Annotated in this window: 52 protein-coding genes and 3 pseudogenes; 39 read left to right on the top strand and 16 right to left on the bottom strand. The window is 65.8% G+C overall.

Annotation, left to right across the window (positions count from 1 at the left end):
- From BTE28158_RS10655 to BTE28158_RS10605, 12 genes and pseudogenes are all read left to right on the top strand, one after another.
- Positions 1–1,774, top strand: a 1,774-nt coding sequence (locus BTE28158_RS10655; RefSeq protein ID WP_174919851.1) for an RHS repeat-associated core domain-containing protein, incomplete at its 5' end; no start/stop codon positions are given.
- Entirely contained in the window at positions 1,771–2,166 is a 396-nt protein-coding gene (locus BTE28158_RS10650; RefSeq protein ID WP_124625581.1) for a hypothetical protein, read from the top strand. The genes BTE28158_RS10655 and BTE28158_RS10650, both read left to right, overlap by 4 nt.
- A 31-nt stretch (positions 2,167–2,197) precedes the next feature.
- A pseudogene (locus BTE28158_RS32445) lies at positions 2,198–2,522 on the top strand (RHS repeat-associated core domain-containing protein); the annotation flags it as partial.
- Between the two features lie 340 nt (positions 2,523–2,862).
- Positions 2,863–3,291: a hypothetical protein gene (locus BTE28158_RS10640; protein WP_151050541.1), complete on the top strand. Its 429-nt coding sequence runs from the start codon at positions 2,863–2,865 to the stop codon at positions 3,289–3,291.
- A gap of 44 nt (positions 3,292–3,335) precedes the next feature.
- Positions 3,336–3,842 (top strand): annotated as a pseudogene (locus BTE28158_RS33080) (HNH/endonuclease VII fold putative polymorphic toxin); the annotation flags it as partial.
- Positions 3,839–4,234: an immunity 50 family protein gene (locus tag BTE28158_RS10630; RefSeq protein WP_239007230.1), complete on the top strand. Its 396-nt coding sequence runs from the start codon at positions 3,839–3,841 to the stop codon at positions 4,232–4,234. The pseudogene BTE28158_RS33080 and the gene BTE28158_RS10630, both read left to right, overlap by 4 nt.
- Positions 4,235–4,281: 47 nt before the next feature.
- Positions 4,282–4,536, top strand: a complete 255-nt coding sequence (locus BTE28158_RS32780) for an RHS domain-containing protein (protein WP_082729012.1) — start codon at positions 4,282–4,284, stop codon at positions 4,534–4,536.
- 26 nt (positions 4,537–4,562) lie between these two features.
- Positions 4,563–5,081, top strand: a complete 519-nt coding sequence (locus BTE28158_RS10620) for a hypothetical protein (RefSeq protein ID WP_151050539.1) — start codon at positions 4,563–4,565, stop codon at positions 5,079–5,081.
- Complete coding sequence (locus tag BTE28158_RS32915; RefSeq protein ID WP_346265431.1) at positions 4,969–5,235, top strand: DUF6531 domain-containing protein; 267 nt, start codon at positions 4,969–4,971, stop codon at positions 5,233–5,235. The genes BTE28158_RS10620 and BTE28158_RS32915 overlap by 113 nt, the downstream gene beginning before the upstream one ends.
- Positions 5,214–6,083: pseudogene (locus BTE28158_RS10615) on the top strand (lipase family protein); the annotation flags it as partial. The gene BTE28158_RS32915 and the pseudogene BTE28158_RS10615, both read left to right, overlap by 22 nt.
- Before the next feature lie 165 nt (positions 6,084–6,248).
- Positions 6,249–7,379: a 3-deoxy-7-phosphoheptulonate synthase gene (locus BTE28158_RS10610; RefSeq protein ID WP_059528867.1), complete on the top strand. Its 1,131-nt coding sequence runs from the start codon at positions 6,249–6,251 to the stop codon at positions 7,377–7,379.
- Between the two features lie 493 nt (positions 7,380–7,872).
- Positions 7,873–10,251 (top strand): ATP-binding protein, encoded by a 2,379-nt coding sequence (locus BTE28158_RS10605; RefSeq protein ID WP_151050535.1) that lies wholly within the window; start codon positions 7,873–7,875, stop codon positions 10,249–10,251.
- 177 nt (positions 10,252–10,428) lie between these two features.
- On the opposite strand, the gene BTE28158_RS10600 is transcribed toward BTE28158_RS10605, so the two are convergent.
- Positions 10,429–11,079, bottom strand: a complete 651-nt coding sequence (locus BTE28158_RS10600; RefSeq protein WP_275404640.1) for a transporter substrate-binding domain-containing protein — start codon at positions 11,077–11,079, stop codon at positions 10,429–10,431.
- A 319-nt stretch (positions 11,080–11,398) separates the two neighbouring features.
- Here BTE28158_RS10600 and cblR point away from each other — a divergent pair, with 319 nt between their 5' ends.
- From cblR to trhA, 5 genes are all read left to right on the top strand, one after another.
- Complete coding sequence (gene cblR / locus BTE28158_RS10595) at positions 11,399–12,154, top strand: cable pilus system response regulator transcription factor CblR (RefSeq protein WP_311767583.1); 756 nt, start codon at positions 11,399–11,401, stop codon at positions 12,152–12,154.
- A 292-nt stretch (positions 12,155–12,446) separates the two neighbouring features.
- On the top strand, positions 12,447–12,875 hold the full coding sequence (locus tag BTE28158_RS10590) for a PRC-barrel domain-containing protein (protein WP_059598897.1): 429 nt from the start codon (positions 12,447–12,449) through the stop codon (positions 12,873–12,875).
- A gap of 282 nt (positions 12,876–13,157) precedes the next feature.
- Complete coding sequence (locus BTE28158_RS10585; protein ID WP_151050533.1) at positions 13,158–15,236, top strand: carbon starvation CstA family protein; 2,079 nt, start codon at positions 13,158–13,160, stop codon at positions 15,234–15,236.
- A gap of 12 nt (positions 15,237–15,248) precedes the next feature.
- Positions 15,249–15,455 (top strand): YbdD/YjiX family protein, encoded by a 207-nt coding sequence (locus BTE28158_RS10580; protein WP_151050531.1) that lies wholly within the window; start codon positions 15,249–15,251, stop codon positions 15,453–15,455.
- A 249-nt stretch (positions 15,456–15,704) separates the two neighbouring features.
- Positions 15,705–16,325: a PAQR family membrane homeostasis protein TrhA gene (trhA, locus tag BTE28158_RS10575; protein ID WP_059448906.1), complete on the top strand. Its 621-nt coding sequence runs from the start codon at positions 15,705–15,707 to the stop codon at positions 16,323–16,325.
- A 33-nt stretch (positions 16,326–16,358) separates the two neighbouring features.
- Here trhA and BTE28158_RS10570 read toward each other — a convergent pair whose 3' ends face one another.
- Positions 16,359–16,790, bottom strand: coding sequence for a nuclear transport factor 2 family protein (locus BTE28158_RS10570; protein ID WP_151050529.1), 432 nt, complete (start codon positions 16,788–16,790; stop codon positions 16,359–16,361).
- 118 nt (positions 16,791–16,908) lie between these two features.
- Positions 16,909–17,262, bottom strand: coding sequence for a DOPA 4,5-dioxygenase family protein (locus tag BTE28158_RS10565; RefSeq protein ID WP_059680239.1), 354 nt, complete (start codon positions 17,260–17,262; stop codon positions 16,909–16,911).
- Between the two features lie 492 nt (positions 17,263–17,754).
- On the opposite strand from BTE28158_RS10565, the gene BTE28158_RS10560 reads away from it, so the two are divergent.
- The 4 genes from BTE28158_RS10560 to BTE28158_RS10545 all read left to right on the top strand — a co-directional run bounded on the left by BTE28158_RS10560 (position 17,755) and on the right by BTE28158_RS10545 (position 19,281).
- Complete coding sequence (locus BTE28158_RS10560; protein ID WP_124624537.1) at positions 17,755–18,132, top strand: hypothetical protein; 378 nt, start codon at positions 17,755–17,757, stop codon at positions 18,130–18,132.
- A 14-nt stretch (positions 18,133–18,146) separates the two neighbouring features.
- Positions 18,147–18,362 carry a hypothetical protein gene (locus BTE28158_RS10555; RefSeq protein ID WP_174919848.1) on the top strand — a complete coding sequence of 72 codons (216 nt, stop codon included), beginning with the start codon at positions 18,147–18,149 and terminating at the stop codon, positions 18,360–18,362.
- Positions 18,359–18,838 carry a hypothetical protein gene (locus tag BTE28158_RS10550; RefSeq protein WP_151052501.1) on the top strand — a complete coding sequence of 160 codons (480 nt, stop codon included), beginning with the start codon at positions 18,359–18,361 and terminating at the stop codon, positions 18,836–18,838. Before BTE28158_RS10555 ends, BTE28158_RS10550 begins: the two co-directional genes overlap by 4 nt.
- A 182-nt stretch (positions 18,839–19,020) precedes the next feature.
- Complete coding sequence (locus tag BTE28158_RS10545; protein ID WP_151052503.1) at positions 19,021–19,281, top strand: hypothetical protein; 261 nt, start codon at positions 19,021–19,023, stop codon at positions 19,279–19,281.
- A gap of 150 nt (positions 19,282–19,431) precedes the next feature.
- On the opposite strand, the gene hpnH is transcribed toward BTE28158_RS10545, so the two are convergent.
- Positions 19,432–20,592: an adenosyl-hopene transferase HpnH gene (gene hpnH, locus BTE28158_RS10540; protein WP_044844979.1), complete on the bottom strand. Its 1,161-nt coding sequence runs from the start codon at positions 20,590–20,592 to the stop codon at positions 19,432–19,434.
- 12 nt (positions 20,593–20,604) lie between these two features.
- Complete coding sequence (gene ispH, locus BTE28158_RS10535; protein WP_059598904.1) at positions 20,605–21,546, bottom strand: 4-hydroxy-3-methylbut-2-enyl diphosphate reductase; 942 nt, start codon at positions 21,544–21,546, stop codon at positions 20,605–20,607.
- Between the two features lie 418 nt (positions 21,547–21,964).
- On the opposite strand from ispH, the gene BTE28158_RS10530 reads away from it, so the two are divergent.
- Positions 21,965–23,152 (top strand): glycosyltransferase, encoded by a 1,188-nt coding sequence (locus BTE28158_RS10530; protein WP_059680243.1) that lies wholly within the window; start codon positions 21,965–21,967, stop codon positions 23,150–23,152.
- 105 nt (positions 23,153–23,257) lie between these two features.
- On the opposite strand, the gene BTE28158_RS10525 is transcribed toward BTE28158_RS10530, so the two are convergent.
- Complete coding sequence (locus BTE28158_RS10525) at positions 23,258–24,643, bottom strand: phage tail protein (RefSeq protein ID WP_174919846.1); 1,386 nt, start codon at positions 24,641–24,643, stop codon at positions 23,258–23,260.
- 108 nt (positions 24,644–24,751) lie between these two features.
- Positions 24,752–25,759 carry a hopanoid-associated sugar epimerase gene (gene hpnA, locus BTE28158_RS10520; protein WP_151052738.1) on the bottom strand — a complete coding sequence of 336 codons (1,008 nt, stop codon included), beginning with the start codon at positions 25,757–25,759 and terminating at the stop codon, positions 24,752–24,754.
- 202 nt (positions 25,760–25,961) lie between these two features.
- On the opposite strand from hpnA, the gene BTE28158_RS10515 reads away from it, so the two are divergent.
- The 3 genes from BTE28158_RS10515 to BTE28158_RS10505 all read left to right on the top strand — a co-directional run bounded on the left by BTE28158_RS10515 (position 25,962) and on the right by BTE28158_RS10505 (position 28,682).
- On the top strand, positions 25,962–26,258 hold the full coding sequence (locus BTE28158_RS10515; protein ID WP_012367074.1) for an acylphosphatase: 297 nt from the start codon (positions 25,962–25,964) through the stop codon (positions 26,256–26,258).
- Between the two features lie 12 nt (positions 26,259–26,270).
- On the top strand, positions 26,271–27,170 hold the full coding sequence (gene rarD, locus BTE28158_RS10510; protein ID WP_059598908.1) for an EamA family transporter RarD: 900 nt from the start codon (positions 26,271–26,273) through the stop codon (positions 27,168–27,170).
- Positions 27,171–27,557: 387 nt separating this feature from the next.
- Positions 27,558–28,682: an OpgC domain-containing protein gene (locus BTE28158_RS10505; protein WP_151050597.1), complete on the top strand. Its 1,125-nt coding sequence runs from the start codon at positions 27,558–27,560 to the stop codon at positions 28,680–28,682.
- A gap of 87 nt (positions 28,683–28,769) precedes the next feature.
- Here the strand turns inward: BTE28158_RS10505 and BTE28158_RS10500 are convergent, their stop codons facing one another.
- On the bottom strand, positions 28,770–28,976 hold the full coding sequence (locus BTE28158_RS10500) for a hypothetical protein (RefSeq protein ID WP_059598910.1): 207 nt from the start codon (positions 28,974–28,976) through the stop codon (positions 28,770–28,772).
- 120 nt (positions 28,977–29,096) lie between these two features.
- Entirely contained in the window at positions 29,097–30,620 is a 1,524-nt protein-coding gene (locus tag BTE28158_RS10495; RefSeq protein WP_059680248.1) for a peptide MFS transporter, read from the bottom strand.
- A 497-nt stretch (positions 30,621–31,117) separates the two neighbouring features.
- Here BTE28158_RS10495 and BTE28158_RS10490 point away from each other — a divergent pair, with 497 nt between their 5' ends.
- From BTE28158_RS10490 to BTE28158_RS10460, 7 genes are all read left to right on the top strand, one after another.
- On the top strand, positions 31,118–31,699 hold the full coding sequence (locus tag BTE28158_RS10490; RefSeq protein WP_059448921.1) for a cupin domain-containing protein: 582 nt from the start codon (positions 31,118–31,120) through the stop codon (positions 31,697–31,699).
- 177 nt (positions 31,700–31,876) lie between these two features.
- Positions 31,877–33,490, top strand: a complete 1,614-nt coding sequence (locus BTE28158_RS10485; RefSeq protein WP_059598912.1) for a peptide ABC transporter substrate-binding protein — start codon at positions 31,877–31,879, stop codon at positions 33,488–33,490.
- A gap of 11 nt (positions 33,491–33,501) precedes the next feature.
- Positions 33,502–34,440 (top strand): ABC transporter permease subunit, encoded by a 939-nt coding sequence (locus BTE28158_RS10480; protein ID WP_059598913.1) that lies wholly within the window; start codon positions 33,502–33,504, stop codon positions 34,438–34,440.
- A gap of 13 nt (positions 34,441–34,453) precedes the next feature.
- The gene (locus tag BTE28158_RS10475; protein WP_059598914.1) at positions 34,454–35,356 is read left to right on the top strand and encodes an ABC transporter permease; all 903 of its coding nucleotides are present in this window, start codon (positions 34,454–34,456) and stop codon (positions 35,354–35,356) included.
- 1 nt (position 35,357) lies between these two features.
- Complete coding sequence (locus tag BTE28158_RS10470; RefSeq protein ID WP_124901733.1) at positions 35,358–36,350, top strand: ABC transporter ATP-binding protein; 993 nt, start codon at positions 35,358–35,360, stop codon at positions 36,348–36,350.
- Positions 36,347–37,369, top strand: coding sequence for an ABC transporter ATP-binding protein (locus tag BTE28158_RS10465; RefSeq protein WP_170296453.1), 1,023 nt, complete (start codon positions 36,347–36,349; stop codon positions 37,367–37,369). Before BTE28158_RS10470 ends, BTE28158_RS10465 begins: the two co-directional genes overlap by 4 nt.
- Before the next feature lie 160 nt (positions 37,370–37,529).
- Complete coding sequence (locus BTE28158_RS10460) at positions 37,530–39,002, top strand: OprD family porin (protein WP_151050601.1); 1,473 nt, start codon at positions 37,530–37,532, stop codon at positions 39,000–39,002.
- Between the two features lie 67 nt (positions 39,003–39,069).
- Here BTE28158_RS10460 and BTE28158_RS10455 read toward each other — a convergent pair whose 3' ends face one another.
- From BTE28158_RS10455 to BTE28158_RS10445, 3 genes are all read right to left on the bottom strand, one after another.
- Positions 39,070–40,062, bottom strand: a complete 993-nt coding sequence (locus BTE28158_RS10455) for a DedA family protein/thiosulfate sulfurtransferase GlpE (RefSeq protein ID WP_124624490.1) — start codon at positions 40,060–40,062, stop codon at positions 39,070–39,072.
- A 163-nt stretch (positions 40,063–40,225) separates the two neighbouring features.
- Positions 40,226–40,495 carry a hypothetical protein gene (locus tag BTE28158_RS10450; RefSeq protein ID WP_059598918.1) on the bottom strand — a complete coding sequence of 90 codons (270 nt, stop codon included), beginning with the start codon at positions 40,493–40,495 and terminating at the stop codon, positions 40,226–40,228.
- A gap of 236 nt (positions 40,496–40,731) precedes the next feature.
- Positions 40,732–43,041, bottom strand: a complete 2,310-nt coding sequence (locus tag BTE28158_RS10445) for a phosphocholine-specific phospholipase C (RefSeq protein WP_151050603.1) — start codon at positions 43,039–43,041, stop codon at positions 40,732–40,734.
- A 578-nt stretch (positions 43,042–43,619) separates the two neighbouring features.
- On the opposite strand from BTE28158_RS10445, the gene BTE28158_RS10440 reads away from it, so the two are divergent.
- Positions 43,620–44,120: a GNAT family N-acetyltransferase gene (locus BTE28158_RS10440; RefSeq protein ID WP_151050607.1), complete on the top strand. Its 501-nt coding sequence runs from the start codon at positions 43,620–43,622 to the stop codon at positions 44,118–44,120.
- Positions 44,121–44,377: 257 nt separating this feature from the next.
- On the top strand, positions 44,378–45,973 hold the full coding sequence (locus tag BTE28158_RS10435; RefSeq protein WP_174919844.1) for a thioredoxin family protein: 1,596 nt from the start codon (positions 44,378–44,380) through the stop codon (positions 45,971–45,973).
- Positions 45,974–46,021: 48 nt separating this feature from the next.
- Here BTE28158_RS10435 and BTE28158_RS10430 read toward each other — a convergent pair whose 3' ends face one another.
- Both BTE28158_RS10430 and BTE28158_RS10425 read right to left on the bottom strand, forming a co-directional pair.
- Complete coding sequence (locus tag BTE28158_RS10430) at positions 46,022–46,273, bottom strand: DUF4148 domain-containing protein (protein ID WP_059598962.1); 252 nt, start codon at positions 46,271–46,273, stop codon at positions 46,022–46,024.
- A 483-nt stretch (positions 46,274–46,756) separates the two neighbouring features.
- Positions 46,757–48,160 carry a GntP family permease gene (locus BTE28158_RS10425; RefSeq protein WP_059598922.1) on the bottom strand — a complete coding sequence of 468 codons (1,404 nt, stop codon included), beginning with the start codon at positions 48,158–48,160 and terminating at the stop codon, positions 46,757–46,759.
- Between the two features lie 326 nt (positions 48,161–48,486).
- Here BTE28158_RS10425 and BTE28158_RS10420 point away from each other — a divergent pair, with 326 nt between their 5' ends.
- The 5 genes from BTE28158_RS10420 to BTE28158_RS10405 all read left to right on the top strand — a co-directional run bounded on the left by BTE28158_RS10420 (position 48,487) and on the right by BTE28158_RS10405 (position 54,242).
- Entirely contained in the window at positions 48,487–49,974 is a 1,488-nt protein-coding gene (locus tag BTE28158_RS10420; RefSeq protein ID WP_151049304.1) for a sigma-54 interaction domain-containing protein, read from the top strand.
- A gap of 66 nt (positions 49,975–50,040) precedes the next feature.
- Positions 50,041–50,568, top strand: a complete 528-nt coding sequence (locus tag BTE28158_RS10415; protein WP_059598924.1) for a BON domain-containing protein — start codon at positions 50,041–50,043, stop codon at positions 50,566–50,568.
- A 61-nt stretch (positions 50,569–50,629) separates the two neighbouring features.
- Positions 50,630–50,914, top strand: coding sequence for a hypothetical protein (locus tag BTE28158_RS32440; protein WP_226115234.1), 285 nt, complete (start codon positions 50,630–50,632; stop codon positions 50,912–50,914).
- 103 nt (positions 50,915–51,017) lie between these two features.
- Positions 51,018–51,314, top strand: a complete 297-nt coding sequence (locus BTE28158_RS10410; RefSeq protein WP_059467298.1) for an H-NS histone family protein — start codon at positions 51,018–51,020, stop codon at positions 51,312–51,314.
- A gap of 570 nt (positions 51,315–51,884) precedes the next feature.
- The gene (locus tag BTE28158_RS10405; RefSeq protein WP_151049302.1) at positions 51,885–54,242 is read left to right on the top strand and encodes a GNAT family N-acetyltransferase; all 2,358 of its coding nucleotides are present in this window, start codon (positions 51,885–51,887) and stop codon (positions 54,240–54,242) included.
- Positions 54,243–54,925: 683 nt separating this feature from the next.
- Here BTE28158_RS10405 and BTE28158_RS10400 read toward each other — a convergent pair.
- Together BTE28158_RS10400 and BTE28158_RS10395 are read right to left on the bottom strand one after the other, a co-directional pair.
- Positions 54,926–55,477 (bottom strand): hypothetical protein, encoded by a 552-nt coding sequence (locus tag BTE28158_RS10400; RefSeq protein WP_151049300.1) that lies wholly within the window; start codon positions 55,475–55,477, stop codon positions 54,926–54,928.
- Positions 55,478–55,728: 251 nt separating this feature from the next.
- Positions 55,729–56,550, bottom strand: a complete 822-nt coding sequence (locus tag BTE28158_RS10395) for an IclR family transcriptional regulator (RefSeq protein WP_124901805.1) — start codon at positions 56,548–56,550, stop codon at positions 55,729–55,731.
- Positions 56,551–56,738: the final 188 nt, after the last annotated feature.

The following is a 56,738-nucleotide window of genomic DNA, read 5'->3' as shown; positions in this document are numbered from 1 at the left end:
CCACGACCCGGCCGGCAACCTGGTGCGTGAGCACCAGCACTACACCCGCCTGGGCCAGCCGCTGGTGGGTGTGTGGCAGCACGAATACGATGCGCTGAACCAGCGCATCGCCACCGTGCGCCCGGACGGCCACCGTGTCAGCTGGCTCACCTACGGCAGTGGCCACCTGCTGGCGCTGCAGCTCGACGAGCGCGAACTGGTCAGCTACGAACGCGACGACCTGCACCGCGAAGTCGCACGGCTGCAAGGCAACCGGCTGCTGCAAACGCAGCAGTGGGACGCCATGGGGCGGCTCAGCGAGCAGGTGCTTGCTCACGAATCCAAAGGCCCGGTCGGGCAAACTGCGGGCGGCAACCGCCTGCTGGTGCGTCGCTACCGCTACGACGCCAGCGGCCAGCTCACCGACATCAACGACACGCGGCGCGGCCAGCTCGCCTACCGCTACGACCCGGTGGGCCGCCTGCTCGAAGCGCAAAGCCGGCTCGGCCACGAGACCTTCGACTTCGACCCGGCGAGCAACCTGATCGACCCGGCCGAGCAGCGCGAAGCCGAGCGCCAGCGCATGCCGCGCATCAAGGCGCTGGATAACCTGCTCAAGCAATACGCCGGCACCCATTACCGGTACGACGCGCGCGGCAACCTCACGCAGCGCTGGCACAACGGCAAGGAAGGTCGCTTCACCTGGGACCTGTTCGACCGCCTGACGCACTACGAAGACGAGCGTCTGAAGGTCGACTACACCTACGACGCGCTTGGGCGGCGCCTGTCCAAGCACAGCCAGGCGCACTACGAGGAAAGAAGAGAGGCGGGGCCACACTGGAACCGCGCCGAGCGCGTGAAACGCAACCGCGCGCTGCAATGCGGCTTCACGCTGTACGGCTGGGACGGCGACACGCTGGCGTGGGAGAGCAAGATTGCCGACGAGGACGGCTTCGGCGCCCGCACCACGCACTATGTGTACGAGCCAGGCAGCTTCGTGCCGGTGGCGCAGGCGGTGCGCGAGGAAGCCATCGAATTGCTGGACCAGCCCGAGTACGGCGATTACTACCGGCAGGATGAAGACCCGCTGTGGTTGCCGCCGCCGCCCGCACCAGCCATCAATAGCCTGGCGTGGTACCAGTGTGATCACCTCGGCACGCCGCAGGAACTGACGGACGAGCACAGCGAGGTTGCGTGGAGCGCGGAGTACCGTGCTTGGGGCGTTGCGCAGGAGGCGATCCGCAAGGCCTCGGGGAAGGCACTGATCGCCAATCCCATCCGCTTCCAGGGGCAGTATCATGACCATGAGACGGGGCTACATTACAACCGGCACCGGTACTATGATCCGAGTAGCGGACGGTTCGTATCGAAAGACCCGATCGGGCTCGCCGGCGGGATCAACGTCTATCAATACGCGCCAAACCCGATTGAGTGGAGCGACCCGTTAGGGTTATCGAGAACACCGGTAGGCGCTGGAAGAAAGCAAACGTCGTCAAAGGCAAACCAAAACGCCAATTGCCCATGCAGAGGCAAGTGGAAAGTAAATCATTTCGACAGGGTATGTTCGGGCAACGTACCTGGCGTTGGGCATGCTAAGTATGTCCGAGATCCTGGAGCCGGCATGTGGTGGTCTGAAGATCAAACAGGGCATGGGGACAGTGCTTGGAAGGTATACGATAAGAATGGTGTATGGGTGGCAGATGCTGATGTTTATGGCGATTACATGAAAAAACACAAGAGCGATACGGGGAAGAATATTGATTTTAAATCGTTGAAATGCAAGGATTCAAAATGATTCGCTCCGCTGAGGAATTTGTTGCGCTACGGAATAGTGATATCAAAGATGAGTATGATCGTGCTGCGACTGATGAGGCTCCCGTGGCAGTATGGAAAGATGTCATCGATAGATTTCCAGAATATAGGAGATGGGTTGCTCACAATAAGACTGTCCAGCTCGAAATCTTGGCGTTGCTTTGCCAATATGAGGCTGATGTTCGTCGCTTTGTCGCGGTAAAAAGGAAATTGTCTGATGATTTATTTGAACTTCTGTCAAAAGATATCGACGTAGTGGTTCGGCAAGGTATCGCCTCAAATAAAAAGACTCCTATCTCGATAATTAGGAGGCTTGCGCAAGATGAAGATGAGGATGTTTCTAGAATTGCTAAATACAATCTTGAGGGCAGATAGGTGTTAGCCGATAGCATTTACGCAGATTGGCTATTACCAGTGTGATCAGATCGGCTCGCCGAAGGAACTGACGGACGAGCACAGCGAGATTGCGTGGAGCGCGGAGTACCGCGCGTGGGGCGTCGCGCAGGAGGCGATCAGGAAGGCATCGGGCAAAGCACCGATCGCCAATCCCATCCGCTTCCAGGGGCAGTACCATGACCATGAGTCGGGGCTGCACTACAACCGCTATCGGTATTACGATCCGGAGGTGGGGCGGTTCGTTAGCAAGGATCCGATTGGGTATGCGGGTGGACTCAACAGCTATCGGTACGCACCGAATCCCATCGCATGGGTCGATCCATTAGGCTTGACGTGCTGCAACTGCTTGTATCGTGGGGTGAGCGCAAAGCACCCAGCTATCGAAGACGCGACGAAAGGTGTCGTTACACCTGGAAATCCTGGCGGTAGCATATCAGCCGACGAACATAACGCCGGTGGTCGTTCTGCAGACAGTCCGTTCACATCTTGGACTCGCGATCGCGAGATCGCAAAGTGGTGGGCAAATCGAGAAGGCCCTGGTGGTGTTGTATTGGAATTGCCTACGGGTGCTCCGGGTCCGAAGGACAGTTGGTCGTGGGAGTATTCGATTGACGAATACGGCGAGAGTGAGGTTTTGCTGCGCGGCTGCAGGTCTGGAGCAAAGGTGACGCATCCATGAAAATTCGTGAAATATCGAGACATGTCGACTTCGCTTCGGTAGTCAAGCGCAAAGATCTTAGCAAGCCGGCTCTGGACGTATTGGCGTTAGCCATAAGCCGAGGGGATGTGGACAGATTTCTGCAGCGTGACGGAAATCTGGACGAATACTCTCGTGCCGGAATGCTTGGGCTGCTTGAGCTGCGGTCTAAAAATCTCGAAGCACAGGGCCGCGAATTTCACGGCTTCAATAAAGCTTTGGCTGCAGTCAACCGCCTTGAAGACACCGAACGTATAAGCTGGATGGCAATCCCATCTCTAGCATATCTGCTTGTGCTTTTGATCAATGTCGCCAGCTATGACGTGATCGGATGTATGTCGTTGAAGCGAATTGCCAAAGAGCGGCCGAAGGTACCGCCTGGCTGGGATGGATCTAAACTCGAGTAGAACGGTGTCGATCGCTGAGTTTCCTTGTTGCGGCTTAGCTATAGACGGGGCCGCACTACAACCGGCACTGGTATTACGATCCCACGTCTGGGCGCTTCATATCGAAAGACGTGATCGGACTGGCTGGTGGCGTCAGCGTATATCAGTACGCGCCGAACCTGACGGGGTGGATTGATCCGCTCGGGCTGGCCTGATGCCCTTGCGGTCCGTGCGGTAACTCACATCGAGCAAGCCTCAGAGAAATACGGCGGCAACTCGGTATTTCGATGTCGCAACAGCCGATAAGGCAGAAAATGGTTCCATTGATTGACACGAGCGGCGCTTGGATCCTTGGCGACGACAAGCAGCCGATCATGACTAGGGAATTGACCTACCAAGTCAATGGAAAGAACGTCATTATTCAAGACCACTCGGCAGGGCACTATTACGGTGAAGGTGGTGTTGGCGATCAACCGCCACACCATAATGTTCGCCCGGAAGACAGGCCTCGGACAGGTTCCGTTGACGGGATGGATGACCACTACTACTTTAATTGTCGGAACAAGAAATGAAAGTGCACAACAGGGTTATGAACCCTCAGGCCTTAGTTTCTCTGTATGGGAAATTCCCATCATTCGATGGTGCTGAGCTTATCGATGTTCATTTCAAATGCGATGATCCTCTGGTGGCAGTTAAGTTCGTTACTCGGGAGAAACCGAAAGCATGGCCAAAACGCTGGCCCAGTGACTACGGCGAGGTTCTTGTTGGGCTATCGTTTATCGGTGTGAGCCGCTTATCGTTTGAACAATGGGGATATGAAAACGTCGTCGACAAGTTTGAGTTAAAGGATGTTGGCGAAGGCGTCTTTGTACGGATCTCGTGTAAGAACGAAGCTGCATTGACATTCTCGTGTGATTGGATTCGTATTGAGAGCGTTACTTATGGAAATATTGGTAGTCCGTGATTGATGGAACGAAGGGCCGCGGCCCTTCGTTCATTTAAGCGGCGGTAATGATGAGCCTGCCCTGCTTGAGTTACGCCGCTGGCGCAGGCGAAGGGGGCGGCCGTGTTGAACGACGCCGGTGGCGACGTGCCGTGCTTGCGAGCATCGCGTACTATCATTGCGATCAGATCGGTACGCCGCAGGAATTGACGGACGAGGCGGGGGAGATTGCGTGGTCGGCACGCTATCGTGCGTGGGGTGACGCGAACGAGGTCATCGTAAGCTTACCGCGGGCCAGTTCACGGCTCCGCGTGCCAACCTGAAGGCAGCGGGGAGGAAGGCCTCGCAGGTGTTGGTCAGCGCCCTCGTGCATAGCCCGTTCCAAGTGGTCGTCAACCTGTATGGCGCGATGGAGGAAGTGAGCAAGGCCGGCGTGAACGCGCATCTGAACGCTGCTGCGGCGCTGCTGACGACGCAGGAAGCGCGCGAGAAGATTTGCGAGTTGGCGACAACGCTGCGCGGCTTCATTCCGGTCATGAAAGAGAAACTGCACAGCCTGTCGCGTAGTGACCCGGCCACGCTGATGGACATGCTCAATCTCCTGATTCGCGCGATGCAGGTCTACGAGCACAGGAAGCATGTCGTGCAGGCGACTGTCAGTTCCTCCACCCCCAATCAGGCGAAACTCAAGCACGGCGGCGGCGAGGTCGAAGTGCGTGCGGACGAGGCGAAGGCCCAAAAGCCGGCACGTCGCGGTGCAAGGGCTGCGAGATTGGGCCGAAGGCACCGTCGGCTCGATCGGCTTCGCGCTTGGCGAGGAGTCCTTCACTCACACGGATTTCGTGCTGCCGGGCATCGTGCCGGTTGAATGGGCGCGCACATATCGCTCGAACTTCGGCGCGCATGACGGGCAGGGGCCGCTCGTGCCGCGCTGGACGACGCCGTATCACGTTGCGTTCGAGGCGAAGGGCGATGAACTCCTGTATCACGATGCATCGGGCTGCTGCTCGGCTACAACGTGATCGTGCCCGATACGGAAGGCCAGACGGCGGACTTCGCCGCCGGCCCCGAATACGGGATGACGACGCTCGATTCGATCCGCGCGGCGCTCAACACACCGTCGACGGGCCTCGCGCCGACCAGCAAGGTCGCGATGATCGGCTATTCCGGCGGTGCGATTGCGACGAACTGGGCCGCGCAACTCGCGCCGAGCTATGCGCCGGACATCAACAAGCAACTCGTCGGCGCGGCCGAGGGCGGCGTGCTGGTCGATCCCGCGCACAACCTGCGCTACGTCGACGGCAGCATCGTCTGGGGCGGCGTCGCGGCGGCTGCGCTCGCCGGGCTGTCGCGCGGCTTCGGCTTCGATCTGACGCCGTATCTGAGCGACAGCGGCGTCGCCGTGTTCAACGACATCCAGAACCAGTCGCTCGCCTATATCCTGCCGAAGTATACGGGGCTGCATTGGGCGACGCTGTTCAAGCCGCGATACGCGAACGACATCAACAGCATTCCGGCGTACGTGACCTACGCGAACAAGGTGAATGCCGGGCTGGCCGCGTCGCCGACGATTCCGATGTATATCGGTCAGGGCACGGCCGGCGTGCTCGACGGCACCTTCGGCAGCCAGGTGGGCGACGGCGTGATGCTCGCGTACGATGTACGCGCGCTGGCGCAGAAATTCTGTGCCAGCGGCGTACCGGTCGTGTACACCGAATATCCGCTCGAACATGCTGGCGCGATCGCGCCTTGGGTGGCCGGGATGCTGCCCTGGCTGTACGACCGCTTCGGCGGCAAGGCCGCGCCGAGCAATTGCGCGCTGACGGCATTGTTGCCGAGCAATTCGCTCGCGCCCGAAACGCTGCACTAGCCGCCACGCGCATCGACATCAAGCGCCGTGCGATCCTTCGCGGATCGCCTTTTTTCATCCGGCGCCTTGACGCCGGTCGCCGTCCCCCGCCGCGCCTCGCTGCCGCCACGCGCGAGTGCCATAATCGAGCCTGCACATCATTCCAGACGTCCCCGGAGAATCCCCATGCAGAACCTCGACAATCCTTCCCACGATCGCGAGGTGGGCAGCGCCGACGCGACGCAGGACACCACGCGCATCGACGACGTCCGCATCGGCGCCGTGCGCCCGCTGATCTCGCCCGCGCTGCTGCAGGATGAACTGCCGGTGCCGGCCGCCACGCAGACGCTCGTCGAGGACACGCGCCGCGCGATCGGCGACATCCTGCACGGCCGCGACGACCGGCTGCTGCTCGTCGTCGGCCCGTGCTCGATCCACGACCACGACCAGGCGCTCGACTACGCACGTCGCCTGAAGGCCGCCGCCGATGCGCTGAAGGACGACCTGCTGATCACGATGCGCGTGTACTTCGAGAAGCCGCGCACGACCGTCGGCTGGAAGGGCTACATCAACGATCCGCGCCTGGACGGCAGCTTCCGCATCAACGAAGGGCTGCGCGCGGCGCGGCAACTGCTGCTCGACATCAACGCGCTCGGCCTCCCCGCGTCGACCGAATTCCTCGACCTGCTGAGCCCGCAGTACATCGCCGACCTGATCGCGTGGGGCGCGATCGGCGCGCGCACGACCGAGAGCCAGAGTCATCGCCAGCTCGCGTCGGGGCTCAGCTGCCCGATCGGCTTCAAGAACGGCACCGACGGCGGCGTGCAGGTCGCGTCGGACGCGATCGTCGCCGCGCGCGCGAGCCACGCGTTCATGGGGATGACGAAGATGGGCATGGCCGCGATCTTCGAGACGCGCGGCAACGACGACGCGCACGTGATCCTGCGCGGTGGCAAGAACGGGCCGAACTACGATGCGGAGCACGTCGAGGCGAGCTGCGCGGTGCTGCGCAAGAGCGGGTTGCGCGAGCAGGTGATGGTCGATTGCTCGCACGCGAACTCGAACAAGTCGCATGAGCGGCAGATCGAAGTCGCGCAGGATCTTGCGCGGCAACTGTCGCAGGGCGAGCACCGGATCGTCGGCGTGATGGTGGAGAGTCATCTCGAGGCCGGGCGTCAGGATCTGAAGCCCGGCGTGCCGTTGCAGTATGGCGTGTCGATTACGGATGCATGTTTGAGCTGGACGCAGACGGAGCCGGTGCTGGACGTGCTGGCGGAAGCGGTGCGGCATCGGCGCGTGTACTCGCGCAATGCGTGAGGTCACGGCGGCGGGTTGAGGCCCGCCGCCGTCATAGTTGGCCCATCGACGAAGACGGGTGCCGAGCAAGTTGTTTCATTTTTCCCGTGTGCCGCGCCACGCGGAAACCTCTCGCGCGCGTGTTCGGCCCGCGGCACGTCGCATATCGGCGGTATCCATCCGAACTACTTGAATCGCGGCGACGCTGGCGAGACATACGTCCAGTCGTGCCGTGACCGTTGCGCCGACCGCTCACCGGCGCGGTGCAAATTGCCAGGCGCGTGCGCCCGAGCCGCCGTGCCGCGTGCGGCCGCGCTGTGGGCGATCCTGCTGATACGAACCCGATTGCCGCCGGCAAAATTTAGGCCAATTCTTAAGGCATCTGTCTGAAATAGGATTGGATGGACGGTTGATTTGCGAATCGTCGGATAGAGTCGACACATCTGCAAACCTCAACCGACGGCGCATGCCGTGCATGGTCTCCGATGCACCTGCTCCGGCCGCCCCATCGTACATGGAAGGACGTCCTATCGCGTATCGCACCGCACCGCGCCTGCTCCTGCGCGCAATGTTCCTTTTGCTCGTTGCCTCGTCGCTCCCTGCGAACGGCGCGACCGCCTGCTGGAAGCCCACTTTCACTGACGAGGAGCTGCAGTGGATGCGCGCGCACCCGGTTGTCAATATCGCAGTCGAGGCGAACTGGCATCCGATCGAATACATGCGCAACGGCAACCATGCCGGCCTTGTCGCGGGGTACCTGAACGCAATCTCGAAAATGACCGGGCTGACGTTCGAGACAGTGCCGGGCACGGAATGGGGTCACGCGTACGCTGCGCTTGCGGCGCACAAGGTCGATCTGCTGCCGGGCGTGTGGCGCGAACTGGTGCCGGACCGCGCCGGCACCGGTGCGCTCGTCAGTGCGCCCTACCTGGTCGGGCGGCTGACCGCCGTCACGCGCAACGACTCCGCGATGATCTTCAACCTGAAGCGGCTCGAAGGCCGGCGCGTCGCGATCAAGGGGCGAGGCGCGGTCGAGTATTTCACGCGCAACAGCGGCGTGATGCTCGACGTGCTTACGTTCGACACCGAGGAACTCGCGCTCGCCGCGGTTGCCAACGGCGAGGCCGATGCCGCGCTCGGCGTCGACGTCACGGTTCTGCCGATCGTGCAGCGGCAGTTTCCCGGGCAGCTTTACATGTCGGGGATGCTTGCAGACCGCCCCGTATCGCTGGCGATGCTCACGCGGGCAGACCTGCCGATCCTCGCATCGATCATCGACAAGTCTCTCGCAGCCATTCCCGTGAGCAAGACGGCGGAGCTCACCCGCGACTGGGTCGAGATGGCCGATTACGGCAAGCCGACGATCCGTTCGATCCTGCATTACCGGGCGCCCCAGGTGGTCGCGATTGTCGCCGCGCTGCTGGCGTTCGCGATGCTCGCATTCCTGTCGTGGAAGTCGCGCCTGGCCGCGATCCGCAGCGAGCGCGACAAGGCGACGTTTCTCGCGTTCGTCAGTCACGAAATCCGCACGCCGATGCACACGATCCTGTCGTCACTGGAATTGCTGCAGCGCTCGCGGTTGACCGAGCAACAGGCGAATCGCGCGGACGCGGCGATTTCGGCATCCGAGACGCTTCTGACGCTGCTCGACGATATCCTCGAATATTCTCGTCTCGAATCGCGCAAGGTCCAGCTTGTCACGCAGGCAGTCGAGCTTGAGTCGTGGGCGCGACATACGGTCGACATGGTGCGCTGGCGCGCCGACGAGAAGATGGTGGAGCTGGTGCTCGACTTTGCTTGTCCGCCGGCGGTGCGTGTTGTAATCGATCCGGTCCGTGTGCGCCAGATCGTGCTGAATCTGCTCGTCAACGCAATCAAGTTCACATCCGCAGGCTCGGTGACGCTGCGCGTCGAGTATGTGTCGAGCCGCCACGGGCAAAATGGCACGCTGACCCTCGAAGTGCGCGATACCGGCATCGGCATTGCGCCCGAGCGGCTCGAACACATCTTCGACGCATACTGGCAGGGGCCTGCCTCGCTTCACCAGGATGTCAACGGCAGCGGGCTTGGCCTCGCGATCTGCCGTGAACTGGTCGCATTGATGCATGGCACGATCACCGTCCAAAGCCTGCCGCACGTCGAAACGACGATGACGGTGCGATTGCCCGTCACGGCAGTGGACGAGCCGTTGCCGGTGCGGCCTGCCGCATCGATGCCCCTGCCGGTCGACGCACAGCCTGGACACGCTCATCCCGACTCGCCGCGCATCCTGATTGTCGACGATCACGAAACCGTGCAGTTGGCGCTGCAGCAGCAATGCGACGAGCTCGGCTGCGTCGGCATCGTCGCCGGCACCGGCGAGGACGCGCTGCGTCAACTGGCGCACGGCCGTGTCGACCTCGTGCTGCTCGATGGCGATCTGCCGGACTTCGACGGTTATGCGCTCGCGAAGATGATCCGTCAGGATGAGTCGGCACGCGAAGCCAGACATGTTCCGATCATCGCGATTTCGGCGGTGTCCGGCGACGCGCATCGCGAGCGCTGCTTCGACAGCGGCATGGACGGCGTGCTGGGCAAGCCGCTGCGGCTCGAAACGTTGCGGGAGTTGATCGCAATGTGGTGCCCAGCGTATGCCGAGACGAAACCGGCGGCGCCGCATGCCGCCGATCTCAGCGCGGTCTATGACCGCGAAGTGGCGAAGGATCTCGATGCCCTTGTCAACGGATTGCTATCGCGCGATTTCGCCGCAGCCGCACGGGCCGCGCACCGGATTGCGGGGGCATCGCATCTGACCAAACTGGGCGATATCGCCGATGTCGCGTTGCAAGCCGAAACGCGGCTTCGCGAACTCCACGGCGTTCATCAAGTCGACCCGTTCGCGACAGATCAATAGACCCAGCCCACTGCCGTTTGCGCGGCGGCGAGCTGGCCGACGTGGACTCGATGGCGTTGACAAGCAGGTTCCGCGCGATCTGCCGCGTGCGCACCGGATCGATCAGCACGCACAGCTCGGTCTGGCACGCGAGTTGGAGCGCCAGGCTCAGGTTTTTCTCGTCGACGCGCCAGCGCACTATGTCGGCGCTGCGCTACGTCCATGCGTGGATGTGCCGTCAGACTCGGGCGCGAGCGTCACGTTTCGAGACTCGAGACGTGAATATTCGAGGACGTCGTCGAGCAGCATCAGCAGCGATTCCGAAGCAGCAACCGCCGCATCCGCACGGCCAGCCTGTTTCGGTGCCAGTTGCGAGCGCTGTAGCAAGCTCGAGCGACGACCGGATCGTACGATCAGCGTGCGGATCCCGTGGCTGGAAAGGGATTCAAGCGCTCCGGTGTGGCCACCACCAATGTGCCGACGAAGTACGGCAGGCTGGCAAATGGTGCCGCTGCGGTATTGCGAGATGTCGGCGCTTCTTGACGCGCCCGGCGCCATGTCGCTCTTCGCCGACATGAGAGCCTGGTATGAATTGGCCCATGATACGTTGTCGACATACTCGAAGCGCAGTCCGCTGATTCGCGAAATCGCATCGAGACATGACGGCACGACGCCAACGACCTTCCCGCGTTTGCGAAATTCGAACGGACGCCAATGTGTGTCGGCATAGGTGTGCACGACCGGATGCGCGGCGATACATGCTTTCTCCTCAGGCGTCAACTTTGCACGTGGGATGATCTGTATCAGGCGATGCAGTGGCGTTAGAAATGCGCAGAGCGAGGGCGTCATCACAGATGGTCTGTTGCGTCGACGCAACGCGGTGCGGACGAGAGCAACGGCGTCAACAGTGCCTTTCGACGACGCGAGCGCCAAGGTCTAGGCGATTCGTTGCGGGTCGGGCCAGCGCCCGGCGCCATACGCCGTTCTGGCGGCGGAGACGGGGCGCGCGGGCCGTTCCCCATGCTGTCGCTACCGCGAATGCCGAATCAGATTGGATGGTGCCCGCCACGACTGCTCGCACATAGGCTGTTTAGCTGGCGGGGTTAAAAATTATCCAGAAAGCCGGTAAGCTAATTCGAATAATCCGCTCCGGTTTGCGATGGCAAGAATGCGCCAACCGTTGATGGCCGTATCGCCAGAAAGAAAAGGGGTAGCAATGAGACCAGAGCTCCAACCGATCCGCGTCGTGATCCTGGACGACCATGCCGTCGTTCAGCACGGGATCGCCAGTTATTTGACGGAGAGGACCGGCATCGAAGTGGCGGCGAGCTTTGCGAGGTCGCGCGACCTGATCAGCTGGCTCGAGTCGAATCACGCGGACGTCGTGCTGCTCGACTACACGCTGGGCCCAGACGAAATCGACGGCCTCAATCTCGTCAAGCTGGTGAGTACGCGCTTCCCGGATTGCAGGATCCTGATGACGTCGAGCAGCGATACGCCCGCAACCGTCAACATGACCATGCGCGCAGGCGCGCTCGGTTTCTTCGGCAAGAGCGAAAATCTTCGCGAACTGGTACATGCAATCCGTGTGGTCGCAGAGGGACGCTCGTATATCAGCACCGAATTGGCAGGCAGGGTGATGGCGAGTGCGACGCCTGTCCAGAGTGTGGCGGCACCGAAACCGGCGGTCAGCGAGGACGCACCGGCGGCCGAATCGGAATCATCCGCCGACCTGCGCCTGAGCCCGCGCGAGCACGAGGTGCTGCGCTGTTATCTGGCGGGCATGTCGGTATCCGATATCGCATTGAAATTTTCCCGCAGCCGCAAGACGATCAGCGCGCAAAAGCAATCGGCGTATCGCAAGCTCGGCATCCGCAGCGATGCCGAATTGTTCGCGTCCCGCAAGCTGCTCGAGAAGCAGTGAACGTCGTCTGATTCCGAATCTCGCTCGGCATTTTCTACGCCGACATTGATCTTCGTTCATTTCCGCACGCCGCTGTGTAGTGCAGCCTGATGGCAGCACTTCTCGACTGGCGCTACCATGACCCGTGTTGCGTTACCCGACGCGCCCGTCCGGGCCCGTTGCGCGCACACGCAGCGGTGGCGCGGCCGGCCGCTGCTGCATCGACGAAGCGCGGGGTGCTCACCGATTCACCACCGCACCTGCGCCGCTTCGCTCCCGGCACCAACTACAACCTAACCGGAGTGCAATCAGCATGGCTTTCACCAAGACAATCGTCGCAGCCGCCGTTCTCGTATCGAGCATCAACGTTCATGCGCAGATCGCGGGCGCCCAGCCACTCAGCGTCACCGTCGAGCAATCGCAGGCGCTGCTCGAAGGCTGGAGCGTGAAGAAGAGCGTGCTCGGCAAGGCCGTGTACAACGACCAGAACCAGAAAGTCGGCACGGTGCGCGACCTGATCGTCGCGCCTGACGGCTCGGTGTCGGCCGCGATCGTGTCGGCTGGCGGTTTCCTGGGCGTCGCGGCGCATGACGTCGCGGTGCCGATCGCATCGCTCGACGTGCGCAATGGCAACATCTACCTGCCGGGCGCGACGAAGGCCGCGCTGAAGGCGACGCCGGCGTTCCAGTACGCGAAGGTACCGTCGCCGCCGAAGCCGAAGAAGCTCGACGACAAGCACTGATGCATGCGGCCCGGCGCGCAATGCACCGGGCATGGCCAACCGAGGGGCGTGTTCGGTCGCGCGTCGGTCAATCACGGCCTCAACCCGAGTTCTCGCCCCACGGCTACGTAATTCTACGTAGCCACGCATACGTAGTTGTGCGCTTGTAAGCCTCCCCCGTCGCGCGGAATACTACGGCCCACCGCCGTGTCTTCCGCGAGACGCGGCACGACGCATCGACGTCACGCGGGTCCGGCGCCTCGCCGGATCCACTCAAAAACACATTGGAGACCAGGAGACGCCATGAATCGGGCTTCCAGTACCCTGCTCTGGATTGCGGTCGCGCTGCTCGGCGCGTTCGCGTTCGGGACGATCGCACTTGCGCACGGCGAACGCGTCAGCGCGCTCTGGATCGTGATCGCCGCAGTCTGCGTATATCTGATCGCATATCGCTTCTACAGCCGTTTCATCGCCAGCAAGGTCATGCAGCTCGACGGGCTGCGGATGACGCCGGCCGTCCGGCACAACGACGGCCTCGACTACGTGCCGACCAACAAGTACGTTCTGTTCGGCCATCACTTCGCCGCGATCGCCGGCGCCGGGCCGCTCGTCGGACCGGTGCTCGCCGCGCAGATGGGCTACACGCCCGGCATGCTGTGGATCCTGGCCGGCGTCGTGTTCGCCGGCGCGGTGCAGGACTTCATCGTGCTGTTCATCTCGACGCGCCGCGACGGCCGCTCGCTCGGCGACCTCGTCAAGATGGAGCTCGGCACGGTGCCCGGCGTGATCGCGCTGTTCGGCGCATTCCTGATCATGGTGATCATCCTCGCGGTACTCGCGCTGATCGTCGTGAAGGCGCTGACGAATTCGCCGTGGGGCACGTTCACCGTCGCCGCGACGATTCCGATCGCGCTGTTCATGGGCGTCTACACGCGCTACATCCGTCCGGGCCGCATCGGCGAAGTGTCGATCATCGGCTTCGTGCTGCTGATGGCGTCGATCGCGTTCGGCCAGACCGTGCACGATTCGCCCGCGCTCGCCGCATGGTTCACGTTCAGCGGCACGCAGCTTACGTGGATCCTGATCGGCTACGGCTTCGTCGCATCGGTGCTGCCGGTGTGGCTGCTGCTCGCGCCGCGCGACTACCTGTCGACGTTCCTGAAGATCGGCACGATCCTCGGCCTCGCGATCGGCATCCTGGTCGTCGCGCCGGAACTGAAGATGCCCGCGCTGACGAAGTTCGTCGACGGCACGGGCCCTGTGTGGTCGGGCAACCTGTTCCCGTTCCTGTTCATCACGATCGCATGCGGCGCGGTGTCGGGCTTCCACGCGCTGATCTCGTCGGGCACGACGCCGAAGCTGATCGACAACGAAACCAACGCGCGCTTCATCGGTTACGGCGCGATGCTGATGGAATCGTTCGTCGCGATCATGGCGCTGGTGGCCGCGTGCGTGATCGAGCCGGGCATCTACTTCGCGATGAACGCGCCGGCCGCCGTGCTCGGCTCGACGCCCGAAGCTGTCGCGAACACGGTCACGCAATGGGGCTTCGTGCTGACGCCCGACATGCTGACGCAGACCGCGAAGGCCGTCGGCGAAACGACGATCATCGCGCGCGCGGGCGGCGCACCGACGCTGGCCGTCGGCATGGCGCACATCCTGCACCAGGTGATCGGCGGCGAAGCGATGATGGCGTTCTGGTATCACTTCGCGATCCTGTTCGAGGCGCTGTTCATCCTGACGGCCGTCGACGCCGGCACGCGCGCGGGCCGCTTCATGCTGCAGGACCTGCTCGGCACGTTCCACCCGGCGCTCAAGCGCACCGAGTCGCTGCCGGCAAACCTCGTCGCCACGGCGCTGTGCGTGGCCGCGTGGGGCTATTTCCTGTATCAGGGCGTGGTCGATCCGCTCGGCGGCATCAACACGCTGTGGCCGTTGTTCGGGATCTCGAACCAGATGCTCGCCGCGATCGCGCTGGTGCTCGGCACCGTCGTGCTGTTCAAGATGAAGCGCGAGCGCTACGCATGGGTGACGATCGTGCCGACCGCATGGCTCTTGATCTGCACGCTGACGGCCGGCTGGCAGAAGATCTTCGATTCGAATCCGAAGGTCAGCTTCCTCGCGCACGCGGCGAAGCTGCAGGCCGCGGTGGACGAAGGCAAGGTGCTCGCGCCGGCGAAGTCGATCGCGCAGATGCAGCGGATCATCTTCAACGACTACATCGATGCGGCGCTGGCCGGCCTGTTCATCTTCGTCGTCGTGGCGATCGCGGGGTACGGCCTGCTCGCCGTGCAGCGCGCGCGTCGCGAGTCGAAGCCGACCGTGCGCGAGACGCCGTACGAAGCGATGCCGGCCGCGCAGGCGCTCGGCAGCGGGCGATAACGGGAGGCCGCGATGTTCACCGATCTCGGCAGCGACCTGCGCAGTGCGGGGCGTTACCTCGGGCAGGCGTTGCGGATGATGGTCGGCCTGCCCGACTACGACACCTATGTCGCGCACATGCGCGAAACCCATCCGGACCGCGAGCCGATGACGTACGAGGAGTTTTTCCGCGAGCGCCAGAATGCGCGGTACGGGTCGGGGGCAGGGAAGTGTTGCTGAATTGAGCCGGCGCAGCCGGCCGGTGAGGCGGTCCGGTGACGGACCGGTGACGGACCGGTGACGGACCGGTGACGGACCGGGGAGCGCCGCGAAGGCATTCGCGGCGCTTTTTCTTTGGCGGGCCGGTGTGGTACGCGCGAGGCGCCCGTCACGGCGGCATTTGACGTCGTTCAGCGCGGCAAAGTCCGGGCGCCGGTATCATATGAGGCATCATTTTTTCCCCGAAGAATCCGCGCAGGAGAACCCGTCGTGCATGTCGGTGAGCGTTTCAACAGCATTTCCCATCTCGTCGGCGCGGTGCTGTCGGTGGCAGGGCTGGTCGCGCTGGTGACGATGGGCGCGCTCGACCGCGATCCCTACAAGATCGTGAGCTTCAGCGTGTACGGTGCGATGCTGATCCTGCTCTACGGGATTTCGACGGCGTATCACAGCGTGCGCAACCCGCGCCTGAAGGCGATCCTGCAGAAGTGCGACCATTCGGCCATCTATTTGCTGATTGCGGGCAGCTACACTCCGTTCACGCTCGTCACGCTGCGCGGCCCGTGGGGCTGGTCGCTGTTCGGTGTCAGCTGGGGGCTCGCCGCATTCGGGATCGCGCAGGAACTCACGCTCGGACGGCGTACGCGCATCGTGTCGATGGTGCTGTACGTGCTGATGGGCTGGCTCGCGCTCGTCGCGATCCGCCCGCTGATTCACGCGCTGCCGCCGGTGGGTGCCGCATGGCTCGTTGCCGGCGGCGTCATCTACAGCGCGGGGATCTACTTCTTCATCAACGACGAGCGCATCCGCCACGGGCACGGTATCTGGCATCTTTTCGTGCTGGCCGGCAGCCTGTGCCAGTTCGTCAGCGTGGCGATGTATGTCGCGTGAGCGTGAGCGTGAACGCGGGCGGCACGGCGCGTGTCATGCGTGCCCGGCCGCCTGTGCCGCGCCGCGCAGCGCCATGAACCCGACCCACCCCCAGTAGACGCGGTGATGCGCGATCAGCCCGTCGCGCAGATCCATCACCTCGACGAGATCGACCTGATCGCCTTCCGGCGTTTCGCGCGGATATTCCCACGTGAGTTGCCGGCCGTTCGAGAAGAACAGCCCGGTTCGATACCAGCGTCCGAGCTTGTTCCCGGGATTGCGCAGGCCCGCCGCGAAGAACGCGCCGATCGCGGCCTTGCCGTGCAGCACGCCGGAGCCGTGATCGGGCAGCGTGACGACGATCAGCGGCGTTTCGAGTATCGCGTCGTCCGCGTACAGCGACATCAGTGCGTCGAGGTCGCGCGCGACGACGGCGACGTGCCAGTCTTGATGGACGCGTTGCGCATCGGTGTCGGCTTGTGTCATGGCGGCTTCCGGCAAACGTGGGTAACGGAACCACTGTATCGACGCCGTGCCGCCGGACGTTTCAGCCCAGGCCGAAACGTGGATGTCGCGTATGCCGGACGCGACCGCGTGCCGCCCGTCAGCCGGCCAGCGCGCCGAGATTCAGGTCATGTGACTTGCCGATCCACACCGCGCTGTCGCGGTGGTCGCGCAGATCGTCGCCGGTATTCGGATGCAGGAAGACGTCGAGCGCACCGTGATTCAGCACGAGCCACGGCACGATGGTGTCGAACTGCGCGGCGTCGAACGCGATCTGGTAGGACCAGGCCGGATGCGGGCCGACGAGACGCTCGTGAAAGCGGCCGAGCTCGATGATCGCGCCGAATCGTTCTTCGACGACGAGGCGGAACGCCCACGCTGCGTCGCGGCTCGCGGCGTCGAAGTAGACGTGTGCGTGCCAACTGTCGATGGCGGTGGTGTCGATGGCAGCCATGGTGGAACTCGAGAGAAGAATAGGGAACGGATAAGAGCCGCGCCTGACGACGCGATGTGCAATTATCTCGCGTCCTCGCGGGACACGTCTCGTCGCGAAGCGGTCAATCGGCGCGGTGGATTTGTCGTGTGTCAGGGAATCCTGTGCATTGGTCGAATCGTTTCCCGGTTGTGCCGGCGTGTGCGGCATCGTGCCGAAAGCCGCGCCAGGCAGGGCTTGCGCCGAAATCGCATCTGCAATACGTCATTTCAAAAACTGCAAAAGCGATTCACATGCCTCGCCGATTCGTCTGCAAAAACGCGATCAGGTAGTTGAATGAAATAAAGAAATTCCGCTCAGACAGCATTGGCGAATCGCGTGGATCGCACCCCGTCCGTCGGTGCTGAAAATATCCATTGCGGAATCGGCTATTCAAGCGCGTGGTCACGCGACATACGATGATTGCACCGCATCGACGACGATCGATGCGGAAACAACCATCTGGAGGCCATGATGCGATCCGTTGTTTCCCTTGCTGTCCTGTCCGGCGCGCTTGCCGTGCTGCCCGCCGCGAGCTTCGCGCAGTCCGTCGATACCGAGTGGCAGTCGAACGTCGCGCCTTTGACCTGGTCGGCGGCGCGTGCCGAAACCGATGTGCAACTGAGGCAGATGACGCGCGCCGGCTATCGTGCGACGACAGCCGGCAACCAGAACTATCCGCTCGCGATGCAGCGTGCGCTCGAACGCGTGAGGTACCCGGTGCCCGACCGCTCGCGCGAGGAGAAGGCCGCGATGGAAGCGCGCGCGGCCAGCGCAGCGCAGAGCGGCCATCCGGTGAAGGCGTTCTTCGTGAAGACCGCGTACTACCTGAAGGGCGAGAACACGTTCTGATGCGGGAGCAGAGCATGGCATGCCTTGACCGACTCCCCGACGTGTTGCGCGCATCCGCGATGCGCCGGCTGCCCCAGGCGTGCGCGACGCGGCGGCGGGGCGACGTGTGCGGCGGCGCGCGACGCCGCGCGAACGGCCATCGCGACGCGAGCCGCGGCGCCGTCGCGTGCCGCACCGCGTGGCCGGCATTCGACGTGGACGACGACGCGGCAGCCGAGGGCGGATCATGAAGGCCGCTCGAAAAGGCCGTCGCCACCCGCCGTTGACGCGCGAGTGGCTGCTGCCGCTGCCGCCCGCGCATGTGCGCGACATCTCGCTGAAATGCCACATGGCGCTCGTCGCGCTGCGCGGCGAGCACGGCAGCGAAACGTTGCTGATGCGGCTGCGCACGAGCGTCTACCTGGTGTTCCTCGCGCTCGACGACGCGGTATCTCCGGATGCGAGCATCGACCTGTGCGTCGACGCGGAGCGCGTGCTCGACGCGAGCATGGCGCGCGCGGCGCAAAGCGGCGCATGGACGCTGCACGACGACGAGTGCGCGGCACTCGAGCGTGTGCTCGCGGCGAACGACGCGTGCGTCGCGACGCTCACGCGGCACCGGCTCGCCGAGCTGTGGCGCCACGTGTGCGCGTTCGCGTCCAGCGAGCAGCCGGGGCTGGTCGCGCAGGCGGCGGCGCGAATGCGGGAACCGGCCGTACTGCATTGAGCGGTGGCAACGCGGCCGGCACCCTGGCCGCGTTTCATGCGCGTTCCGGTCCGCGGGGCTAGACGCTCGCCGCCCAATGTCACGACACGAGCCGAACGGGTTCGGTCGATGACGATCCATCCGCGCGTTCGCGGCGATCGTGCGTGTCGCCGCGAATGCATTCGTTTCAGTCAGGAGGCGCGATGGCGCTATACAGGACCGGTGGCTACTTCACGTGCGGAAGCGGCCGCGCATTCAGCGAGAACCTGCCGCCGGGAAGCGAGACGCCGGTTGCGGGCATCTATCGATGCACCGTATGCGGCGACGAGATCGGCATCGCGAAGTCGCAAGCGCTGCCGTCCGACGACGCGCATCGGCACGATCTCGATCCGCCGTCCGACCCGCTGCTCGATCGCGGGCCGACCGCGTGGCAACTGATCGCGGCGGCGGAGTCGAGACACTAGGCGTGCGGGCGTTCGCAGGCTCATGCGCAGACGAATGCGCGCGGCCTTGCGACGACGCCCGACAAACAAAAGCGCCACGGAGCGAACTCCGTGGCGCTTCTTCGATGCGGGCCGCAGCGGAGGCGCGAACCTCCGTGCGGCGATACGCGCTTAAGCCGCCGTTGCCGGCTTCGCCGGCTTCTGCAGCTTGCCCTTGCCGGCGCGCTGAATTTCCTCGAGCTTGATCTCGACGTGGCGCGAGAACACGTACTCGGCCGGGCGCTGCTTCGCGATCGAGATGTCCGGCGCGAACGCGCCTTCGGTCTTGATGCCCTTGCGGCTCACGGCGAACGCCTTCAGCGGATGCGCGATCGTGTCCATCACGGCGGTGGCTTCGAAGCCGCAGTGGACCATGCAGTCCGCGCACTTCTCGTAGTTGCCGACGCCGTAGTTGTCCCAGTTCGTGTCTTCCATCAGTTCCTTGAAGGTCTTCACGTAACCTTCGCCGACCAGATAGCACGGCTTCTGCCAGCCGAACACCGTACGCGCCGGGTTGCCCCACGGCGTGCACTTGTACGTCTGGTTGCCGGCCAGGAAGTCGAGGAACAGCGACGACTGGCTGAACGACCAGCGCTTGCCGCCTTCGCCGCGCTTCAGGATTTCGCGGAACAGGTTCTTCGTCTTGTCGCGGTTCAGGAAGTGCTGCTGATCCGGCGCGCGCTCGTACGCATAGCCCGGCGACACGGTGATGCCGTCGACGCCGATCGGACCCAGCGTGTCGAAGAACTTCGCGACGCGCTCGGGGATCGCATCGTTGAACAGCGTGCAGTTGATGTTCACGCGGAAACCGCGGCGCTTCGCTTCCTTGATCGCCGCGACGGCCTTGTCGTACACGCCGTCCTGCGACACGGAGTGATCGTGCATCTCCTTGTCGCCGTCGAGGTGGACCGACCAGACGAAATACGGATTCGGCTGGTAGTCGTCCATCTTCTTTTCCATCAGCAGCGCGTTCGTGCACAGGTACACGAATTTCTTGCGCTTCATGATGCCCTTGACGATCTCCGGCATCTCCTTGTGGAGCAGCGGCTCGCCGCCGGCGATCGACACGATGGGCGCGCCGCATTCGTCGACGGCTTCCAGGCATTCCTCGACGGACAGGCGCTGGTTCAGGATCGGGTCCGGATAGTCGATCTTGCCGCAGCCGTTACAGGCGAGGTTGCAGCGGAACAGCGGCTCGAGCATCAGCGCGAGCGGATAGCGTTTGTTGCCGGACAGGTGTTGGCGCATGATGTATGCGCCGACGCGGACTTGCTGGAGCAGCGGAATAGACAAGAGTTGTCCTCCTTAAACTTCGCGGGCGACAGCTTGCGTAAGCTTCGCCGGCAACTTGAATTCGACTTTTTCCTCACGGCCCGTCATCGTCGTGACATCGACGGGCCCCAGCGCGCGCAGCGCGCCGATTACATCCTCAACCATTTCCTCGGGCGCCGACGCGCCGGCGGTCAGGCCGACCGTCTGCACGCCCGCGAACCATTCGGGCTTCACTTCCGAGCCGTCGGCGACGAGATAGCTCGGCACGCCGCTTTCGGTGCCGATCTCGCGCAGGCGGTTCGAGTTCGAGCTGTTCGTCGCACCGACGACCAGCAGCACGTCGACCTGGCTGCTCAACTCGCGCACGGCGGCCTGGCGGTTCTGCGTTGCGTAGCAGATGTCGCGCGTGTCCGGGCCGACGATGTCGGTGAACCGGCGCTGCAGCGCTTCGATGATGCCGCGCGTGTCGTCGACCGACAGCGTCGTCTGCGTGACGTACGCGACCGGCGTATCGATCGGCAGCGTCAGCGTAGCGACTTCTGCCTCGCTCTGCACGAGGATCACCTCGGCCGGAATCTGGCCGATCGTGCCCTCGACTTCCGGATGGCCCGCATGGCCGATCAGGATCAGCCGGCGGCCCGCCGCGACGTACTGGCGGCCCTGCACGTGCACTTTCGTGACGAGCGGGCAGGTGGCGTCCAGCACGTCGAGCCCGCGCGTTTCGGCGTCGCGTTCGACCGTCTGGGCGACACCGTGCGCGCTGAAGATCGCCACGGCACCGTGCGGCACCTCGTCGAGCTCCTCAACGAATCGTGCCCCTTTATTACGCAGGTTTTCGACGACATGCCGGTTATGCACGATCTCATGACGCACATAGACCGGCGCGCCGTGCTGTTGCAGCGCGCGATCGACGATCTCGATCGCACGGACAACCCCCGCACAAAAGCCGCGGGGCTGGGCAAGGATGACTCGCATAAGTGAGCGAACTCCGACGACAGACGCCGGGGTTCGAGGAGCTGGCACTGCTCGCTCGCCCCGGCTTGATGTTATGAAGGCAGGAAACGAACCGGCCAGGCCAGGCCCCGGAACCCCGAATTAATCGCGCATTTTAACCCTATCGCGCCGTCCTTGCTCTGGTGCCGTATCGGCCGTGTTGCATTCGCCGCAGAGCCGCGTCGGCGCTCGCGGTCGCGGAACCCGGTAAACTGCGCGGTTTCGCGGGCAGCCTGTCCGGCTGCCCGGCGTCGCGCTCATTTCAAGGCCATTCGATGACCGTCGATTCTTACGCATATTGCCCTGCCGCCGATGCGGTCATGGGTGTTTTTACTCCGACCCTGATTATGGCCGGACGATCCGGTGCCGCTCGCGCCGGCATCCGGCAGGAGGCGTGCCGATGATGCTGGCAATTACGTTCCTGGTGTCCGGCCTGTCACTGCTGATCTGGATCGTGCTGCTCGTTGCGCGTGGGGGCTTCTGGCGCGCGCGCCCCGCGCGGGCGCTGCCGCCCGAGGCGCGCGGCGCCGCGGCCGAGGCCGGCTGGCCGGCCGTGGTCGCGGTCGTGCCGGCACGCAACGAGGCAGACGTGATCGCCCGCGCGGCGACGTCGCTGCTCGAGCAGGATTATCCGGGCGACTTTCATCTGATCATTGTCGACGACCACAGCGACGACGGCACCGCCGACGCGGCGCGCGCGGCCGCGCTCGCGATCAACCGCGCCGATCGCCTGACGGTGCTGGCCGCGAAGCCGCTGCCGGCCGGCTGGTCGGGCAAGGTGTGGGCGCAGTCGCAGGGCATCGCCGCGGTGCGCACGCTCGGGTTGCCGGCCGACTATCTGCTGCTGACCGATGCCGACATCGGCCATCCGCCAGACGCCGTCGCCCAGCTCGTCACGCGCGCGCAGGCCGAACAGCGCGATCTGGTATCGCTGATGGTGCGGCTGCGCTGCGATTCTTTCTGGGAAAAGGCGCTGATTCCGGCGTTCGTGTTCTTCTTCGCGAAGCTCTATCCGTTCTCGTGGATCAACAATCCGCGCAACCGGACGGCCGGCGCCGCGGGCGGCTGCATGCTGGTCAAGCGCAGCGCGCTCGAGGAGGCGGGCGGCATCGAATCGATCCGCGGCGCGCTGATCGACGACTGCAGCCTTGCCGCGCAGATCAAGCATCGCGGCAGCGGCCGGCATCCGATCCGGCTCGATCTGGCCGACCGCAGCGTGTCGCTGCGTCCGTACGACAGCTGGCGCGACATCTGGAACATGATCGCGCGCACCGCGTTCACGCAGCTCCACTATTCACCGCTGCTGCTCGCCGGCACGCTGCTCGGCATGACGATCATCTACCTCGTGCCGCCCGTCGCCGCGCTCGCGTACGGCGCGCGCGCCTGGCCGGCGTGGCTCGCATGGGCGTCGATGTGCACCGCCTATGCGCCGATGCTGCGCTACTACCGCCGCTCGCCTCTGTGGGCGCCAGCGCTGCCGCTCGTCGCGCTGTTCTACGTCGGCGCGACGTTCGCGTCGGCGTGGCGCTACTGGCGCGGCAAGGGCGGCCAGTGGAAGGCGCGCGTGCAGGCGCCGGTGGAGCGCTGACAGGCGCCGGCGGATGCCGGTCGTTCCGCCGGATTCCGGAAAGCAAAAAGCCCGATCGGTTGTGACTCGATCGGGCTTTGTCGTTTACGGCGTCGCCACGCGTGCTTACCGCTGCGTCAGCATCATGTACATCTGGATCACGACGTCCGGCGAGAACGTGAACGGCACCCAGCCGTAGCCGGTGTGGCGCGCGACCAGCAGGCGGTCGCCGTTCGACTGCTTCTGCACGGCCATCATCGGGTTCTTCGTCGTCACGAAGCGCCAGCCGGCCGGGATGCCCGGCGGCGGTTCCGGCTGCATCGACGCGCGCGCATGCGCGAGTTCCTCGATCAGCTGGCCGAGCTGCTCCGGGTGCAGCGTGATCGACTGGCCGTTGACGGTCAGCGTCAGTTCGTTCTGCGACGGGCGAGCGACGTGCAACGTCGGCTTGTCCGCGGCGGTGTCCGCTGTTTCGGCAGCGGGGGCGACTTCGATTGCGGTGCCGGCGGCCGGCGCGACGACGGCGGTGCCGGCCCCGGCGGACGCTGCCGCGGCTGCTTCCGTCACCGGCTCGACAGCGGATTCGACAACCGGTTCGGCGACTTCAGCCGCGACGGCCGGTGTGGCTGCCACAACCGCCGCGTTCGTCGCGGCGTCCTTCACGACGGCTTCGACCAGCGCTTCCGCGTCGGCGATCGCCTTCGCGTGACGCTCGGCGGCCGCTTCGGCCTGTGCGATCGCTTCGGCGTGGCGTTGCGCGACGGCCTCGGCCTCGGCAGTCGCCGCCGCGTGGCGTTGCGCGGCCGCGTCGGCTTGCGCGATCGCTTCGGTGTGACGCAGCGTGACGGCTTGTGCTTCGGCGGTTGCCTCGACATGGCGCTGCGCGGCGGCTTCCGCTTCGGCGATCGCCTGCATGTGACGTTGCGCGAGCGCCTCGGCCTCGGCGATCGCCTGCGTGTGACGTTGCGCGAGTGCCTCGGTCTCGGCGATCGCGGCTGCGTGGCGCTTCGCGGCGGCTTCGGCTTCCGTGGTGGCCGCTGCATGACGTTGCGCGGCTGCATCCGCTTCGGTCGCGGCGGCGTGATGACGCTGCGCGGCGGCCTCGGCTTCGGCGATCGCGGCCGCATGACGCTGCGACGCGGCTTCGGCATCCGCATGACGCTGCGCGAGCGCTTCGGTCAGCGCGGTCGCCTCGGCGTGCCGCTGGGCAGCGGCCTCGGCCTGGGCGGCGGATTCGATGTGGCGTTGGGCGGCGGCTTCGGCCTCGGCGGTGGCGTCGGCGTGGCGCTGCTGCGCGGCCTCGGCGTCGGCGGCTGCGGCCGTGTGGCGCTGCGCGGCGGCCAGTGCTTCGGTCTCGGCGGCGGCGTGACGTTCGGCTGCGGCCTGGGCTTCCGCGGCGGCGGCGCGCGCGAACGCTTCCGCGCTGCGTGCCGCCTGCTGCGCGGCATGGTGATCGTGGAGGAGCCGATCGACGCCCGCGTTGAGCGAATCGATCTGTTCGTTCAGGTTCATGCGTGTCTTCTCTGCGTAAGACCCGCGATTTTAACCGCTGCGCCGGTGCCGGTCCGTCAGCGACGTGTAACAAAGTGCGCAAAGCGGCGTGACGCACGCCGCTTTGTGTTACTTCAGGTAGCCCGCCGAGGCGAACCAGTCCAGCGCATCGCGCAGTCCTTCGCGGTACGGACGTGCGCGGTAGCCGAGCTCGCGTTCGGCCTTCGCGGACGTGAAATACATCTTGTTCCTCGACATGCGCAAGCCGTCGACGGTCACGAACGGCTCCTTCTTCGTGAACTTCGCGACGGCCTCCGCACCGACCGCGAGCGGATAGAGCGGCCAGCGCGGCAGCGCGATCGTCGGCGCCTTGCGGTTCGTCATCTGCGCGATGTCGGTCAGCATCTGCTGCAGCGGCAGGTTCTCGCCGCCGAGGATGTAGCGCTCGCCGATGCGGCCGCGCTCGAGCGCGAGGAAGTGGCCGTGCGCGACGTCGTCGACGTGCACGAGGTTCAGCCCGGTATCGACGAACGCGGGAATCTTGCCGAGCGCGGCCTCGACGATGATGCGGCCGGTCGGCGTCGGCTTCACGTCGCGCGGGCCGATCGGCGTCGACGGGTTGACGATCACGGCCGGCAGCCCTTCGTCGGCGATCATCCGCTCGACCGCGCGCTCGGCCAGCACCTTGCTGCGCTTGTACACGCCGATCGCCTGCTCGGCGGTCAGCGGGCGGTTTTCGTCGGACGGATCGCCTGCGCTCGTGACCTTCAGCGTCGCGACGCTGCTCGTGTAGACGATCCGCTCGACGCCTTCGGCACGCGCGGCGCGCATCGTCGCGACCGCGCCCTCGAGGTTCGCGCGCTCGATCTCGTCCGGATCCGGCGCCCACAGCCGGTAGTCGGCCGCCACGTGCAGCAGGTAGCGCACGCCGCGCAGCGCGGCGCGCATCGACGTCTCGTCGCGCATGTCGCCGGTGACGATCTCGGCGTCGAGATCCGCGACGTTCGTGCGCGGGCTGGTCGGGCGCACCAGCACGCGCACCGCATAGCCCTTCTGCTGCGCGATGTGTGCGACGGCCGAGCCGACGAAACCGGACGCGCCGGTGACGAGAACGAGATCGCGGGAGGTATCAGTCATGCGTTTCCTTCAGGGCCGCGCGGGCGGCGCGGCGGTTGTGCGTCGGCGAGATTGTACGTGGTCGGCGCGCCCGGCGACGCGAGCGCCCCACGGCGGCCGCAGCGGGCGACGGCCGCCGCGTGCGGCCGGCTTGCCGGGCACGTGTGCGAAGCGGCCGACGCGACTACAATGCCGGGCTTGAATGCTACGGGAGGGCGACGCGATGAGCCGTAATGAACTGGACGAACGGATCGAGACCTACTACGTGCGGGTACGCGGCGTCGTGCAGGGCGTTGGCTTCCGTCACGCGACGGTGCGCGAGGCGCACGCGCTGAAGCTGCGCGGCTGGGTCGCGAATCTCGAGGACGGCAGCGTCGAGGCGATGATCCAGGGCCCCGGCGCGCAGATCGACCGGATGCTCGCGTGGCTGCGCCACGGGCCGCCGTCCGCACGCGTGACCGAGGTCACGTTCGAGGAGCGTCCGATCGAAAAGCGTTTCGAGCGCTTCCAGCAGCAGTAAGGCGAAAACAACATGACGGGGTATCCGGAGGCCGGGCGCGGCATCATGCTGTCGGTGCTGGCGTCGACGCTGTTCGCGCTGATGTCCGCCTACGCGAAACTGCTCGCGCCGCTCACGGGGCTCGACATCTTCGCGTGGCGCATATTGTGGACCGCACCGGGCGCGCTCGCGCTGATCGCGCTGCGCGGCCGCTGGCCGGCGCTCGTCGAACTCGTGCGGCGCAGCGTGCGCGACTGGCGCCTGCTGATCGCGCTGCCGGCGAGCGCGGCGCTGCTCGGCCTGCAGCTGTGGTTGTTCCTGTGGGCGCCGCTGCACGGGCGCATGCTCGAAGTGTCGCTCGGCTATTTCCTGCTGCCGCTGACGATGGTGCTCGTCGGCCGCTTCTACTATCACGAACGCCTCGACCCGCTGCAATGGGCAGCGGTCGCGTGCGCGGCGCTCGGCGTCGCGCACGAGGTGTGGGCGACGCGCGCGTTCGCGTGGCCGACGCTCGTCGTCGCGCTCGGCTATCCGCCGTATTTCGTGCTGCGTCGCCGGATCAACGCCGATTCGCTCGCCGCGTTCGCGCTTGAGATCGCGCTACTGTGCCCGGTCGCGCTCGCGATGGTGTCGGCAAGTGCGACGCCGGTCGCCAGCCACCCGCTGCTGTGGGCCATGCTGCTGCCGGGGCTCGGCGTGCTCAGCACGCTCGCGCTCGCGAGCTACCTGAAGGCGAGCCGGATGCTGCCGATGGCGCTGTTCGGGATCCTCGGCTACGTCGAGCCGGTGCTGCTCGTCGCGGTGTCGCTGCTGCTGCTCGGCGAAACACTGAGCGTCGCGCAGCTCGCGACGTACGGGCCGATCTGGGCCGCCGTCGCGCTGACCGCGTGGCACAGCGCGATGCTGATGCGGCGCTTGCCCATGCGCGGCTGAGCGCCGTCGCTCGGCGGCGCGACCGCGGCAACGAACGTGCCGCGCATCGTGTGTTCGTTGCGTCGAATCTCGCGATGCTGGCGTCGAACTGGCATCGCGCTGACGTCCGGCTGGCGGCCTTGCCAGCTTTGCATCGCCGACGTCACGCCTGTAATCGAACAGAAGATTCCGTTGCACTTTGTTACTTAGGGTATCCCCCGACCGGCCGCTAGACTGACCTGACCGTCTTCTCTTCGTATGCGGCTTTTCCATGAACGGTCATCTCCGTGCCGGGCCGGCCGGGTTGGCGCGATGCGAGCATACGCGCATCGCCGCTGATCGCGTTCGCCTTCTCCCTTCCGAATCCTCCGCCGGTGCGTGCCGCACCGGCGTCGCGCAGGTGCGGCCATGTCGTTGAGCCTGCCGCCCGCCGTCTCGGTGCCGCCGGCGCGCGGCGGTCGCCTGATCGAAGTCGATTTCTTCCGCGGCATCGTGCTGCTGATGATCGTCGTCGATCACATTGGCGCGAGCATGCTGTCGCGCGTGACACTCCACGCATTCGCGCTGTGCGACGCAGCCGAGGTGTTCGTGTTCCTCGGCGGCTTCGCTACCGCGAGCGCGTACGGCGCAATCGCCGACCGGCACGGCGCGCGCGCCGCGCAGCAGCGGTTCGTGCGGCGCGCGATGCAGATCTATCGCGCGTTTCTCGCGACGTCGACGCTGATGCTCGTCGTGTCCGCCGTGCTCGACCATTACGGGATCGACGCGCCCAACCTCGCGCTCGACGACGTCAGCGTGATGCTCGCGTCGCCGCTCACGGGTGCGGCCGAGCTGCTCACGTTCCAGCGCCAGCCGTATCTCGCGTCGGTGCTGCCGATGTACGTGCTGTTCGCGCTGGCGTCGCCGGTGATCGTGCCGTTCGCGCGCCGCCATCCGTGGCTGCTCGTCGCGTTCAGCGCGACGTCGTGGGTCGCGGCCGGCTGGCTCGGCCCCGAGCTGCTGGATACCGATGGGTTCCGCTGGAGCTTCAACCCGTTTGCTTGGCAACTGATGTTCGTCGCCGGCGTGCTCGCGCGCTGCCAGCCGTTCTACCGGCGTGTCGCGCTCGGTCGCTGGGGCGCCGCGGCGACCGGCGTCGCGTGCGCGATCGTGCTCGGTTGCGCGAGCTACAAGCTGTTCTCAGGGCTGCCGGTGCCGGAAGGCGTGCTCAAGCGCGATCTCGCGCTGCCGCGTATCGTGAGCTTCGCCGCGATCGCGTGGCTGATGGCCGATTGCGTGCGCCGCGGCTGGATCGCGCGCATCGCGCAGGCCGTGCAGCCCGTCGTCGCGGTCGGCCGGCGCGGCCTGATCTGCTTCGTCGCGGGTGCGGCGATCTCGCTCGTCATCGATTCGCTGCTGCATCCGGTCGCGAACGGCGCCGAGCTGCGGCATATCGGCGTGGGTCTTGCGGCCGACGCATGCGCGATCGGGATGATGATGGCCGTGGCGGGTTCGGGAACGTGGTTCGCGCGCTGGCGCGGCGCGGCCGCATGAGCGGCGCGAAAGCACGGGTAACGCGAAAGCGCGGGCAACGCGGAAGCACGGAGGCGGCACGCAGCGCGCCGCGCGGCGTCGGTGCGGTCAGTGAGGTGAGCCGATGCGGGAGCGGGGGACGGCGGTCGCGTCGTCGGATTCAGCGTCGTCGCGTTCGTCGGACGTCGGATCGTCCTGCTCCGCGAGCACCGCGTCGGCTTCGGCCGCGGCCCGGGCGGCGCGCAATGCGGTGCAGCGCTGCGCGTGCCGGATGTCCGACAGTATCCTCAAGAGCCGAGTCGTTTTGCTTTTCATGATCTTCTCCCGCCAGTGCGCATCGCGACGGAGCGGATGCGCCGTTGCAACCAGTGTAGGACGTGCTGGCCGCGCTGGCGGGAGAATGTGGCGTGCAGGCCGCACGCCGAGGGATAGTACTTACTGCGCCGAGGCCATTGCCTGCGCCTGAACCGCTTCTTCCTCGCGGCGCTCTTCCGCGCAGCGCTGATGCTGACGCGACAGGCGGTTCATCATCGGCAGCAGCAGAAGTGCGAGCAGCATGCCGATCGCGGCGAGCCAGCCGAGCTTCTCGAACAGCGACAGGTAGAGCGGCAGCGATTCGGTGGCCGGCAGGTCGTGCGACGGCATCTGCGCGAAGTTCGCGACGACGCTGCCCAGATACTGCGACACACCCGTCGCGACGAAATACGCGCCCATCATGAAGCCGCTCATGCGCGCCGGCACGTAGCGGGCGATCATCGCGAGGCCGAGCCCGCTCACCAGCAGTTCGCCGAGCGAGTAGAGGCCGTAGCCCCACACCATGAACCACGACGACACGCGACCGTCCACCGCGTAGCGGCCGCTGATCGTGAACACCAGATAGCCGGCAGCCACGGCACCGAAGCCGAGTGCATACTTCGCCGCGACCGGCAGGTCACGGCCGCTCTTCGACACCGCGTTGTAGATCCACACGAGCACCGGGCTCAGCATCATGATCCAGATCGGGTTCAGCGCCTGGAACTGCGCGGCGCTCCACGTGAACAGCGTCGTGCCGAACAGGATGAAGCGCGGATCGACGTTGCGCAGCGCGAACAGCGTCAGCGATGTCGACATCTGCACGTAGAAGATGAAGAACAGGATCACCTGGCCGATCAGCACGAGCGCCGCGATCAGGCCCGCGCGCTCCGAACGCTCCGACTTCGCGATCATGTACGCGAAGATCGCCAGGATTGCGAATGCGGCCGTCCACACGCTCGCGACCGCGAGCTGCTTGTGTTGCAGCACGTACAGCGTAATCAGCGCGAGCGCGACGCCGCCTGCCGCCACGCCGCCGAGGCGCTTCCAGCGGATCGGCTCGTCGTCGGGCTGCGAGCCGATGTGCGCGAGTGTGCGGTGCATCAGCATGAAGTTCAGGATCGCGAGCAGCATCCCGGCGCAGCAGACCGCGAACGCGGTGTGCCAGCCCCAGTGATCCTTGATCCATGGCGTCGCGAGCATCGACACGGTCGAGCCGATGTTGACCGCCATGTAGTAGATCGTGAACGCGCTGTCGATGCGCGCATCATCGCCCTCATAGATGCGGCGCACGAGGTTCGCCGCGTTGGCCTTGAACAGGCCGTTGCCGACGACGATCACGCCGAGCGACGCATACATGTATGCCAGCGCGTCGTTCGGCACCGCCAGCATCAGGTAGCCGGCGCACAGCACGGCTGCGCCGATGATCATCGTGCGACGGGCGCCGAGCACCTTGTCGCCGATCCAGCCGCCGATCGACGGGGACGCGTAGACGAGCGCGGTGAACGCGCCCCAGGTCAGGTTCGCATGGCTGTCGGTGAAACCGAGCCGGTCGACCATGAAGAGGACCAGGAGCGCGGCCATGCCGTAGTAGCCGAAGCGCTCCCACATTTCGATAAGGAAGACCGTCGTAAACGATCGGGTCTGTGAAACAGGTGCGTGCATCATCAATCTCGTTTGAAACGGACGGCGCGGATCGCGCGTCGCCTTGGGGTCGAACTGGCGCCGGAGCACTATGGCCGGGTAGGCTTTGCGTCGGCGATGGAGCAGTCGGGCGGTTAGCCCGGGCCGGGGTCGGACGCCGCCAGGCAAGGCGGTGCACGACCCCGACCGGCGCGCGAATGGTAACGTTTGCCGGTCCGGTGCGTCAGGTCCGCGCCACTCAGGGAAACTCCCGATATGGCAGCAGCTTTCAGGAATATTCGTCTCATCATCTATTTGTAAGAATCGCGCCCGTTCTCCGCAAATTCCCGGAGAGCCGCTTGCAGCTTGCCTGTGAAGCGGGCGAGTCTGGCAAGATAGCGCGTCGTTTCGCTCGCCTCGTGCCCTGTTTAGTGCACCGGGCTCAACACCGAAGACGTGTGCGAACCCGAAGACTAAGCCAAATCGATCTAACTTAGTTACTTTCCATCAAACATTTTTTGACGACCACTTTTCGGCCTGCTATGGTTCCCCCCACTGAAAACTCGCAGTCGGCAGACGCTGCCGCAGCACTGGGCAGCAAGATCCGCGCGTTGCGCCAACGACTCAAGCGCACGCTCGACGACACCGCTACCGCTGCGGGGATTTCGAAGCCGTTTCTGTCTCAAGTCGAACGCGGGCTGGCGTCGCCGTCGCTGACGTCGCTGGCCGGTATCGCACAGGCGCTCGGCGTGACGGTGCAGTACTTCGTGGATACGCCGAGCGAGGAACGCTCGGTCTGCAGAGGCGATCAGTTGCGCTTCTTCGGATTCGCCGATTCGGCGAACCTGTTCGCGAGGCTGACCAACGTGACCGAAGGGCGTCAGCTCGAGGCGATCCTCGTGCGGATGCCGCCGGGGCAGAAGCGGTCGGAAGTGACGACACATGCAGGAGAGGAGTTCCTGTACGTGATTGAAGGGGAAGTGTCGCTGACGCTGGAAGGCAAGACGTTCGTCCTGCAGGCCGGCGACAGTTCGCATTATCAGTCGACGGTCCCGCACAGCTGGGTCAACACCGCGAAGATCGAGTCGGTGGTGGTCTGGGTCGGTACGCCGCGGCTGTTCTAACGCACAGGTATTCCTTCGTTTCGGAGACGGAATACCTGTCGAAAGAAACGTAAGGAATACTAAGATGCAATACGAGAATCACGGGCCTCCTCAACCGCTGTACCCGTCAGCGTCTCAAGCGTAACCGCGGCATTCGCCGCGCATCGCTCACCGAACAACCTTCTCAAGACCGCCACGATGAAATCCTTGCATGCCATGTCGGCCGTGCTGGCCGCGCTCGCCCTGACGACGCCCGCCGCTCACGCCGTGACCGTTCCGTCGAACGTCGCGCTCGCTCCTCAACAGGACCTGACGCGCCAGGTGCCCGCCGAAGTCGAGTCGCTCGATCCGGCGCACATCGAGTCGTGGACCGGCAACACGATCGGCCTCGACCTGTTCGAAGGCCTCGCCCGCATCGATGCAGCCGGCCAGGTCGTGCCGGGCGTCGCGCAGTCGTGGGAGCGCAAGTCGCCGCAGACGTGGATCTTCAAGCTGCGCCACGATGCGAAGTGGAGCAACGGCCAGCCGGTGACGGCCGCCGATTTCGTCTATGCGTGGCAGCGCCTCGTCGATCCGAAGACGGGCTCGAAGTACACGATCCTCGTCGAGTTCGTGAAGAACTCGAAGGACATCATCGCCGGCAAGGCTGCGCCGACGACGCTCGGCGTGCGGGCGGTCGACCCGTACACACTGGAAGTGACGACCGACGTGCCCGTCGCGTTCTTCCCCGAACTGACCGCGATGGTGCCGCTCGCGCCGGTGAACAAGGACACCGTCGCGAAGTTCGGCGACGCATGGACGCGCCCGGGCAACATCGTCAGCAACGGCGCATACCAGCTCGTCGACTGGCAGCCGAACAACCGCATCGTGATCTCGAAGGACGCGAAGTACTGGAACGCGCCGAAGGTCGTGATCAACAAGGTCACGTACCTGCCGATCGAAAGCGACGAAACCGCGATGCGCATGTACCAGGCCGGCCAGATCGACTACAGCTACTCGATTCCGTCGGGCATCTTCCAGCAGGTCAGCAAGCAGTTCGGCGGCGAGCTGCGCCCGGGCCTGCAGCTCGCGACCTATTACTACTACCTGAACAACAGCGATGCGGCGCTCAAGGACAAGCGCGTGCGCCAGGCGCTGTCGATGGTGATCGATCGCGACGTGCTGACGTCGAAGCTCACGCAGGCGGGCGAGAAGCCGATGTACGGCCTGATGCCGAACGGCACGAAGGGCGTGCAGCCGTTCACGCCGGAGTGGGCGTCGTGGCCGATGGCCAAGCGCATCTCGACCGCGAAGGACCTGCTGAAGCAGGCCGGCTACTCGGACGCGAAGCCGCTGTCGTTCACGCTCACGTACAACACCAACGACCTGCACAAGAAGGTCGCGCTGTTCACCGCATCGGAATGGCGGACGAAGCTCGGCATCAACACGAAGCTCGAGAACGTCGAGTTCAAGGTGCTGATGAAGGAACGGCATGACGGCAAGGTGCAGATCGCGCGCGACGGCTGGTTCGCCGACTACAACGACGCGATGACCTTCTTCGACCTGATCCGTTGCGGCAGCTCGCAGAACACCGTCGGCTACTGCAACAAGCAGGTCGACACGCTCGTCGACGACGGCAACCAGAAGCTCGACGACAAGGCCCGCGCCGCGCTGCTCACGCAGGCGCATGACACGGCAATGAACGACACGCCGATGGTGCCGCTGTTCCAGTACTCGGCCGACCGTCTCGTGAAGCCCTACGTGGGCGGCTACTCGCTGAAGAACGTGATCGACATGCGTGCTTCGCAGGACATGTATCTGATCAAGCACTGAGCGGAGCGATCATGCTGGCCTACGCATTGAGACGCACGTTGTGGGCGGTGCCGACGATTCTCGCCGTCATCACCGTCTGCTACCTGCTGCTGCACTTCACGCCCGGCGGTCCGTTCGATACGGAGAAGCAGCTGTCCGCGGCGACGCTCGCGAACCTGAACGCGAAGTACCACCTCGACGAGCCGCTGTGGAAGCAGTACCTGCTGTATCTCGGTTCGCTGCTGCAAGGCGATCTCGGCCCGTCGTTCCGTTACGTCGACTGGTCGGTGAACGATCTCGTGAAGAAGGCGCTGCCCGTAAGTCTCGGCGTGGGCGGGGTGTCGATCCCGATCTCGATCGTGTTCGGCGTGCTGCTGGGTACCGTCGCGGCCGTTCGCCGCGACAGCGTGATCGATCGCTTCGTGATGCTGATCGGCAACTTCGGCAACGTCGTGCCGCCTTTCGTGCTCGGGCCGGTGCTGGTGTGGATCTTCGCGATCCTCTTGAAGACGTCGGCCGGCAACGGCTGGCTGCCGGCCGGTGGCTGGGGCGACGGCGGCTGGCAGTACCGCCTGCTGCCGATCGTGCTGCTGACCTTCATCAACGTGTCGCTGCTCGCACGCGTGATGCGCGGCTCGATGATCGAGACGCTGTCGAGCAACTACATCCGCACCGCGCGCGCGAAGGGCCTGCCGGGCTCGACCATCGTGCTGCGTCACGCGCTCAAGCCCGCGCTGATGCCGGTCGTGTCGCTGTTCGGCACGGTCTGCATCACGTCGATCACGGCGGCAGTCGTCACCGAATCGGTGTTCGCGCTGCCGGGGCTCGGGCAGCTCGTCGTGAACGGCGCGATCAACCGCGACTACACGCTCGTGCTCGGCCTCGTCGTGCTGACCACCGTCTGCGCGGTGCTGTTCAACCTGCTGGTCGACCTCGCGTATGCGTGGCTCGATCCGCGCATCCGTTATTGAGCGAGGCACCGCGATGACTCCGACTACTCCCGTCGTCGGCCTGCCCGTGCAGACCGATTCGCCGCCGCGTTCGCGCTCGCCGCTCGCGCTCGCGTTCGCGCGCTTCCTTCACAACCGCGCGGCCGTGTTCAGCCTCGTGCTGCTCGCGCTCATCACGCTCGCGTGTTTCGTCGGCCCGTGGCTGCTCGCCGCAGATCCCGCCGCGAGCGACTGGGGCGCGATCAGCCTGCCGCCGACGCTCGCGAACCAGCACTGGTTCGGCACCGACGAACTCGGCCGCGACCTGCTCGTGCGCACGCTGATCGGCGGCCGCGTGTCGATCGAGGTCGGCCTGCTCGGCACGCTGGTGTCCGGCCTGTTCGGCGTCGCATGGGGCGCGACCGCCGGTTTCGCGGGCGGCCGTGTCGACTCCGCGATGATGCGCGTCGTCGACATGATGTACGCGATCCCGTACCTGCTGATCGCGATCCTGATGATGACCCTGTTCGGCCGCTCGTTCATGCTGGTCGTGCTGACCATCAGCGCGTTCTCGTGGATCGACATGGCACGCGTCGTGCGCGGCCAGACGCTGTCGCTGCGCAACCGCGAGTTCGTCGACGCGGCGCGCGCGATCGGCGTGTCGCCGGCATCGATCGTGGTGCGCCATGTCGTGCCGAACCTGCTTGGCGTGGTCGTTGTGTATGCAACTGTTTCGGTGCCGAACATCGTGCTGACCGAATCGGTGCTGTCGTTCCTCGGCCTCGGCGTGCAGGAACCGATGACGAGCTGGGGCGTACTGATCCAGGATGGCGCGCAGAAACTCGAATCGATGCCGTGGCTGCTGCTGGCCCCGGCCGTCATGCTGTGCGTGACGCTCTACTGCGTGAACTTCGTTGGCGACGGCCTGCGTGACGCGCTCGACCCGAAGGATCGCTGAGATGACTGCATTACTCGAAGTCGACAACCTCGGCGTGCGCTTCACGCGCAAGGACGCGCCGCCGATCGACGCCGTGAGCGGCGTGTCGTTCTCGCTCGAAGCCGGCAAGACGCTCGGCATCGTCGGCGAATCGGGCTCGGGCAAGAGCCAGACCGTGATGGCGCTGCTCGGCCTCCTGGCTGGCAACGGCACGACGACGGGCGCCGCGCGCTATCGCGGCGACAACCTGCTCGAGATGGATACGCGCGCGCTGAACGCGGTGCGCGGCGACCGGATCGCGATGATCTTCCAGGATCCGATGACGTCGCTCAATCCGTTCCTGACGATCGAGCGGCAGATGACCGAGACGCTGCAACTGCATCGCAAGCTGTCGCGCAAGGAGGCGACCAGGCGCGCGATCGAGGCGCTCGAGTCGGTGCGCATTCCGGATGCGGCGCGCCGCATCCGCATGTATCCGCACGAATTCTCCGGCGGCATGCGCCAGCGCGTGATGATCGCGATGGCGCTCCTGTCCGAGCCGGAAATCCTGATCGCCGACGAGCCGACCACCGCGCTCGACGTGACCGTGCAGGCGCAGATCATCGATCTGCTGCGCGAGCTGAACCGCGAGCGCGGCACCGCGATCGTGCTGATCACGCACGACATGGGCGTGGTCGCAGGCCTCGCGGACGACGTGATGGTCATGTATGCGGGCCGCACCGTCGAATACGCGCCGGCCGAATCGATCTTCGCGGCGCCGTCGCATCCGTACACGATCGGTCTGCTCAACGCGCTGCCGCGCCTGACCGACGCCGACGATGCGCCGCTCGTCGCGATTCCCGGCAATCCGCCGATGCCCGGCACCGCACCGGCCGGCTGCGCGTTCGCGAAACGCTGCACGTATGCGGAGGCGCGCTGCGGTGCCGCGCGCCCCGCGCTCGAAACCTATGGCGTCGCGGGCGCGGTGCGCGCGTGCCACCGGCCGCTGGCCGATCTGACGGGAGGTCTGCGATGAGCGTCGATGAACGCCGCAATGCCGGCGCGACGGGCGACACGCTGCTGTCCGTCGAGGATCTGAAGGTGCATTTCCGCGTGCCGCTCGGCGGCTATCCGTGGTCGCCCAAGGGCACGCTGCTCGCGGTCGACGGCGTGTCGTTCGACGTGAAGCGCGGCGAGACGGTCGGGCTCGTCGGCGAGTCGGGCTGCGGGAAGTCGACGCTCGCGCGTGCGCTGATCGGCCTCGTGCCAATGACGGCAGGCACGGTGCGCTGGCGCGGCGAAGCCGTCGCGCCCGATCACCTGCGCGGCACCGCGATGCGCCGCGAAGTGCAGATGATCTTCCAGGATCCGCTCGCGTCGCTCGATCCGCGCATGACGATCGAACAGATCGTTGCGGAGCCGCTCGTCACGCACCACGCCGGCCTTGGCCGCGCCGAAGTGCGGCGCCGCGTGGTCACGATGCTCGAGCGTGTCGGCCTGAACGCGCATCACCTGCTGCGCTACTCCCACGAATTTTCGGGCGGACAGTGCCAGCGCGTCGGTATCGCGCGCGCGTTGATCGGCGAGCCGAAGCTCGTGATTTGCGACGAGCCCGTATCGGCACTCGACGTGTCGATCCAGGCGCAGATCGTGAACCTGCTGCGCGATCTGCAACGCGAACTGTCGTTGTCCTATCTGTTCGTCGCGCACGACCTGGCGGTGGTGAAGGCCATCAGCCAGCGCGTGCTCGTGATGTATCTCGGCCGCGTGATGGAGTTCGGCACGCGGCATGACGTGTACGGCGTGCCGCAGCACCCGTACACGAAGGCGCTGCTCGATGCGGCGCCGACGCCGGAGCCGGCGCGCGAGCGTGCTCGCCGTCCGATGCTGCTGGCGGGCGAGATGCCGTCGCCGCTCAACCCGCCGTCCGGCTGCGCGTTTCGCACGCGCTGCCCGGTCGCGATCGACGCGTGTGCGCAGGACGTGCCGCTGCCGGAAGTGCGGCACGGCTCGGCGGCGCGTGTCGCGTGCATCCGGGCGGGCGTGGCGGCGTGAAGTGACGCAGCAAACATAACCAGGCAGGTCAACAGGGGTAGGGTGCGGCGCGAACGATCTTCGCGTCGCGGGTAAAGGCGCGTCCTTAACCGGGCTCGCCGGGGGGCTGGAAGCGGATCGCAACCGGCGTGGACGACATCAACACAAGACGAGAATGACGATGAAAAAGCAAAAGACGATCGGGACGGCATCGAAGATGCTGCTTGCATGGGGCTTGCCTGCGCTTGCCGGCGTATCGCTGAGCGGTGTCGCGCACGCCGACGACGCGGCCCCCGCACCGCTGACGGTCGCGCAGGCCGCGCCGTCCGCCGGCGCAAGCACGTCGGTTGCGCAGGCAACGACCCCGAACGCCATTATCAACGCCGAGGCGAACCAGACCGTCACGCCGCCCGATGAGCCTTCGGCGCAGTCGAAGTCGAACGGCTTCATTGCCGACAGCCACCTGAACTTTCTGTTCCGCAACTATGCGGACACGCTGGACAACAAGGGCGGGCCGCATCGTCACGCGTGGGTCCAGGGCGCGATGGCGAACTTCGAGTCGGGCTATACGACCGGCCTGATCGGCATCGGCTTCGACGCGTCGCTGTATGCGGCGCTGAAGCTCGACGGCGGCGCCGGCGCCGGCAGCATGGTGCACATCGCGAAGGGTGGCGGCGGTTCGAACCAGCTCGCGTGGGCCTATCCGGGCATCTACGACGTGAAGGCGCGCATCTCGAACACGGTGGTCAAGTACGGTCTGCAGGCCGTCGACAACCCGTTCATGGAGCAGCATGACAACCGCGCGCTGCCGCCGACGTTTCTCGGCGCGACGATCGTCAGCAACGAATTCAAGAACGTGATGCTCGAGGCCGGCAGCTTCACGAAGACCGATGCGCGCGGCCACACGACGCTCACCAACCTCACGACGCAGTATGGCGGCACGCGCATCAATCGCCTGACCTACGTCGGCGGCACGTGGGACTATTCGGAGAACGGCGAAGTCGCGCTGTACGCGAACCAGGCCGATGACGTGTGGCACCAGTACTACGCGTCGGTGAAGCACAGCATCGGCGATGTGAAGTCGATCAAGTGGACCGGCTTTGGTAACGTTTACTCGACGCACGATACGGGCGACGCGCTGCAGGGCAAGATCAACAACAACGCGTACAGCCTGTCGCTGGCCGCGCAACACGGTCCGCACGAACTGCTGCTCGGTTATCAGCAAGTGCTCGGCGACCAGTTCTTCGACTACCTCAATGAAACCAACGGCATCTTCCTGACCAACTCGATGGACGTCGACTACAACGCGCCGCACGAAAAGTCGCTGCAGCTGCGTTACACGTTCTACGGCAAGGAAGCGGGCCTGCCGGGCTTCAAGGCGATGGTATGGGGCGTGACGGGCTGGGGCGCGGATGCGAGCGCGGGCGCGGCGGCGGATCCGAGCAAGTCGAGCATCTACTGGAGCAACGGCGCACCGGTGCAGGGCCGTCACCACGAGTTCGGCTTCATCCCGTCGTACACGTTCCAGAGCGGCAAGCTGAAGGACACGAAGGTCACGTTCATCGCGATGTGGCACAACGGTTCCGCGCACTACTCGGACGCGACCAACAAGGAATACCGTCTGGTCGTGAACGTGCCGCTGCACGCGTTCTGATCGAAGGGGGGCGCGACGCCCCCTTCGAAACTGTTCGTCTCGCGCCGCCGGCCTGCGATCAGCTCGATCAGGCCGGCTTGTGCAACCCCGCCACCGGATCGTTCGCGGCGGGGATGTCTTCCACCAGCGACGTGAGCTGGCGGCCCGTGTCGCGCCAGGCGTCGAGGCCGCCGCGCAGCGGCAGCGCATCGGTGAAGCCTGCATCGAGCAGGCGCTTGGCCATCAGCGCCGCCGTCACTTCGTTCGGGCACGAGCAATACACGACGAACTTCTGCGAAAACGGGTAGCGCGCGACGATGTCCTCGATGTGCCGCTCGTCCGCGAATTGCGCACCGGGAATCGTGAACGGGTCGAGCTTGCGGTGCTCGGGCGAACGCACGTCGAGCACCACCGGCGCGGCCGCGTCGCGCAGCAGCAGGTCGAGCTCGTCGACGCCGATCCGCGCGCTCGCGAGCTGGCGGATCAGCGCGCGGCGGCGCATCCAGCGCACGGCAGCATAGACGGCCAGCAGCGCGACGATCACCAGCAGCACCGCGCGGCCGAGCCGGCTCGCGCCGGCGAACAGCCAGTCGATCTGCCGGTAGAACACGAGCCCCGCGACGAGCCCGACGGTCGTCCACAGCGCGGCGCCGAGCGCATCGTAGCCGGCGAACGTGCGATAGCGCGTGCCGAGCGCGCCGGCCATCGGCACCGACACGAGCGACAGCCCCGGAATGAAGCGGGCGACCGCGAGCACGCGCACGCCGTAGCGGCCGAAGAAGCGTTCGGTTTTCCTCACGCAGGTATCGCGCGACAGCGACAGCCGGCAGATCGTCTTGAGCGTCGTGCCGCCGTAGCGCCGCCCGGCGACGTACCACGCCGTGTCGCCGATCAGCGCGCCGAGGACCGACAGCGCCAGCACCGTCAAGAGCTGCGAGCCGATCATCGCCGGATGCATCGCGGCCATCGCACCGAACAGCACGAGCGTCGGCATCGCCGGCACGGGCAGGCCGATGGCCGCCGCGAGTACATTGGCGAAGACGAGAAGCGGCCCGTATTGGGCGACGAGGTCACGGAGCATGACGGCTGGCCGAAAAGGAAGCGCGTGAGGAAGATGCGCGGATTGGCCGATTATCGGCCATTTTCAACCGGGCGGAGGGGAATGACGGAAAGCGCCTGACGGCGGCAGGGAAATGCGGACAGAACGGTGAGCCAGTGCGTTGCACGTGGCTCACCGTCGGACATCAGGAAGAGGAGCGGGCGAGCGAGGCGGCGCCGTGGTTTTCTCCGGGCAGCTCGGCCCCGTGCGAGCGGATCGCGGCGATCAGCTCGGCCGGCGTGATCTCGTAGCGGACCTCGCGGTGAATGCCGGGCTTGCGTTCGTCGATCTCGATCAGCAGCACGCTCTTGCCGTCGGCGGTCGATTCGAGCCTGAGCGAGCGCAGTTCGCGGCCGTCGGCCGGGTCGTGTTCGGTGAGCAGGGTCATTGCCCCGGATGAGCCGGTAGTGCGCATCGAACCTATCCTCGTGTCGTGTGTGCCAGATTGGCGAAGATGTCGTTGTTGAATGCAGCTTGACGAAGTTTAACGCGAACGGGCCGCAACACGGAGCATTTTCGTGGACATGAAATGAGGGCTGCACCACCCATCCTTCTGATGTTTGAGCCGCGCCGGGCGGGCGTTTCAGCCGGATCGGACCGCGCCGCTCCAGGCGCCCGGCCGGTGCTCGCGCCGGGCGGGCGCAGGTGCCGTCAGAAGCGGTCGGCGAACCCCATCGCCGGGTCGCTGACCGAGTGGCGACCCGTTTCGACGCGGCCGGCCACGCGGCGCGAGAAGCTCGCGTCGCTGTCGGCGGTGACGACGAAGTCGTACCAGTGGCCGGTCGAGTCGAGGTTCCAGTGCAGTTCCGACTGGCCGCCGGCGTGTACCGCGACGGTCCACGTCGTGCCCGTGTCGTTGCCGTGCCCGCGATCGTCGGTCGCGCCGCGGCCGGACAACTGGCCGTACACCTTGTTCGACTTCACCGTGAAGCGCACCGTGCTGCCGCCGTCGTTGCGCAGCCGCAGATGCAGGTTGCCGCTCGCGCCCGCATAGCCGACCCGGATTTCCGGATGCGGCGTGTGTTCGCCGGTCAGCCGGGCCAGATCGCCGGTGAAGCGGCGGTGATAGCCGTTCGGGCCGAGCACCCACAGGTCATAACTGCCGCCGTCGTCGGCCAGCGCCGCCCAGTCGCCGCGCAGCGCCTTGCCTGGTTCGACGACGTAGCGGCGCGGCACGCGGTCGAGATGCAGCTTGTCGTAGACGTGGAACACCGCGGCCGCGCGGCCCGTGTTCGCGAACTTCAGCGTGACGGTGCCCTTGCCGGGATCGACCTGCGCGCTCGCATGCAGCTCGTACGGCAACGCGCGCGACGGGCGCACGCCGGTGGCCTGTGCAGGCGGCGACGGCGTGGCCGGCGGCGTGATCTTCGGCGCGGCCTGCTGCGCGGTGCTCAGCGCGTCGACCTGGCTTTTCGTCGTGCGGCCCGCGAGCGTCGGCAGCGGTTCGTCGTTCGGCGCGCGGAAGTTGAACGCGCTCGTCAGGTCGCCGCACACCGTGCGGCGATATGCGCTGATCTGCGGCTCGACGACGCCGAAGCGTTTCTCGAGGAAAAGCAGCGTCGACGTATGGTCGAACACCTGCGAGTTGACCCAGCCGCCGCGGCTCCACGGCGACACGACCCACATCGGCACGCGCGGGCCCGGCCCGTACGGCCGGCCGTCGGCCGCCGGCTGGCTCGACGTGGCCGGCGCGAAGTCGTGGTACTCGACGGCGACGTCGGCAGCCGCCAGCGTATGGCCGCCCGCGAGCGAGCCGTCCGCGTTGCGCGACGGCACGGCCGGCGACGGCATGTGGTCGAAGAAGCCGTCGTTCTCGTCGTAGTTGATCAGCAGGACGGTCTTGCTCCACACGTCCGGATTCGCGGTCAGTGCGTCGAGCACCGCCTGCACGTACCACGCGCCCTGAGCGGGGCTCGACGGCCCCGGGTGCTCGCTGTACGCGGACGGCGGGATGATCCACGACACCTCGGGGAGCTTGCCGTTGCGGATGTCGTCGCGGAACGTTTCGAGAAAGCCGTACGGCATCGTGTTGCCGAAGCCCTTCGCGAGCGGGCTCAACGGATCGTCGATCGCCGGATCGTAGAACGCGCCGGCCGCCGTCACCGGCTGCGTGATGTCCGTCGACGCGACGTACGCGGGCCGGCGTGCGGCCGGCATCTGCTCGATGGCCGCGCGCCAGTGGCGGAAGCTCATCATCTCGTTGCAGCCGAAATTGTCGATCAGGCTCTGGTAGACCTTCCAGTTCACGCCGGCCTGCTGCAGCCGGTCGGCGTAGGTCGTCCACGTCCAGCCCTGGCTCGACGGGCCGATGTCGTTGCCGCCGTTGAACTGGTTGTTCAGCGCGGCGACCTTCACGCGGCTGCCGTCGGTCGGGCTGATGCCGTTCGGGCCGTTGGTGCCGCTCCAGAAGAACAGCCGGTTCGCGATGGTGCCCGTGTGCATCCCGCAGTGATAGTGGTCGCAGAGCGTGAACGCGTCGGCGAGCGCGCGCTGGAACGGCACCTCGGCCGCGTCGTAATAGCCCATCGACAGCGGCGTCTTCGCGTCGGGCCAGCAGTTCATCCGGCCGTGGTCCCACGCGGCCTGCGCGTCGGCCCACGTATGCGGCGTGCCGCCCGCGCGCTGCGCGTTGCCCTGGCTCGCATCGAGGTGGTACGGCGTGAAGATGGTCGCGGGCGTCGCTTTCGTGTAGGTCTGGTAGAACACGTCGCGGCCGTTCGGCGACGGCACCGCGAAGCGGTCGCCGTAACCACGCACGCCCTTGAACGTGCCGAAGTAGCCGTCGAACGCGCGGTTCTCCATCATCAGCAACACGACGTGCTTGACGTCCTTGATGGTCCCCGTTTCGTGGAAGGCGGGAATGGCGAGCGCGCGGCGGATGCTCGGCGGAAACGCGGACAGCGCGGCGGCGGCGAGGCCGGAACCGGCGGTCTGCTGAAGGAATTTGCGGCGTGACGTCATGGTGTTTGGATCCTGTGAGGGTGGGAGCGTTCGCGAGTTCGTCTGGCGGTGACCGGGCATCGTCGCGCCCCGGGACGATCGGCGATGCGTGCGCGTTCGGGGCATCGGACGCGTATCGCGGCGATGCGCGATGCGCGATGCGCGACGTCGCGCGGATGGCGCGGCCGCCGTCGCAATCCTGCGTGCCGCGCGCTCGTGATGCGCGGGGCAGGTGTCGGCACACACCGGACCGGCGCGTGCCGGGCTGGAGCGGCGCCCAGTCTAGGGAGGCGACATGACGTCGACGTGATGAAGAAATGACATCGCATGTCGCGCACATGACGTTGCGTGCGCAACGATTCGTTCGAGCGCGATGCGAGGTTGAAAATGGTAAGAAATTACCGATCGCCGCACGCGTGACCGGTCAGAATTTTCCGGATTGGCGGGGATCGCGCGAGCACGCTTCGTTGCGGATACAACCTGACGTGCAACGGCGTGACACCCGTGTTTCAAATGCGTGAAATCGGCTAAGCTCGACGCATTGCTGCGCGCCTGCGCAGTCCGCGCCTTCGGCGCGACATTTCGGAACCGGCCCACCCATGACCGATATCACGATCCGGCACAGCGAGACGCACGACGTCGACGCGATCCGACAGATTGCCGCGCATCCCGCGGTGTACATGAATACGTTGCAGCAGCCGTTTCCGTCGCTCGAAAAATGGCAGAAGCGGCTCGACAACGTGCGCGAGCACGGCGTGAGCCTCGTTGCCGAAATCGACGGCACGGTGGTCGGCCATCTCGGCCTGCATCCCGAGCCGAATCCGCGCCGGCGCCACGCGGCGGCGCTCGGCATGATGGTCGACGCGGCCCGTCACGGGCGCGGCATCGGCGGCCGGCTGCTCGCGGCCGCGATCGATCTCGCGGAGAACTGGCTGAACATCACGCGTCTCGAGCTGACCGTGTTCACCGACAACCGCGCGGCGATCGCGCTCTACGAGAAACACGGTTTCCGCATCGAGGGCGAATCGCCGGATTACGCGTTGCGCGACGGCGTGCATGCGTCCGTGTATCACATGGCCCGGATCAAGGCGCCGCAGTGAAGGACCGGCCGTCGCGGACGTGACGGCACGCGGCCGCGACGCCGCGCGTCATATTCAATCGAGAATTCGTTCGTTTTCCTTCGGTTGTACCCGTCGTATCGTCGAACGATGTGCCGGTCGCTGCGGCCGGCTTCGCTTTTTTGTATCGATACATGCGCGGCGCTGCATGTCGGCCGGCCTCATCGTCATCGCTTCACGGCCCTCGTTGCGTGCGCGGCATCTCCCTGAAACCGTCTTGTTCAACGGAACCCGCTTCGATGAAAACCGCTCTTCGCAATCTCACCGCCGCCTGCCTGTTCGCCGCCGCCAGTGCGGCGCTTGCCGCTGCCGCGCCCGCGGGCGCCCCGGTGGCGAACGCATCGCCCGACGGCGCGCATCTGCCGCCCGGCATCGCGTGGCAGCAGGGTGACGTCGATGCCGCGTTCGCGCTCGCGAAGCGCACCGGCAAGCCGCTGCTGCTGTACTGGGGCGCCGTGTGGTGTCCGTCGTGCAACCAGGTGAAGTCGACGATCTTCAGCCAGCAGGCGTTCAAGACCCGCTCGTCGTTCTTCGTGCCCGTATATCTCGACGGCGACACCGAAAGCGCGCAGAAGCTCGGCGAGCGCTTCAAGGTGCACGGCTATCCGACGATGATCCTGTTCCGCCCGGACGGCACCGAAGTGACGCGGCTGCCGGGCGAGGCCGATCTCGAACGCTACATGCAGGCGCTGTCGCTCGGGATGACGGCCGCGCATCCGGTGCGGCAGACGCTCGCGACCGCGCTGAACAACGGCGCGGCGCTGACGCCGGCCGAATGGCATCTGCTGGCCGACTATTCCTGGGACACCGACGGCGCGCTGCCGGTGCCGTCCGACCGTGTCGCGGTGACGCTGCAGACGCTGTCGCAACGTGCGCGTGCGGCTGGCGCGAAGGCGGACGCCGCGCGGTTCGCGCTGAAGTCGGCGGTGGTGGCGGCATCGGACGATCCCGCGCAGGCCGGCGCGCTCGACAAGGCGGCGCTCGTCGACGCGCTGCGCGCGGTGCTGCGCGAGCCGGCGCTGGCGCGCGCCGATTCGGACGTGCTCGTCGCAGCGCCCGCGCGCGTGGTCGCGTACCTCGGCGCCGACGCCGCGCAGCGCACGAAGCTGCGCGGCGCGTACGACACGGCGCTCGCGCGCCTGTCGACCGATGCGACGCTGTCGTCGATCGACCGTCTGATGGCGCTGCACGGCCGCGTGCTGCTCGCGCGCGGCGACGCGCACGACGGCGCGCCGCTCGCCGCGCCGGCGCTGGTCGATACCGCACGCAAGCAGATCGCGGCATCGGTGCAGGGCGCCGCGAACGCGTACGAGCGGCAGGCGCTCGTCAGCGAAGCGGCGGACACGCTGACCGACGCCGGGCTGTACGACGAATCCGACGTCTTGCTGAAGGCCGAGTTGCCGCGTTCGGCGACGCCGTACTACTTCATGTCGGGACTGGCGGCGAATGCGAAGGCGCGCGGCGACAAGGCCGCGGCGCTTGACTGGTACCGGAAGGCGTACGACTCGGCGAGCGGCCCGGCGACGAAGCTGCGCTGGGGCGCGACCTATTTCGCGAATGCGGTCGCGCTGGCGCCGGACGATTCGGCGCGGATCGAAGCGATCGCCGCGAGCGTGCTCGCGCAGGCCGGCAAGACCAAGGATGCGTTTTATGGGGCGAACCTGCGCGCGCTGACCAAGGTCGTGACGCAACTGAATCGCTGGCGCGGCGGCGGCGCGCACGATGCGTCGGTCAGGTCGGTCGTGAAGCAGTTCGACGGGGTGTGCGCGAAGTTGCCTGCGGGCGATCCGCAGGCAGCGGCATGCGCGAAACTGATCGAGCCGGTGAAGGCGTGATGGCTTGCGCGGAAGCGGCCGGACGGGACGGCCGCGTCGTGACGGCGATTAGTGGCTCGACTCCGACGATGCACCTTGGTCGCTGCCATACCCGGCACGCTGCTGATGGGCGATCTTCGCTTCGGCGGAAACGATGCTGGCCGGGTAGAACCAATCGCTCGGCTGGAAACCGGCCTGCTTGAGCGCCTTCACTTCGGCGTGAACCTGCGCGCGCGTGAGCGGCGGGTTCGACTGCGCTTGCGCGGCGAGCGGCGCGGATACGGCCAGGGCAACGGCAACTGCGTGAATCAGGCGCTTCATGATCGTGACCTCCGTGTTTCCAGCTGTGCGGCCGGCCTTTCGACGGAGCGGCGGCGGTTGAAAGCAGTGTAGGCCCGGCCACGCGCGCGAAAAATGCGGTCGCGCCTAACTCAGTGTTCTGCCGCCCGTAACAATGGATGGTGGACGTGGACGTGGACGTGGACGTGGACGTGGACGTGGACGGTGCCAGATGGCGGTGCGTGACGGGCGTCGGGCCGTCCGGGCCGTGCGGCGAGGTAGCGCCGAGCGGCTCCGGTCGGGCGGGGGACGAACCGGCGGATGAGAACCCCGGCGATCCGCCCCGGTTTGCGCGCGGAGGTGTCGGGAAGGTGCGGCGCGTCGCGCCCCGCGTTGCGCTGCATGCTTCGACAATGCCGGGTCGGTCGCCCAGCCCTGGCGTGCAGAGGAAGGAAGGTGCGCCGGCCGCGGCGATGCGGCCGGACGAGGTGCGGCGGGCGTTCGGAACGCCGCCCGATGCGGGGCTTACACGAGGCCCGTCGTGTAGTACACGGCGATCACGAAGAACACTGCGAGCGTCTTGATCACGGTGACCGCGAAGATGTCGCGATACGACTCGCGGTGCGTGAGGCCCGTGACCGCGAGCAGCGTGATGACCGCGCCGTTGTGCGGCAGCGTGTCCATGCCGCCGCTGGCCATCGCGACCACCCGGTGCAGCACGTCCATCGGAATGTTGGCTGCCTGCGCGCCCTTGATGAACAGGTCCGACATCGCGGCGAGCGCGATGCTCATGCCGCCCGACGCCGAACCGGTGATGCCGGCGAGCGAGCTGACCGACACAGCCGCGTTCACCAGCGGGTTCGGAATGCTCTTCAGCGCGTCGCTGACGACGAGGAAGCCCGGCAGCGCGGCGATCACGCCACCGAAACCGTATTCCGACGCCGTGTTCATCGCGGCGAGCAGCGCGCCGCCGACGGCGGCCTTCGAACCGGCCGCGAAGCGGTCGCTGACGCGCTTGAACGCGGTCAGCACGACCAGCACGATGCCGAGCAGCAGCGCGGCCTCGACCGACCAGATCGCGACGACGGTCTTGATCGACGTCGTGACCGGCGTGTGCACGCCGGGCAGCACGTCCGGCGCGACCGTGTACGACGCGGCGCCGTACCACTGCGGAATCAGTTTCGTGAACGTGAAGTTCGATGCGCCGACGAGGATCAGCGGCAGGATCGCCAGCGCCGGATGCGGCAGTGCCGTCGCTTCGACGCGCTCCGGCTCGTTGACGAGCGACGTGCCGTAGCCTTCGCCCTTCGCCATCGCCGAACGGCGGCGCCATTCCAGATACGAGAGGCCGACGATGATGATGAACAGCGAGCCGATCGTGCCGAGCGCGGGTGCGGCCCAGGCGGTCGTCTTGAAGAACGTGGTCGGGATGATGTTCTGGATCTGCGGCGTGCCGGGCAGCGAGTCCATCGTGAACGAGAACGCACCGAGCGCGATCGCGCCGGGCATCAGCCGCTTCGGAATATTGCTCTGGCGATAGAGTTCGGCCGCGAACGGATACACGGCGAACACCACGACGAACAGCGACACGCCTCCATAGGTGAGCAGCGCGCACACCGCGACGATCACCGCATTCGCACGCGAACGGCCGATGTAGCGGATCGCGGCATGGACGATCGACTCGGAGAATCCGGACAGTTCGATCACCTTGCCGAACACGGCGCCGAGCATGAAGACCGGGAAATACAGTTTGACGAAGCCGACCATTTTCTCCATGAAGATGCCGGAGAAGACCGGTGCGACGGCCGCGGGTTCGATCAGCAGGACCGCGCCGAGCGCGGCGATCGGCGCGAACAGGATCACGCTGTAGCCGCGATACGCGGCGAACATCAGGAACGCCAGCGCGGCAAGGACGATCACGAAAGACAAGGGAGTCTCCTAATAGCTTGGAATGGCTTTGGTTGTTGTTCGATCGCGGGACGCGCCGCGAACCGGCTCAGGTTCGTGCAGGTTTCGTGCCATCGGCCGGATTGCGCCGCCGGACGTGGATCCGGCGCTGGCTGGCGGGCCCGCGCCGGCCAATGTCTGAAGATTCTACATAAATCGTCTCCATCGGGAGACGATTCGGCCGCCAAGACCGCCCTCTGAATCGGGCAGGGCTTTCCCGGACAAGGGATTCCGGGATGTCTCCGAAATGAGATACTGCGTCTCGTTCCGGAGATATCCGGCCAAGCATACGCGGAGACAACGACACGATGATGAACGACTGGGTCCGCCTGCCCGTCAATTACGGCGATGTGCTGCGGCGCGCCGCCGAGTCGCTGTTTCGGACTTTCGAGGATTCGAGCGCGGGCACGGTGGTCGTCGATCGCGACGCGCGCGTCGTGTGGATGAACGAGCGTTATGCGGCGCGCTTCGGGTTCGCCGATCCGCAGCAGGCGGTCGGCCTCGACTGCGAGGCGGTGATTCCGAACAGCCTGATGCGTGAGGTCGTGTCGACCGGACAGCCGATCCTGCTCGACATCATGGAGACGGGCCGCGAGCCGCTCGTCGTCACACGCCTGCCGTTGAAGAACGAGGCGGGCGAGACGGTCGGCGCGATCGGCTTCGCACTGTTCGACCAGTTGAAGACGCTCACGCCGATCTTTTCCCGCTACGCGCAGCTTCAGCAGCAGCTGATCGCGACGCAGCGTTCGCTCGCGCAGGCACGCCGTGCGAAATACACGTTCGCGAGTTTCGTCGGCACGAGCGCCGCAAGCCTCGAAACCAAGCGGCAGGCGCGGCGCGCCGCACAGGTCGATTCGCCGGTGCTGTTGCTCGGCGAGACGGGCACCGGCAAGGAACTGCTCGCGCATGCGATTCACGCGGCGTCGGCGCGTGCGCTCCAGCCGCTCGTGACCGTCAACGTGGCCGCGATTCCCGACACGCTGCTCGAAACCGAATTCTTCGGCGCGGCGCCGGGCGCGTATACCGGTGCCGATCGCAAGGGACGCGTCGGCAAGTTCGAGCTGGCTGATCGCGGCACGCTGTTTCTCGACGAGATCGGCGACATGCCGCTGCCGCTGCAGGGCAAGCTGCTGCGCGTATTGCAGGACAAGGAGTTCGAACCGGTCGGCTCGAACCGGATCGTGCGTGCCGACGTGCGGATCATCGCCGCGACGTCGGCTGACCTGCCCGCGCTGGTCGAGGCCGGCCGTTTTCGCGCGGATCTCTATTACCGGCTCAATGTGCTGACGATTCATGCGCCGCCGTTGCGCGAACGCGCGTCCGACATCGCGGCGCTCGTCTACGCGACGCTCGAGGAGCTGGCCGCGCAGCACGGTCGCGCTGCGCACTGCGAACTGACCGACGATGCGCTGCGGATGCTGTGCGCGTACCCGTGGCCGGGCAACGTACGCGAGCTGCGCAACACGCTCGAGCGTGCGCTGATGCTGTCGGATCGCTCGGTGATCGATGCGGGTGCGCTCGCGCCGTTCCTCGGGCCGGTGCGCGTGGTGCCGGATAGCGTGCCGGCGGGCACGCGGGCTGCTCCGTCGCCGGTCGGCCGGGATGCGGGCGATGCAGCGGGGGCGCCTGGTGCGCCGGTCGTTTCGTATACCGATGCATTGGCCGCGTGGGAGCGTCAGTTCCTGATCGACGCCCTTGCGGCATGCGACGGGAAGGTGGTCGAAGCGGCCGCGCGCATCGGCATCGGCCGGGCGACGCTGTACAAGAAACTGACGGCGCTCGGGATCGCCCGGTAGCAAGCGACGGTGGATGCGCCCGGACATGAGGAACGGCACCGGTGAAGTGCCCGACAGGAGACGACGATGAAGCGAATCGCAATTGCCGGATGGCTGGCCGTACTGGTGGCGACGTCCTCGCTCGCACAGGCGGGTGACGCGGACACACCCGCGGTGCGACGCAACTGGTACAACGATCCGTTCGTCGCACTGTCGCGAGGCTTCGCCGAATGCCCGCTGCCGCTCGGCCCGTGGATGACGCGCGCCGAGATGGAAGACGACGCGCATTACCGCGTCGAGCGCGGGACCACCTGCTGGCTCGCCCACCGCTGCACGAAACCGAATTCGTATATGTATGACGCGCCGATCGCCGAGGCGGCGAAAGCGCATTTCGCGGGCACCGATCGTCTGCAGGGCACGAGCCTGTGGATCACCGTGCAGCGGCGCTTCATCTATGTCGAAGGGTGTGCCGATCCGGCATTCGATCGGCAGGCGCTGGAGCGCGAACTCGGCGCGCTTCCCGACGTCGAGCAGGTGTTCGTTCGCATCACCGACGATCCGCACCGGGCCGTGCCGTACAAGACGCGTGGACGGCCCGACCGGGCGCCTGACTGAACGACTGACGGCGGTGCATGGCATACTCGCGGCATTAAAAAATCGGTTGACGGAAAGAACAATGAAACACATGCTTGCGTCGGTCTGTCGGTGGCCTCGAATGCATTGGCGTCGGGCCGGATTGTTGGCCCTCGTTGCGGGGCTCGGCGGGTGCGGCGGCGGGGCGCCACTGTTCACTTCGGATGGGCGCCCGACCACGCAGGTGCAGTGCACCGGTAGCGACTGGAGCAATTGCACGGACAATGCCCGAGCCATCTGCAACGGTGAATTCGACGTCCTTCAGCAATCGACCGATGACGCAATGCGAAATCTTCTCTTCGCATGCAAGAAGAAAAGCGGTTATTGATCCCGACATGATCGGATAAAGAGACCGTAGTCGGGTGAGACGCTTTTCTATTAGCTTGGAGTCGGCTATTTTTCATGAATAACACTCACGGAGTCCCATCCATATGGCGACCTACAGGCAACTGACAGCGCAGCTCGAAAGACTTCAGCAAAAGATCGACAAGGAACGCGAAAAGGCGATTGCCGATGCGATTGCCGCCATTCGGGCAAAAATCGAGGAATTCGACATCACCGCGGAAGAACTCGGTTTTCGACCGATCGGCGCCGCTGCTGCCGCGAAACCGAAGCGTCCGTTGCCGCCGAAGTACCTGAACCCGAAGACGGGCGAAACGTGGAGTGGCCGCGGGCGGGCGCCGGCATGGCTCGGCAAGAACCGCGCGCGTTTCCTGATCAAGGACTGACTCCCGAAAATCCTCACCTTTCGTGCGCTGACTGACGGTGCGAACGGCCATGCGGCCGTCGCACCGTTTTGTTTTTGGGCAGTCGCAGCAGGACTCGAAACCGCGAGTTGAACACCAATGCCGCGCGATTAACGGATATCGTTTTGCGAATTCGCCGCGATTCGACCGGGTATTGCCGTGAATTCCCGTAAACAACCCCGTAATTTCGCGGCATGCGCGCATTGGCATTCTCGATCTTCGCGGTGCAGACGTACCGCCGATTGCGATCACCTCTCGCGTACTTGCGCTGCGTGCCCTGCAATTCCCGAACTTGCTCACCATGCCTCCTGTATCTCCTCACCTTTGAAACGGCGACCGGATGGGCGCATCGTGTCGCCTTCGCCCGTTGCGTCGTGCAAAGACGCGGTGACCGGCTCATGTTGCGGGCATTGATGCGCGTCGCACAGTCGGCCGTTTGGCATATAGGCAGCCGCATCGGGTTCGCCTATGCTTGGAGTTCGCGTCGACCGGCGCACGGCCATTCGGCTCGTGTGCGGGTCGGGTCGTTTTTCATTACCGTGTGGAGCCGATGTGACCGTCCGCCATCTCGATGCGTTGTTCCAGCCCAGGTCCGTTGCGGTCGTCGGTGCATCGTCGCGCGCGGGCAGTATTGGTGCGATGGTGTGGGCGCGCGTGCTCGATGGCGCGTTCGAGGGGCCCGTGTGGCCCGTCAATCCGAAGTATCGCGAGCTGAACGGGTACTCGGTCGTGGCCGATGTCGAACGGCTGCCCGCCCCGCCCTCGGTCGCCGTGATCTGCACGCCGCCTGCCACGTGGGCCGGCATCGTGCGCAAGCTCGGCGAGATCGGCACGCGTGTCGCGGTGATTGTCGGTGAGGCGCGCACCGACGCCGACCGCGCCGCGCTCGATCGCACGCTCAAGGCCGCGAAGCCGTTCGTGCTCCGTATCGTCGGGCCCGGCAGTCTCGGCGTGCTGTCGCCCGCGCGGCATGCGCATTTCGGCGCGCCGGCCTATACGGTGCGATCGGGTGGCGTCGCCTGGGTGTCGCAATCGAACGCGCTGACGAATGCGGTACTCGGCTGGGCCGATGCGCGAGGCCTCGGCTTTTCACATGTCGTCGCGTTGGGTAGCGAGGCCGACGTCGATGCAGGCGATGTGCTCGACTACCTCGCGAGCGATCCCGGCACGCGCGCGATCTTGCTCGAGCTCGACACCGTGTGTGCCGCGCGCAAGTTCATGTCGGCAGCGCGTGCGGCGGCGCGCAACAAACCGGTGCTCGCGCTGCGCACCGGGCGCGCCGATCCCGGCGATGCGCTTTACACGGCGGCGTTCCAGCGTGCGGGGATGGTGCGTGTCGATGCACTCGACGATCTGCTCGACGAGATCGAGACGCTCGGCGTCGGGCGCGTCACCGCGCGCGGCGCGGCCACACTCGTGACGAGCGACGCAGGCGTCGCGAAACTCGCGGTCGATGCGGTCGCGGAGGTGCGCGACGTGCTGGTCGACTGGCCGGCCGAGGCAACGTCGGCGGTCGCGGCCGCGCTGCCGCATCTCCGCGGGCCCGGCAATCCGCTGACGCTCGGCGACGATGCGCGCCCCGAGCATTTCGGCGCCGCCATCAAGGCGCTCGCGCCGTTTCCGCAAACGGGCACGCTGTTCGTCGTGCATTCGACGTCCCACAGCGCGCCGGCCGACGCGGTCGCGCGCACGCTGATCGAATCTCGGCAGTACGCGCACCGCGGCATCCTCGCGTGTTTCTTCGGTGCGGTCGACGCGGCGACGCGCGACGCACTGCACGCGAACGGCATTCCGGTGCACACCACACCGCAGCGGCTTGCGCGCGCATACGCACGGCTCGTCGACTACAACCTCGGGCGGCAGTTGCTGATGCAGACGCCCGAGGGCACGCCGCTGCAGCCGGCCGAGTGCGTTGCGTCCGCGCAGGCCGAGGCCAGACGGATGGTCGAGGCCGGCGAGCATGAACTGGCCGGCGAAGCAGCGTTGCGCTGGTTATCGCACTTCGGCGTGCACGGCGAGCCGGCCGATGCGCCGGTGGGCACCAGAGTCGTCGACGTCACAGTCGACATGTACGACGATTCGAACTTCGGCCCGGTGTTTCGTTATGCCGTGCCGCCGACCGACGGCGTATCGGCGCCTTTCGTCGTGTACGGGCTGCCACCGCTGAATACGGTGCTCGCCCGCGCGGTGATGGAGCGTTCACCCTATGCGCGCCGCACGCCCGTCGAACCCACGCTCGATGCGCTGACGGCGCTGTCGCAAGTTGTTTGCGACGTGCGCGAGGTCGTCGCGATGTCGGTCACGCTGCGCGTGCTGTCCGACCGGGCATACGTGGTCGCGCCGCGCATCACGCTGGCGGCCGGGCGCAGCCGGCTCGCGATCATGCCGTATCCGCGCCATCTCGAGCAGACGCTCGAATGGCGCGGCGAGACCGTGACGATCCGGCCGATCCGTCCGGAAGACGAAGAAGCGCACAACGAGCTGCTTGGCGCGATGACGCCGGACGATCTGCGGATGCGGTTCTTCGGTGCCGTGCGCAGCTTCGATCATTCGCAAGTCGCGCGCATGACTCAGATCGACTACGACCGTGAGATGGCCTTCATCGTGTCGTTCACCGACGTATCGGGCCGGTCGCACACACTCGCGGTGGCGCGCGCGGTTGCCGATCCCGACAACGAGACGGCCGAGTTCGCGATTGCTGTCCGGCCCGATCAGAAGGGCAAGGGGCTCGGGCGGCTGATGATGGCGCGTATCATCGACTACGCGCGGTCGCGCGGCACCGCTTGGATGGTCGGCGAGGCGCTGCGCGAGAACACCGCGATGATCTCGCTGGCGAAATCCTGCGGTTTCGAGGTGTCGACGACGGAGGAGCCCGGCGTGGTGGGGTTCAGGATGAAGCTGCAACCGTAATCGCGTCGGCGAGCGTGCCTGGACGTTCGGCAGTGTCGTGCGCAGCCGCTACGGAACGCGCGATGTCGGTGATGCGCAGCCGCGACCGAGCGAACTGGTTGTAGTTTGGCATGCAGATCGTTCGACTCTTTCGCCTCACTGTGCGGATCGGTACGACGCTCGCTTCGCGACCGGCGGGAAAGGGCGATCTCGTCGAGTTACCGCGTCCGCGGCGGGCGGTTGCGTATGCTGGTGACCTCCGCGTATCGCCGGTTCCGGCGCAATATTCGAGCGCACTGACGCCCGCCTTGCGCACCGCCAGCATTGAAAGCGGACCAAAGGTGAGATTTTTCAGGAGCCGAAAGTGAGCTTTTCCGGGGGCAATGGGGTGAGTCGATACGGAAGCACCCGATGAGCCTTCGCGGGAGCTGCCGGTGAGCCCTTGCGGGAGGCCCCGGTGAGCCTTTCCGGGAAGGGGGGGTGAGCGTCTGCGGGATGCGTCGGTGAGGACGTTCGGGAGGGGTTGGTGAGCGTCTCCGGAAACTTCAGGTGAGCTTTTACGGGATGCTCTGGTGAGCGCTTACGGGATGCTTTGGTGAGACTTTTCGGGAGCCCACGGACGCAGTGCTCCGTCTGGCGCGGCGCGGGTTTCGGCCAGCGTCCGCGCCGGTGCGGGCACGCATGAACCGTGCCCGCGATGGCATTTATGCAGCAAGTTTCGACGCTGCGTCGTTCACCTGGTCACGCGAAATCGCGAGTTCTTCGAGGTGCGCGTCGGCATAAACGCCGCCGGTTTCGCGCTCGAGGCGGGCGATCGTCAGGGCACAACGCGCGGTGTCCTTCGGCATCGCGATGAAGCGCTTGACCGATTCGCCAGACGTAAATGCATCGAACAGCGCGCCGCGCACGTCGTCCGGAAGCGTCTTGGTCCATTGGTACGGCTTGCCGTTGAACGTGATCGACGGCGGCAGCGTGCGCTCCTTCTTGGTGGCCGTGATCAGGCCGTAGGTGCGCGCGGCGTCGCCGATCTGCTCGGGCGAGAAGAGTTCGTCGGGCGTGATGTCGAACTGCTCGATGTAGTTCTCGATCGCCCGCATCGCTCCGGCACGGTCGTCGCGCTTCTTCTGCGCACGCGCGACGATGTCGCGCAGCTCGTCCGCTTCCTCGGGCGTGATCGTGAAGCTCGCCTGCTTCTGCTGAAGTTCGGAGAAACGCTGGAATTCTTGATCGTTCAGAAGTTTGGCCATGACATCCATCGGATACGACGGCCGCGACAGCCGGCCGTCGTCGTTTTTGAGAGGGCCGCTATTCTAGCGTAGCGCGGCGTCCGCGCATCCGGAAACGGTCTGCCGGATGCCGGTACGAGAGCCCGCGTGGCCGGCACGCATCGCACACCGCGTGCCGATGTCGAGCCCGCCCGCCTGCCCGATCCGCTGGCCGTGTGACCGAACGACCGCCGCGCCCGAACGGTCTGCCATCTTCAGCGCGGTCGACCGTTCCGCAACGTTCAGCAAGTCTCCGCGCGGTACATCGACAACTGGCCTGCCGTATCGCGGAGTCCCACGACGACCACCTCGACCGACGGCGCCATATGCGCGTCGATCCGGCGCATGTACGGGCAGGTCAGCACCGCGATCGCATGGCCGGCCGGGCCGAGGATCGGCGCGCTCAGGTCGGTCACGCCGTATGCCTGGCGGCTGTCCTGGCGCACGTAACCGGACTGGCGGATGGACTGGCACGCTTGCGCGAGTTCCTGCTCGTTCATCGGGGTTTCGCCCTTGACCTTGCGATGCTCGGCCAGCATGTGCGCACGCTGCTCGGCACCCTGGAACGACAGCATCACGCGCCCCGACGCCGTATCGGCGAGCCCGACGCGCGAGCCGAGCCGCACCGACACACCCCATGGGCCGGGGCCGTCCACCTGCGCAATCACGAGCAGGTTGCCGCGATCGTAGACGGTCAGGTGGCACGACTGTTCCGCCGCGTCGGCAAAGCGCTGCATCAGCGGCAAGGCCTCGGCGATCAGCCGGTTCATTGGCGGATGCCGATGCGCGAGCGCGAACAGTTTCAGGCTGAGCGTGTAACGGTCGCCGCCACTCGAGCGCATCACGTAGCGGCGTGCGACGAGACGCTCGAGCATCCGGTAGATCTCGCTCGCGTTGCGGCCGAGTTCCTTCGTGATTTCGGTGCGGGTGAGTCCTTCCTTCTGTTCCGACAGGAGTTCGAGAATGTCGAGACCCTTGTCGAGCGCGGGCGCGCGATAGCGGTCGGCTGTGCCCATCGACTCCCGTGCGTCGCTGCCGGGGAGCGGGTTATTGGTCGTTTGCATCATGGGGTAGGAAGTCCGGGGATTGCCAATCGGGTGGCGACGCACGCCGGCCGGCTTTGCACGCGAATTCGTGAAGCCGCATGCGGATGTGACTGCCATCCGCGCGAGCTTAACAACAAACGTTCAGTGTGCAATGCAGCGTCTTTTTACCGATCGTTACCCAGCAAGAACGGATTACATATCGTTCC

Source organism: Burkholderia diffusa, from assembly GCF_902499115.1.
GTDB classification, from domain to species: domain Bacteria; phylum Pseudomonadota; class Gammaproteobacteria; order Burkholderiales; family Burkholderiaceae; genus Burkholderia; species Burkholderia diffusa.
Note: the sequence above shows the minus strand (reverse complement) of the source record. Positions and strands in the feature narration are given on the sequence as shown.

Excerpts from the sequence above, each read along its gene's own strand:
- BTE28158_RS10650 (WP_124625581.1), top strand. The coding sequence starts at position 1,771 with ATGATTCGCTCCGCTGAGGAATTTGTTGCGCTACGGAATAGTGATATC.
- BTE28158_RS10640 (WP_151050541.1), top strand. The coding sequence starts at position 2,863 with ATGAAAATTCGTGAAATATCGAGACATGTCGACTTCGCTTCGGTAGTC.
- BTE28158_RS10630 (WP_239007230.1), top strand. The coding sequence starts at position 3,839 with ATGAAAGTGCACAACAGGGTTATGAACCCTCAGGCCTTAGTTTCTCTG.
- BTE28158_RS32780 (WP_082729012.1), top strand. The coding sequence starts at position 4,282 with ATGATGAGCCTGCCCTGCTTGAGTTACGCCGCTGGCGCAGGCGAAGGG.
- BTE28158_RS10610 (WP_059528867.1), top strand. The coding sequence starts at position 6,249 with ATGCAGAACCTCGACAATCCTTCCCACGATCGCGAGGTGGGCAGCGCC.
- BTE28158_RS10605 (WP_151050535.1), top strand. The coding sequence starts at position 7,873 with ATGGAAGGACGTCCTATCGCGTATCGCACCGCACCGCGCCTGCTCCTG.
- BTE28158_RS10600 (WP_275404640.1), bottom strand. The coding sequence starts at position 11,079 with ATGACGCCCTCGCTCTGCGCATTTCTAACGCCACTGCATCGCCTGATA.
- cblR (WP_311767583.1), top strand. The coding sequence starts at position 11,399 with ATGCGCCAACCGTTGATGGCCGTATCGCCAGAAAGAAAAGGGGTAGCA.
- BTE28158_RS10590 (WP_059598897.1), top strand. The coding sequence starts at position 12,447 with ATGGCTTTCACCAAGACAATCGTCGCAGCCGCCGTTCTCGTATCGAGC.
- BTE28158_RS10585 (WP_151050533.1), top strand. The coding sequence starts at position 13,158 with ATGAATCGGGCTTCCAGTACCCTGCTCTGGATTGCGGTCGCGCTGCTC.
- BTE28158_RS10580 (WP_151050531.1), top strand. The coding sequence starts at position 15,249 with ATGTTCACCGATCTCGGCAGCGACCTGCGCAGTGCGGGGCGTTACCTC.
- BTE28158_RS10570 (WP_151050529.1), bottom strand. The coding sequence starts at position 16,790 with ATGACACAAGCCGACACCGATGCGCAACGCGTCCATCAAGACTGGCAC.
- BTE28158_RS10565 (WP_059680239.1), bottom strand. The coding sequence starts at position 17,262 with ATGGCTGCCATCGACACCACCGCCATCGACAGTTGGCACGCACACGTC.
- BTE28158_RS10560 (WP_124624537.1), top strand. The coding sequence starts at position 17,755 with ATGCGATCCGTTGTTTCCCTTGCTGTCCTGTCCGGCGCGCTTGCCGTG.
- BTE28158_RS10555 (WP_174919848.1), top strand. The coding sequence starts at position 18,147 with ATGGCATGCCTTGACCGACTCCCCGACGTGTTGCGCGCATCCGCGATG.
- BTE28158_RS10550 (WP_151052501.1), top strand. The coding sequence starts at position 18,359 with ATGAAGGCCGCTCGAAAAGGCCGTCGCCACCCGCCGTTGACGCGCGAG.
- BTE28158_RS10545 (WP_151052503.1), top strand. The coding sequence starts at position 19,021 with ATGGCGCTATACAGGACCGGTGGCTACTTCACGTGCGGAAGCGGCCGC.
- ispH (WP_059598904.1), bottom strand. The coding sequence starts at position 21,546 with ATGCGAGTCATCCTTGCCCAGCCCCGCGGCTTTTGTGCGGGGGTTGTC.
- BTE28158_RS10530 (WP_059680243.1), top strand. The coding sequence starts at position 21,965 with ATGATGCTGGCAATTACGTTCCTGGTGTCCGGCCTGTCACTGCTGATC.
- BTE28158_RS10525 (WP_174919846.1), bottom strand. The coding sequence starts at position 24,643 with ATGAACCTGAACGAACAGATCGATTCGCTCAACGCGGGCGTCGATCGG.
- hpnA (WP_151052738.1), bottom strand. The coding sequence starts at position 25,759 with ATGACTGATACCTCCCGCGATCTCGTTCTCGTCACCGGCGCGTCCGGT.
- BTE28158_RS10515 (WP_012367074.1), top strand. The coding sequence starts at position 25,962 with ATGAGCCGTAATGAACTGGACGAACGGATCGAGACCTACTACGTGCGG.
- rarD (WP_059598908.1), top strand. The coding sequence starts at position 26,271 with ATGACGGGGTATCCGGAGGCCGGGCGCGGCATCATGCTGTCGGTGCTG.
- BTE28158_RS10505 (WP_151050597.1), top strand. The coding sequence starts at position 27,558 with ATGTCGTTGAGCCTGCCGCCCGCCGTCTCGGTGCCGCCGGCGCGCGGC.
- BTE28158_RS10500 (WP_059598910.1), bottom strand. The coding sequence starts at position 28,976 with ATGAAAAGCAAAACGACTCGGCTCTTGAGGATACTGTCGGACATCCGG.
- BTE28158_RS10495 (WP_059680248.1), bottom strand. The coding sequence starts at position 30,620 with ATGATGCACGCACCTGTTTCACAGACCCGATCGTTTACGACGGTCTTC.
- BTE28158_RS10490 (WP_059448921.1), top strand. The coding sequence starts at position 31,118 with ATGGTTCCCCCCACTGAAAACTCGCAGTCGGCAGACGCTGCCGCAGCA.
- BTE28158_RS10485 (WP_059598912.1), top strand. The coding sequence starts at position 31,877 with ATGAAATCCTTGCATGCCATGTCGGCCGTGCTGGCCGCGCTCGCCCTG.
- BTE28158_RS10480 (WP_059598913.1), top strand. The coding sequence starts at position 33,502 with ATGCTGGCCTACGCATTGAGACGCACGTTGTGGGCGGTGCCGACGATT.
- BTE28158_RS10475 (WP_059598914.1), top strand. The coding sequence starts at position 34,454 with ATGACTCCGACTACTCCCGTCGTCGGCCTGCCCGTGCAGACCGATTCG.
- BTE28158_RS10470 (WP_124901733.1), top strand. The coding sequence starts at position 35,358 with ATGACTGCATTACTCGAAGTCGACAACCTCGGCGTGCGCTTCACGCGC.
- BTE28158_RS10465 (WP_170296453.1), top strand. The coding sequence starts at position 36,347 with ATGAGCGTCGATGAACGCCGCAATGCCGGCGCGACGGGCGACACGCTG.
- BTE28158_RS10460 (WP_151050601.1), top strand. The coding sequence starts at position 37,530 with ATGAAAAAGCAAAAGACGATCGGGACGGCATCGAAGATGCTGCTTGCA.
- BTE28158_RS10455 (WP_124624490.1), bottom strand. The coding sequence starts at position 40,062 with ATGCTCCGTGACCTCGTCGCCCAATACGGGCCGCTTCTCGTCTTCGCC.
- BTE28158_RS10450 (WP_059598918.1), bottom strand. The coding sequence starts at position 40,495 with ATGCGCACTACCGGCTCATCCGGGGCAATGACCCTGCTCACCGAACAC.
- BTE28158_RS10445 (WP_151050603.1), bottom strand. The coding sequence starts at position 43,041 with ATGACGTCACGCCGCAAATTCCTTCAGCAGACCGCCGGTTCCGGCCTC.
- BTE28158_RS10440 (WP_151050607.1), top strand. The coding sequence starts at position 43,620 with ATGACCGATATCACGATCCGGCACAGCGAGACGCACGACGTCGACGCG.
- BTE28158_RS10435 (WP_174919844.1), top strand. The coding sequence starts at position 44,378 with ATGAAAACCGCTCTTCGCAATCTCACCGCCGCCTGCCTGTTCGCCGCC.
- BTE28158_RS10430 (WP_059598962.1), bottom strand. The coding sequence starts at position 46,273 with ATGAAGCGCCTGATTCACGCAGTTGCCGTTGCCCTGGCCGTATCCGCG.
- BTE28158_RS10420 (WP_151049304.1), top strand. The coding sequence starts at position 48,487 with ATGATGAACGACTGGGTCCGCCTGCCCGTCAATTACGGCGATGTGCTG.
- BTE28158_RS10415 (WP_059598924.1), top strand. The coding sequence starts at position 50,041 with ATGAAGCGAATCGCAATTGCCGGATGGCTGGCCGTACTGGTGGCGACG.
- BTE28158_RS32440 (WP_226115234.1), top strand. The coding sequence starts at position 50,630 with ATGAAACACATGCTTGCGTCGGTCTGTCGGTGGCCTCGAATGCATTGG.
- BTE28158_RS10410 (WP_059467298.1), top strand. The coding sequence starts at position 51,018 with ATGGCGACCTACAGGCAACTGACAGCGCAGCTCGAAAGACTTCAGCAA.
- BTE28158_RS10400 (WP_151049300.1), bottom strand. The coding sequence starts at position 55,477 with ATGGATGTCATGGCCAAACTTCTGAACGATCAAGAATTCCAGCGTTTC.
- BTE28158_RS10395 (WP_124901805.1), bottom strand. The coding sequence starts at position 56,550 with ATGCAAACGACCAATAACCCGCTCCCCGGCAGCGACGCACGGGAGTCG.